Source organism: Sphingopyxis sp. MC1 (assembly GCF_000371385.1).
Classification (GTDB): domain Bacteria; phylum Pseudomonadota; class Alphaproteobacteria; order Sphingomonadales; family Sphingomonadaceae; genus Sphingopyxis; species Sphingopyxis terrae.
Map to the genome: position 1 here is coordinate 330,285 of NZ_AOUN01000003.1, position 54,716 is coordinate 385,000.

General features: G+C 64.7%; 52 protein-coding genes, 1 tRNA gene and 2 rRNA genes (2 of these 55 cut by a window edge). 26 read left to right on the forward strand and 29 right to left on the reverse strand.

Annotated features, from left to right (window positions below; genetic code table 11):
• The 6 genes from EBMC1_RS05405 to EBMC1_RS05430 all read right to left on the reverse strand — a co-directional run.
• Nucleotides 1-809: the 5' portion of an alpha/beta hydrolase gene (locus EBMC1_RS05405; protein WP_003041758.1), read on the reverse strand. 166 nt of this gene lie to the left of the window's left edge; only the first 809 of its 975 coding nucleotides appear in the window; its start codon is at nucleotides 807-809; its stop codon lies beyond the left edge, outside the window.
• Nucleotides 799-1,032, reverse strand: coding sequence for a hypothetical protein (locus EBMC1_RS05410; RefSeq protein ID WP_003041759.1), 234 nt, complete (start codon nucleotides 1,030-1,032; stop codon nucleotides 799-801). Before EBMC1_RS05410 ends, EBMC1_RS05405 begins: the two co-directional genes overlap by 11 nt.
• A gap of 11 nt (nucleotides 1,033-1,043) precedes the next feature.
• A complete protein-coding gene (locus tag EBMC1_RS05415; protein WP_003041761.1) occupies nucleotides 1,044-1,949 on the reverse strand; it encodes an SPFH domain-containing protein in 906 nt (301 codons plus the stop codon).
• A 185-nt stretch (nucleotides 1,950-2,134) separates the two neighbouring features.
• On the reverse strand, nucleotides 2,135-4,324 hold the full coding sequence (locus EBMC1_RS05420; RefSeq protein ID WP_003041764.1) for a M3 family metallopeptidase: 2,190 nt from the start codon (nucleotides 4,322-4,324) through the stop codon (nucleotides 2,135-2,137).
• Between the two features lie 186 nt (nucleotides 4,325-4,510).
• Entirely contained in the window at nucleotides 4,511-4,831 is a 321-nt protein-coding gene (locus EBMC1_RS05425) for a hypothetical protein (protein ID WP_003041765.1), read from the reverse strand.
• Between the two features lie 87 nt (nucleotides 4,832-4,918).
• The gene (locus tag EBMC1_RS05430; protein ID WP_003041768.1) at nucleotides 4,919-5,788 is read right to left on the reverse strand and encodes an SMP-30/gluconolactonase/LRE family protein; all 870 of its coding nucleotides are present in this window, start codon (nucleotides 5,786-5,788) and stop codon (nucleotides 4,919-4,921) included.
• 344 nt (nucleotides 5,789-6,132) lie between these two features.
• Here EBMC1_RS05430 and EBMC1_RS05435 point away from each other — a divergent pair, with 344 nt between their 5' ends.
• The 4 genes from EBMC1_RS05435 (at nucleotide 6,133) to EBMC1_RS05450 (ending at nucleotide 9,875) form a co-directional block, all read left to right on the forward strand.
• Entirely contained in the window at nucleotides 6,133-7,287 is a 1,155-nt protein-coding gene (locus tag EBMC1_RS05435) for an acyl-CoA dehydrogenase family protein (RefSeq protein ID WP_003041771.1), read from the forward strand.
• 52 nt (nucleotides 7,288-7,339) lie between these two features.
• Nucleotides 7,340-8,509: an acetyl-CoA C-acetyltransferase gene (locus EBMC1_RS05440; protein WP_003041773.1), complete on the forward strand. Its 1,170-nt coding sequence runs from the start codon at nucleotides 7,340-7,342 to the stop codon at nucleotides 8,507-8,509.
• Nucleotides 8,510-8,653: 144 nt separating this feature from the next.
• Nucleotides 8,654-9,436 (forward strand): SDR family NAD(P)-dependent oxidoreductase, encoded by a 783-nt coding sequence (locus tag EBMC1_RS05445; RefSeq protein WP_003041777.1) that lies wholly within the window; start codon nucleotides 8,654-8,656, stop codon nucleotides 9,434-9,436.
• Between the two features lies 1 nt (nucleotide 9,437).
• Nucleotides 9,438-9,875: an acyl-CoA thioesterase gene (locus EBMC1_RS05450; RefSeq protein WP_003041779.1), complete on the forward strand. Its 438-nt coding sequence runs from the start codon at nucleotides 9,438-9,440 to the stop codon at nucleotides 9,873-9,875.
• Between the two features lie 49 nt (nucleotides 9,876-9,924).
• On the opposite strand, the gene gmk is transcribed toward EBMC1_RS05450, so the two are convergent.
• Nucleotides 9,925-10,587: a guanylate kinase gene (gene gmk / locus EBMC1_RS05455; RefSeq protein WP_003041782.1), complete on the reverse strand. Its 663-nt coding sequence runs from the start codon at nucleotides 10,585-10,587 to the stop codon at nucleotides 9,925-9,927.
• A 61-nt stretch (nucleotides 10,588-10,648) separates the two neighbouring features.
• On the opposite strand from gmk, the gene EBMC1_RS05460 reads away from it, so the two are divergent.
• A complete protein-coding gene (locus EBMC1_RS05460) occupies nucleotides 10,649-11,203 on the forward strand; it encodes a DUF2585 domain-containing protein (protein ID WP_003041785.1) in 555 nt (184 codons plus the stop codon).
• A gap of 24 nt (nucleotides 11,204-11,227) precedes the next feature.
• On the opposite strand, the gene EBMC1_RS05465 is transcribed toward EBMC1_RS05460, so the two are convergent.
• From EBMC1_RS05465 to EBMC1_RS05480, 4 genes are read right to left on the reverse strand one after another with little or no spacing between them, the layout of a single operon-like run.
• A complete protein-coding gene (locus EBMC1_RS05465; RefSeq protein ID WP_156000983.1) occupies nucleotides 11,228-11,590 on the reverse strand; it encodes a hypothetical protein in 363 nt (120 codons plus the stop codon).
• Nucleotides 11,591-11,612: 22 nt separating this feature from the next.
• Complete coding sequence (fumC, locus tag EBMC1_RS05470; protein WP_003041790.1) at nucleotides 11,613-13,028, reverse strand: class II fumarate hydratase; 1,416 nt, start codon at nucleotides 13,026-13,028, stop codon at nucleotides 11,613-11,615.
• Nucleotides 13,025-13,336, reverse strand: a complete 312-nt coding sequence (locus tag EBMC1_RS05475) for a hypothetical protein (RefSeq protein WP_003041793.1) — start codon at nucleotides 13,334-13,336, stop codon at nucleotides 13,025-13,027. Before EBMC1_RS05475 ends, fumC begins: the two co-directional genes overlap by 4 nt.
• 1 nt (nucleotide 13,337) lies before the next feature.
• Nucleotides 13,338-13,820: an SspB family protein gene (locus EBMC1_RS05480; RefSeq protein WP_003041795.1), complete on the reverse strand. Its 483-nt coding sequence runs from the start codon at nucleotides 13,818-13,820 to the stop codon at nucleotides 13,338-13,340.
• A 97-nt stretch (nucleotides 13,821-13,917) separates the two neighbouring features.
• On the opposite strand from EBMC1_RS05480, the gene hisB reads away from it, so the two are divergent.
• From hisB to EBMC1_RS05505, 5 genes are all read left to right on the forward strand, one after another.
• Nucleotides 13,918-14,505 (forward strand): imidazoleglycerol-phosphate dehydratase HisB, encoded by a 588-nt coding sequence (hisB, locus tag EBMC1_RS05485; protein WP_003041798.1) that lies wholly within the window; start codon nucleotides 13,918-13,920, stop codon nucleotides 14,503-14,505.
• Between the two features lie 9 nt (nucleotides 14,506-14,514).
• Nucleotides 14,515-15,123 carry an imidazole glycerol phosphate synthase subunit HisH gene (hisH, locus tag EBMC1_RS05490; protein ID WP_003041800.1) on the forward strand — a complete coding sequence of 203 codons (609 nt, stop codon included), beginning with the start codon at nucleotides 14,515-14,517 and terminating at the stop codon, nucleotides 15,121-15,123.
• Nucleotides 15,111-15,857 carry a 1-(5-phosphoribosyl)-5-[(5-phosphoribosylamino)methylideneamino]imidazole-4-carboxamide isomerase gene (gene hisA, locus EBMC1_RS05495; RefSeq protein WP_003041803.1) on the forward strand — a complete coding sequence of 249 codons (747 nt, stop codon included), beginning with the start codon at nucleotides 15,111-15,113 and terminating at the stop codon, nucleotides 15,855-15,857. Before hisH ends, hisA begins: the two co-directional genes overlap by 13 nt.
• 145 nt (nucleotides 15,858-16,002) lie before the next feature.
• Complete coding sequence (gene hisF / locus EBMC1_RS05500) at nucleotides 16,003-16,767, forward strand: imidazole glycerol phosphate synthase subunit HisF (RefSeq protein WP_003041806.1); 765 nt, start codon at nucleotides 16,003-16,005, stop codon at nucleotides 16,765-16,767.
• Between the two features lie 48 nt (nucleotides 16,768-16,815).
• On the forward strand, nucleotides 16,816-17,898 hold the full coding sequence (locus tag EBMC1_RS05505) for a calcium:proton antiporter (RefSeq protein WP_003041808.1): 1,083 nt from the start codon (nucleotides 16,816-16,818) through the stop codon (nucleotides 17,896-17,898).
• A 45-nt stretch (nucleotides 17,899-17,943) separates the two neighbouring features.
• Here EBMC1_RS05505 and EBMC1_RS05510 read toward each other — a convergent pair whose 3' ends face one another.
• On the reverse strand, nucleotides 17,944-19,080 hold the full coding sequence (locus EBMC1_RS05510) for a beta-ketoacyl-ACP synthase III (protein WP_003041811.1): 1,137 nt from the start codon (nucleotides 19,078-19,080) through the stop codon (nucleotides 17,944-17,946).
• Between the two features lie 195 nt (nucleotides 19,081-19,275).
• On the opposite strand from EBMC1_RS05510, the gene EBMC1_RS05515 reads away from it, so the two are divergent.
• The gene (locus EBMC1_RS05515; protein ID WP_003041814.1) at nucleotides 19,276-19,827 is read left to right on the forward strand and encodes a hypothetical protein; all 552 of its coding nucleotides are present in this window, start codon (nucleotides 19,276-19,278) and stop codon (nucleotides 19,825-19,827) included.
• Nucleotides 19,828-19,836: 9 nt separating this feature from the next.
• Here the strand turns inward: EBMC1_RS05515 and EBMC1_RS05520 are convergent, their stop codons facing one another.
• From EBMC1_RS05520 to EBMC1_RS05530, 3 genes are read right to left on the reverse strand one after another with little or no spacing between them, the layout of a single operon-like run.
• Nucleotides 19,837-21,060 carry a TolC family protein gene (locus tag EBMC1_RS05520; protein ID WP_003041816.1) on the reverse strand — a complete coding sequence of 408 codons (1,224 nt, stop codon included), beginning with the start codon at nucleotides 21,058-21,060 and terminating at the stop codon, nucleotides 19,837-19,839.
• A complete protein-coding gene (locus EBMC1_RS05525; RefSeq protein ID WP_003041818.1) occupies nucleotides 21,057-24,167 on the reverse strand; it encodes an efflux RND transporter permease subunit in 3,111 nt (1,036 codons plus the stop codon). Before EBMC1_RS05525 ends, EBMC1_RS05520 begins: the two co-directional genes overlap by 4 nt.
• Nucleotide 24,168: 1 nt before the next feature.
• Nucleotides 24,169-25,278, reverse strand: coding sequence for an efflux RND transporter periplasmic adaptor subunit (locus EBMC1_RS05530; protein ID WP_003041821.1), 1,110 nt, complete (start codon nucleotides 25,276-25,278; stop codon nucleotides 24,169-24,171).
• Nucleotides 25,279-25,419: 141 nt separating this feature from the next.
• On the opposite strand from EBMC1_RS05530, the gene EBMC1_RS05535 reads away from it, so the two are divergent.
• From EBMC1_RS05535 to EBMC1_RS05545, 3 genes are all read left to right on the forward strand, one after another.
• Nucleotides 25,420-26,076 (forward strand): response regulator transcription factor, encoded by a 657-nt coding sequence (locus EBMC1_RS05535; protein ID WP_003041824.1) that lies wholly within the window; start codon nucleotides 25,420-25,422, stop codon nucleotides 26,074-26,076.
• Complete coding sequence (locus tag EBMC1_RS05540) at nucleotides 26,073-27,440, forward strand: ATP-binding protein (protein ID WP_003041827.1); 1,368 nt, start codon at nucleotides 26,073-26,075, stop codon at nucleotides 27,438-27,440. The genes EBMC1_RS05535 and EBMC1_RS05540 overlap by 4 nt, the downstream gene beginning before the upstream one ends.
• A gap of 124 nt (nucleotides 27,441-27,564) precedes the next feature.
• Entirely contained in the window at nucleotides 27,565-28,386 is an 822-nt protein-coding gene (locus EBMC1_RS05545) for a TlpA disulfide reductase family protein (protein ID WP_003041830.1), read from the forward strand.
• A 2-nt stretch (nucleotides 28,387-28,388) separates the two neighbouring features.
• On the opposite strand, the gene EBMC1_RS05550 is transcribed toward EBMC1_RS05545, so the two are convergent.
• Nucleotides 28,389-29,237 (reverse strand): class I SAM-dependent methyltransferase, encoded by an 849-nt coding sequence (locus EBMC1_RS05550; protein WP_040589677.1) that lies wholly within the window; start codon nucleotides 29,235-29,237, stop codon nucleotides 28,389-28,391.
• 172 nt (nucleotides 29,238-29,409) lie between these two features.
• Between EBMC1_RS05550 and EBMC1_RS05555 the strand changes: the two genes are divergently transcribed.
• The gene (locus EBMC1_RS05555; RefSeq protein ID WP_156000985.1) at nucleotides 29,410-30,489 is read left to right on the forward strand and encodes a GNAT family N-acetyltransferase; all 1,080 of its coding nucleotides are present in this window, start codon (nucleotides 29,410-29,412) and stop codon (nucleotides 30,487-30,489) included.
• The gene (locus EBMC1_RS05560) at nucleotides 30,486-31,331 is read left to right on the forward strand and encodes a hypothetical protein (RefSeq protein WP_003041837.1); all 846 of its coding nucleotides are present in this window, start codon (nucleotides 30,486-30,488) and stop codon (nucleotides 31,329-31,331) included. The genes EBMC1_RS05555 and EBMC1_RS05560 overlap by 4 nt, the downstream gene beginning before the upstream one ends.
• Nucleotides 31,332-31,430: 99 nt before the next feature.
• On the opposite strand, the gene EBMC1_RS05565 is transcribed toward EBMC1_RS05560, so the two are convergent.
• Nucleotides 31,431-31,763 carry a hypothetical protein gene (locus tag EBMC1_RS05565; protein WP_003041839.1) on the reverse strand — a complete coding sequence of 111 codons (333 nt, stop codon included), beginning with the start codon at nucleotides 31,761-31,763 and terminating at the stop codon, nucleotides 31,431-31,433.
• A gap of 84 nt (nucleotides 31,764-31,847) precedes the next feature.
• Here EBMC1_RS05565 and EBMC1_RS05570 point away from each other — a divergent pair, with 84 nt between their 5' ends.
• Complete coding sequence (locus EBMC1_RS05570) at nucleotides 31,848-32,774, forward strand: LysR family transcriptional regulator (RefSeq protein ID WP_003041844.1); 927 nt, start codon at nucleotides 31,848-31,850, stop codon at nucleotides 32,772-32,774.
• 111 nt (nucleotides 32,775-32,885) lie between these two features.
• A complete protein-coding gene (locus EBMC1_RS05575) occupies nucleotides 32,886-33,653 on the forward strand; it encodes a sulfite exporter TauE/SafE family protein (RefSeq protein ID WP_003041847.1) in 768 nt (255 codons plus the stop codon).
• A 28-nt stretch (nucleotides 33,654-33,681) separates the two neighbouring features.
• Here the strand turns inward: EBMC1_RS05575 and trmB are convergent, their stop codons facing one another.
• The 5 genes from trmB to EBMC1_RS05600 all read right to left on the reverse strand — a co-directional run bounded on the left by trmB (nucleotide 33,682) and on the right by EBMC1_RS05600 (nucleotide 40,063).
• Nucleotides 33,682-34,407 carry a tRNA (guanine(46)-N(7))-methyltransferase TrmB gene (gene trmB / locus EBMC1_RS05580; protein WP_003041849.1) on the reverse strand — a complete coding sequence of 242 codons (726 nt, stop codon included), beginning with the start codon at nucleotides 34,405-34,407 and terminating at the stop codon, nucleotides 33,682-33,684.
• 48 nt (nucleotides 34,408-34,455) lie between these two features.
• Nucleotides 34,456-35,538 (reverse strand): hypothetical protein, encoded by a 1,083-nt coding sequence (locus EBMC1_RS05585; RefSeq protein ID WP_156000987.1) that lies wholly within the window; start codon nucleotides 35,536-35,538, stop codon nucleotides 34,456-34,458.
• Between the two features lie 67 nt (nucleotides 35,539-35,605).
• Nucleotides 35,606-36,832 carry a methionine adenosyltransferase gene (gene metK, locus EBMC1_RS05590; protein WP_003041853.1) on the reverse strand — a complete coding sequence of 409 codons (1,227 nt, stop codon included), beginning with the start codon at nucleotides 36,830-36,832 and terminating at the stop codon, nucleotides 35,606-35,608.
• 52 nt (nucleotides 36,833-36,884) lie between these two features.
• Nucleotides 36,885-38,552 carry an apolipoprotein N-acyltransferase gene (gene lnt / locus EBMC1_RS05595; protein ID WP_003041856.1) on the reverse strand — a complete coding sequence of 556 codons (1,668 nt, stop codon included), beginning with the start codon at nucleotides 38,550-38,552 and terminating at the stop codon, nucleotides 36,885-36,887.
• Between the two features lie 551 nt (nucleotides 38,553-39,103).
• Nucleotides 39,104-40,063 carry a relaxase/mobilization nuclease domain-containing protein gene (locus EBMC1_RS05600; RefSeq protein ID WP_040589471.1) on the reverse strand — a complete coding sequence of 320 codons (960 nt, stop codon included), beginning with the start codon at nucleotides 40,061-40,063 and terminating at the stop codon, nucleotides 39,104-39,106.
• A gap of 131 nt (nucleotides 40,064-40,194) precedes the next feature.
• On the opposite strand from EBMC1_RS05600, the gene EBMC1_RS05605 reads away from it, so the two are divergent.
• The 6 genes from EBMC1_RS05605 (at nucleotide 40,195) to EBMC1_RS05630 (ending at nucleotide 48,772) form a co-directional block, all read left to right on the forward strand.
• On the forward strand, nucleotides 40,195-40,806 hold the full coding sequence (locus tag EBMC1_RS05605; protein WP_003041859.1) for a hypothetical protein: 612 nt from the start codon (nucleotides 40,195-40,197) through the stop codon (nucleotides 40,804-40,806).
• Nucleotides 40,803-41,549, forward strand: a complete 747-nt coding sequence (locus EBMC1_RS05610; RefSeq protein WP_003041860.1) for an HAD-IIB family hydrolase — start codon at nucleotides 40,803-40,805, stop codon at nucleotides 41,547-41,549. Before EBMC1_RS05605 ends, EBMC1_RS05610 begins: the two co-directional genes overlap by 4 nt.
• 189 nt (nucleotides 41,550-41,738) lie before the next feature.
• Nucleotides 41,739-44,015: a glycosyltransferase family 4 protein gene (locus EBMC1_RS05615; RefSeq protein WP_081611142.1), complete on the forward strand. Its 2,277-nt coding sequence runs from the start codon at nucleotides 41,739-41,741 to the stop codon at nucleotides 44,013-44,015.
• Between the two features lie 12 nt (nucleotides 44,016-44,027).
• A complete protein-coding gene (locus EBMC1_RS05620; RefSeq protein WP_003041865.1) occupies nucleotides 44,028-45,308 on the forward strand; it encodes a glycoside hydrolase family 130 protein in 1,281 nt (426 codons plus the stop codon).
• A gap of 68 nt (nucleotides 45,309-45,376) precedes the next feature.
• Complete coding sequence (locus EBMC1_RS05625; RefSeq protein ID WP_003041867.1) at nucleotides 45,377-47,527, forward strand: catalase; 2,151 nt, start codon at nucleotides 45,377-45,379, stop codon at nucleotides 47,525-47,527.
• A 12-nt stretch (nucleotides 47,528-47,539) separates the two neighbouring features.
• Nucleotides 47,540-48,772, forward strand: coding sequence for an NAD(P)/FAD-dependent oxidoreductase (locus EBMC1_RS05630; protein WP_040589473.1), 1,233 nt, complete (start codon nucleotides 47,540-47,542; stop codon nucleotides 48,770-48,772).
• 7 nt (nucleotides 48,773-48,779) lie between these two features.
• Here the strand turns inward: EBMC1_RS05630 and EBMC1_RS18920 are convergent, their stop codons facing one another.
• The 4 genes from EBMC1_RS18920 to EBMC1_RS18050 all read right to left on the reverse strand — a co-directional run bounded on the left by EBMC1_RS18920 (nucleotide 48,780) and on the right by EBMC1_RS18050 (nucleotide 49,862).
• Nucleotides 48,780-48,914 carry a hypothetical protein gene (locus EBMC1_RS18920; protein WP_255266020.1) on the reverse strand — a complete coding sequence of 45 codons (135 nt, stop codon included), beginning with the start codon at nucleotides 48,912-48,914 and terminating at the stop codon, nucleotides 48,780-48,782.
• A 47-nt stretch (nucleotides 48,915-48,961) separates the two neighbouring features.
• Entirely contained in the window at nucleotides 48,962-49,180 is a 219-nt protein-coding gene (locus tag EBMC1_RS05635) for a hypothetical protein (RefSeq protein WP_156000989.1), read from the reverse strand.
• A gap of 143 nt (nucleotides 49,181-49,323) precedes the next feature.
• The gene (locus EBMC1_RS05640; protein ID WP_003041875.1) at nucleotides 49,324-49,557 is read right to left on the reverse strand and encodes a hypothetical protein; all 234 of its coding nucleotides are present in this window, start codon (nucleotides 49,555-49,557) and stop codon (nucleotides 49,324-49,326) included.
• On the reverse strand, nucleotides 49,554-49,862 hold the full coding sequence (locus EBMC1_RS18050; protein ID WP_081611143.1) for an antitoxin Xre/MbcA/ParS toxin-binding domain-containing protein: 309 nt from the start codon (nucleotides 49,860-49,862) through the stop codon (nucleotides 49,554-49,556). Before EBMC1_RS18050 ends, EBMC1_RS05640 begins: the two co-directional genes overlap by 4 nt.
• A 358-nt stretch (nucleotides 49,863-50,220) precedes the next feature.
• Here EBMC1_RS18050 and EBMC1_RS05650 point away from each other — a divergent pair, with 358 nt between their 5' ends.
• Nucleotides 50,221-50,850: a tyrosine-type recombinase/integrase gene (locus EBMC1_RS05650; protein WP_040589684.1), complete on the forward strand. Its 630-nt coding sequence runs from the start codon at nucleotides 50,221-50,223 to the stop codon at nucleotides 50,848-50,850.
• Nucleotides 50,851-51,368: 518 nt separating this feature from the next.
• Nucleotides 51,369-52,163 (forward strand): DEAD/DEAH box helicase, encoded by a 795-nt coding sequence (locus tag EBMC1_RS18055; protein ID WP_269208156.1) that lies wholly within the window; start codon nucleotides 51,369-51,371, stop codon nucleotides 52,161-52,163.
• 1,057 nt (nucleotides 52,164-53,220) lie between these two features.
• Here EBMC1_RS18055 and EBMC1_RS05660 read toward each other — a convergent pair.
• The 3 genes from EBMC1_RS05660 to EBMC1_RS05670 all read right to left on the reverse strand — a co-directional run.
• Nucleotides 53,221-53,297: transfer RNA gene (locus EBMC1_RS05660), tRNA-Met, on the reverse strand.
• Nucleotides 53,298-53,407: 110 nt separating this feature from the next.
• Nucleotides 53,408-53,522 (reverse strand): 5S ribosomal RNA (gene rrf, locus EBMC1_RS05665).
• A gap of 129 nt (nucleotides 53,523-53,651) precedes the next feature.
• Nucleotides 53,652-54,716, reverse strand: a 23S ribosomal RNA gene (locus EBMC1_RS05670) (it continues 1,728 nt past the right edge of the window).

Below are 54,716 nucleotides of genomic sequence, written 5' to 3' on the forward strand. Positions count from 1 at the left end.
CGCGCGGCCTTCAGCTTCTCGGCATCGGCAATGGGGATTTGCAGGTCGGCGGTGCCCGCGACGATCAGCACCGGCTTGGTGGTGGCAGCCAGCATCGCGGCGGGATCGTGCCCGATCAGGTCGATGAGATAGTCCTGCACCGCCGGATTGAAGAGGCCGCGGGCGAGCGCCGGGTGCATTGCGCTCACATCGACATGCTCGCCCTTCGCCAGCCGGTCGAGCGCGCCGTTGGCGTCGGGCAGGATCGGCGCGTTGGCGGGATTGGCGGCAAGCTGTTCGCGCAGCACCACGTCGAAGGGGCGTCCCATCGCCGATATGAGGATCAGGCCGCAGACATGCGGATCGGCTTCGGCCGCGATGGCGACCAGCCCGCCTTCGCTGTGTCCGGCCACCCAGATACAGCGCTGGCCGGTTCGGTCGGTCAGGCTACGCGCCCATGCACCGACATCGGCCGCATAAGCGGCGATCGTCACCTTGTTCGCATCGGCGACCGCACCCTTGCTGCCGAACATGCCGCGCTTGTCGATGCGCGCCGCGGAGATGCCCTTTTGCGCCAGCGCTTCAGCAAGCAGGCGGTAGCTTGCCGAGGTGATGCCGAGCGGGCTGTTGCCGTCGCGGTCGGTCGGCCCCGATCCGGGGATGATCAAGACGACGGGGGCGCTGGCCTTCTGGGTGCTCAGCAATGTGCCGGCGAGCGGGCCGTCGGGGCCCGGCGCGCTGATTTCGCTGGCGACCGGGCTTGCTCCGGCAGGCGCGGCGGTGAGCGTCAGGGCAGCGGAGAGCGCCGCAGCTGCGATCCTATATTTCATCAGGGGACTCCGTCGCGCGCGTGTCGGCTGCCGCCGGCGGGCGACCGCGGCGGGGCTTTTCGCTCGCCTTCACGGCAACGCCGCGGCGGGCGAGCGCTTCGCGCAGCAGCATTTCGATCTCGGCATTGGCGCTACGCAATTCGGCCGCCGCCAACCGCTCGATCGCCGCATAAAGGGCGGGATCGACGCGGAGGGCAAAGGCTTTCCTGGCGGCTGTCGACATCGTTATTGGGCTCAGTAGAGCGACCCGGCGTTGACGACCGGCTGCGTGTCGCGCTCACCGCACAGGACGACCATCAGGTTCGATACCATCGCGGCGCGGCGTTCGTCGTCGAGGTCAACGACCTGTTTTTCGGACAATTGCTGCAACGCCATCTCGACCATCGACACCGCCCCTTCGACCAGTTTGGCGCGGGCGGCGACCACCGCTTCGGCCTGCTGGCGGCGCAGCATGGCGCCGGCGATCTCGGGAGCGTAGGCAAGGTGCGTCAGCCCGCATTCGTCGACGGTGATTCCCGCAACGTCGAGCCGCTCGATCAACGCCTTCCGCAGTTCGACGCCCACCTCGTCATGGTTGCCGCGCAGCGTGATCTCGTCATGCGTGTGATCGTCATAGGGATAGCGCGATCCGATCGCGCGCACCGCCGCCTCGATCTGCGCGAGGACGAATTCCTTGTAATCGTCCACGTCGAACAGCGCCTGCGCGGTGTCGGTAACGCGCCAGACGACCTGCGCCGCCATCTCGATCGGGTTGCCTCGCAGGTCGTTGACCTTGATCTTGTCCGAAATCACATTGTTCGCGCGCACCGCGATCTTCTTGCGGGTCAGCCACGGCAACACCCAGCGCAGCCCGCTTTCGCGGTCGGTGCCCTTGTAGCTGCCGAACAGCTGGATCGCCGCCGCTTCATTGGGGTTGATCAGGTAAAAGCCGCACAGGATCAGGGTGCCGACGATGCCGCTCGCGACAGCAACGCCCCATTTCCAGTTCCAGTCGACCGTCTCGCCCTGGATGTTGGTCATCGCTGCCCAGATCGCGATTCCGAACAGCACCAGCCAGACCAGCAGCATCAGATAGCCGCTCTGTGTCGCAGCCCGCGTTTCGCGGCTGCGGTTCAGTGCCGGCGCAGTTCCGTCTCCCATCTTACCCTCCGAATCATTCGATATAAAGATGATATCATATTTATATCGGATTCGGCAGCCGTCAACAGGAATCGGATGGGGCGGGTCTATCGGCGCTGGTGGCAGGCCTCCGGTCGTCTCTGTCGTGGACAGCGGACAAACAAAGGGGGCACGGCGGCCCCCTTTGCTCCCCGGTTTTCGTCTGATTATTCGCCGGTCGGGAACCCGCGGCGTTCGAGCAGTGCCTTCACGTCGGGGTCGCGGCCGCGGAAGGCGCGATAGGCTTCGGCGCGGTCGGTTTCGTTGCCCGTCATCAACAGGATCGTCCGGAACTTGTCGGCGACGCTGCGATCCCACGGCCCGCCCGCTTCCATGAAGGCAGCCCAGGTGTCGGCGTCCATCGTTTCCGACCAGAGATAGCTGTAATAGCCCGCCGAATAAGCGTCGGAACTGAACAGATGGCCGAACTGCGGCAGGCGGTGCCGCATGACGATTTCCTTGGGCATACCGATTTCCGCCAGCGTTTCGCGTTCGAAAGCATCGACGTCGGTCACCGGCACCTTGCGGTCGTGCAGCTTCATGTCGACGATCGCGCTCGCCAGATATTCGACCGTCTCGAACCCCTGGTTGAACTTGCTCGACGCGATGATCTTGTCGACCAGCGCCTGCGGCATCGGCTCGCCCGTCTTGTAGTGCGTGGCGAATTTCGACAGCACTTCGGGCGTCATCAGCCAGTTTTCGTTCACCTGGCTCGGATATTCGACGAAGTCGCGCGGTACCCCGGCAAGCGCCGGATAATATACTTGCTGCAACAGATAATGGATGCCGTGCCCGAACTCGTGGAACAGCGTCGTCGCATCGTCGAGGCTGACCAGCGTCGGTTCGCCGTTCGCGCCTTCGGTGAAATTATTGTTGTTCGACGCGAGGACATTGCGTTCGCCGCCGAGGCCCTGTTCGCTGCGATAGGTGGTCATCCAAGCGCCCGAACGCTTGCCGTCGCGCGCAAAATTGTCGAGGTAGAGGACTCCGACATTCTTGCCGGTCTTGAGGTTATAGACCTCGAACGTCTTCACCTTGGGATCGAAGACCGGGATCGTGCCGGTGTTTTCGCGGAAGCCCAGATCATAGAGCCGTCCCGCCGACCAGAACATCGCGTCGCGCAGCTTGTCGAGCTGGAGGTACGGCTTCACCTCGCTTTCATCGAGGTCGTATTTCGCCTTGCGGACCTTCTCCGCATAGAAGCGATAATCCCACGGTTCGATGGTGATCTTCGGCCCCTTGCCCGCCTTTGCCTCGGCGTCGGCGATCGCCTGCATATCGGCGACCTCTTCATGCACGCGCGCGACCGCGGCGGGCCAGACCTTCATCATCAGCGCCATCGCATTCGCGGGCGTCTTCGCCATCGTGTCGGCCATGCGATAGTCGGCGTGCGTCTTGAAACCGAGCAGCTCGGCGCGCGCCTGGCGCAGCTTGAGGATCTCGGCGATCGTCGCATTGGTGTCGTTGGCATCACCATTGTCGCCGCGATTGACGAAGGCGCGCCACACCTTCTCGCGAAGCGCGCGGTTGGTCGCATTCTGGAGTACCGGCTGCGCCGACGAGCGGGTGTTCTTGATCGCCCATTGGCCGGGCTTGCCCTGCGCTTCGGCTGCGGCGGCCAGCGAAGCCACGAAGCCAGCGGGCAGCCCGTCGAGTTCGGCCTTGTCGGTGACGAAGATGTACAGTTTTTCGTCGCCGAGCAGCTTCGACGAGAAGGTCGAGAACAGCCCTTCCAGCTTGGCATTCATATCGACCAGCTTCGCCTTGTCGGCGGGCGACAGATTGGCGCCGTCGCGGACCATCTCGTCATAGCTGCGCTCGACAATGCGAATCTGCTGGGCGTTGAGCCCGCTGGTCAGCCGCGTGTCATACACCGCCTTGTAGCGTGCGAAGAGTTTGGGATCGAGGAACAGCTCGGTATAGAATTTGGTGAGCTTCGGGCTCCATTCGGCGTCGATATCCTCGACGCGGTCGTTCGACTTGTTCGACGTCTGCACGCCCCACATCGCGAAGACGCGGTCCATCGTCTCGCCGGCAAGCTGCATCGGAACATGCGTGTTCTCGAAAGTCGGCGCGGCGGGATTGTCGATCACCGCCTGCACATCGGCCTTCACCTCGGCCATCCCCTTTTCAAAGGCGTCGGGGAACAGGTCGGGGTCCAGCTTGTCCCAAGGCGGCACCCCTTCATAGGGACCGGTCCACGGGGCGAGCAGCGGGTTCGCGTCGGCCGGGGCGGAGGCGGGCGCCTTGGCGGTGGGTTCGGCGGCAATGCTCATCTGGCTATAACCCATCATCAGCGCGGTCGATGCAAGCAGCATCGACAAATGACGGACAGGGCGGGGCGCGATACGCGACATCTGTTATCTCCCGGGGGCTTTGGTTTCGGACGAAACCATGTCGGGAGGTGCCTTAACCCGATAAGGCGGCAGCGCGCAAGCCGAGGAGATCAAGCCCGGCGGACGCTCGAGTTGTTGCGGGAATGACCGGGATGGGGGTGGGGCGGACCTAACAATCGAGGTGCAAGGACCGACGGTTTCGTCTGGCTAATAAGCCTTCGTATGACGCTCGCTTTGATGGTTGGGCCCAAAAATCTTCGCGAGCAGGGCGATCCTGGCGGCCTCATTGGGAGCAACGACGTGACAATCGTCTGAATCGCCGGCCACTGCTGTGTAACCAATGCCTCCGAGTTTAAACTCGGAGGCCTTCGCGAACACCATATTCTTGACGCTACCCATTTCCACACCGAGGGTTTCCTTCAAATATTTGAGAAAGCGTGGATAATTACGAACGTCAAAGCGGAGAAACATGACATATCGCTTCTCGCCGCTGGCGAATGTGAATGTCTCTGCCAAAGGCTCCGGCACGTCAAAATCCTTTCGGGCGGCTGGTGATATTCTGACGCTCTGTCATGCGCATCGCAACCGGTCGCTTCCTGCCCAATCGCGCGCGGCTTACCCGCCAAAGCCCGGCTGGACGATTCCCGGCACATCGACGCGGAAGGTGAAGAGGCCGCCGGCGTGCGGCTGGGCCGCGCGCGCATCGTCGGACAGGTCCTTGCCCGCGCTGGTGACGAAGGCGGTGCGCAGGTCGGCGCCGCCCAGCGCGACCATCGAGGGACGTTGGACGGGCATCTCGACCGTCTGGAGAATCTCGCCGGCGGGCGACAGGCGCACGACGCGCCATCCGTCCCACAGCGCCGACCAGTAACAGCCCTCGGCATCGACCGTTCCGCCGTCGGGGCGACCCTTGCCCTGCTCGAACTGGTGAAACAGCCGGCCGTCGCCAAGCGCGCCGGTCGCGGGGTCGACCGCATAGGCGTGCAGCGCATGCGTTGGCGTGTCGGCGTGATAAAAGGTGCGGCCGTCGGGGCTGAAGGCCGCGCCGTTGCTCGTCAGCAGCCCGCCGAGCATCGGGGTCAGCGCCCCGTCGGGGTCGAGGCGTAACAGCATTGCGCCCGGATTGGACTTGTCGCGCGTCACGCTGCCGACCCAGAAGCGGCCTGCGGCATCGACGCAGCCGTCGTTGAAGCGCTGTTCGGCGATGCCTGCCAGCACCGCGGGGCCGAAGGCGCGTGGCACCCCGCCCCACGCGTCGATCAGGGCGCAGCCGTCCTTAAGGCCCATGACCAGTCCGCCGCCCGCGCGCGGCGCGACGCAGCCGACGGGCTGGTCGAGCTGCATCGTTTCGGTCGCGCCGGTCGCGGGATCAGTGCGGTGGATGCGATGCGCATCGATATCGACCCAGTAAAGGCGTGCTTCGGGGGCGTGCCAGCGCGGCGATTCGCCGAGCAACGCCTGCGCATCGAGAAGGAGATCGACCATCGCAGCGGCTTAGCGCGGCGCGGCGGCGCTGCCCAGCGCCCGCAAACCTATTCGGTGCTCGATCCGATGATGGAACAGCCGAGTCGGGGCAAATTCCGTTCATCGTCCCTGACTTGATGCGGGGTCGATTCTTGCCGCGTGGGGCGCATGGGTCCGATATCCAGTCCGGGGCCACGAGACGGTGGGCGGCTTCGCCTGCGTTTTATGCCGTAACGGCATTTCTACTTGACGTGGACGTAAACGTAAGGTCCATTAGCAAGCGAAGGACGTGCCCCGGCGCGGCCCCGTTTCGCGCGCACCGGCTCCCCGAAATCGTCCGGACGCGCTCAGGGAAAGGAAGAAGGATGTCGCTCGATAATCTGTCGCGCACCGCTTACACCGACGATCATGAGGCGTTCCGCGCGACGGTGCGCCAGTTCCTTGAAAAGGAAGTCGCGCCCAATCAGGCGAAATGGGCGGAGGACGGCATCGTGCCGAAGGATCTGTGGCCCAAGGCGGGCGAGCTGGGCCTGCTGTGCCCCACCGTTCCCGAAGAATATGGCGGGCTGGGCCTCGACTTCGGCTATAATGCGATCGTCGACGAGGAAAGCGCCTATTACGGCCGCGTCACCACCGGCTTTTCGCTTCAGTCGGATATCGTCACCAACTATATCGTCCGTTACGGTAGCGAAGAGCAGAAGAAGCATTGGCTGCCCAAGATGGTGTCGGGCGAAGTGGTCACCGCGATCGCGATGACCGAGCCGGGTACCGGCAGCGATCTTCAGGGCATGCGCACGACCGCGAAGAAGGATGGCAATCATTATGTCATCAACGGGTCGAAAACCTATATCACCAACGGCCAGAATGCCGACCTGGTCCTGGTCTGCGTCAAGACCGATACAGAGGTGCAGCCCGCGTGGAAGGGCGTGTCGATCGTGCTCGTCGAAGCCGATCGCGACGGTTTCCAGCGCGGCCGCAACCTCGACAAGATCGGGCAGGACGAAGCCGACACGTCGGAGCTTTTCTTCAACGACGTCCGCGTGCCAATCACCAACTGCCTCGGCGAAGAGGGGCAGGGGTTCATCTATTTGATGAGCGAACTGCCGCAGGAACGCCTGTCGATCGCCGTATCGGCGCAGGCCTCGGCGCAGCGCGCGTTCGACGACACGGTCGAATATACCCGCGACCGCAAGGCGTTCGGCAAACCGATCCTCGATTTCCAGAACAGCCGCTTCGTCCTCGCCGATCTGAAGGCAAAGCTGCAGGTCGGCTGGGCGCACCTCGACTGGGCGCTCGCGCGGCATCTGAAGAAGGAACTCACCCCCGAAGAGGGCGCAGCGGCGAAGCTGTGGCACACCGATCTTCAGTGGGAAGTGATGGACAAGTGCCTCCAGCTCTTCGGCGGCGCGGGTTATATGAACGAATATCCGATCGCCCGCGCCTGGCGCGCGGCGCGCGTGACGCGCATCTTCGGCGGCACGAACGAGATCATGAAGGAACTGATCGGGCGCAAGCTTTAATCCCGTCGCCCCCGCCTTCGCGGGGGCGATGATAATCGGAAAGGAACTCTCCATGGCCACAGCCTATATCGTAGATGCCGTCCGCACCGCCGGTGGCCGCCGCGGCGGCAAGCTCGCCGGTGTTCACCCTGTCGACCTCGGCGCCGCGGTCTATGACGCGATCGCCGACCGCAACGACTTCGACACGTCGAAAATCGACGATGTCATCACCGGTTGCGTCAGCCAGGGCGGCGAGCAGACGATGGATCTCGGCCGCAATGCCGTGCTCGCCTCGAAGCTGCCCGACTCGATCCCCGCGGTGACGATCGACCGGCAGTGCGGATCGTCGCAGCAGGCGATGATGTTCGCCGCGCAGGCGGTGATGTCGGGCACGCAGGATATCGTCCTCGCCAGCGGCATCGAAAGCATGACGCGCGTGCCGATGGGCAGCGTCGCGACGCTGTTCATGAAGGAAGGGCTCGGCAATTATAAGTCGCCGCGGCTCGAGGAGAAATATCCCGGCATCATGTTCAGCCAGTTCATGGGCGCCGAAATGATCGTCAAGAAGCACGGCTTCACCAAGGACGACCTCGACGCCTTCGCGCTCGAAAGCCACCGCCGCGCCCGCGTCGCGACCGAGGCGGGGCTGTTCGGCAATGAAATCGTCGGGATCGAGGTGGAGACGCCCGAAGGGCCGCAGCGCCACACGGTCGACGAGGGGATTCGCTTCGACGCGACGCTCGAAAGCATTGCCGGGGTGAAGATCCTGCAGGAAGGCGGCACCATCACCGCCGCGACCAGCTCGCAGATCTGCGACGGCGCGTCGGCCGCGCTGATCGTGTCGGAACAGGCGCTCAAGGATCATGGGCTGACCCCGCGCGCGCGCATCCACCATATTTCGGTGACCGCGGGCGACCCGATCATCATGCTCGAAGAGCCGCTGTTCGCGACCGAAAAAGCGCTGAAGAAGGCCGGCCTGCGGATCGAGGACATCGACGCCTATGAAGTGAACGAGGCGTTCGCGCCGGTTCCGCTCGCCTGGCTCAAATATCTCGGCGCCGATCATGCGCGGCTCAACCAGCATGGCGGTGCGATCGCGCTCGGCCACCCGCTCGGCGCCAGCGGCACCAAGCTGATGGCGACGCTGCTCGGCGTGCTCGACGCCACCGGCGGCAAATATGGTCTTCAGACGATGTGCGAAGGCGGCGGCCAGGCCAACGTCACCATCGTCGAGCGGCTTTGAACATTGAACAACCGTTCGTCCTGAGGAGCCATTGAGCTTGCCGAAATGGCGTCTCGAAGGATGCTGCGTTGCAGCCCTTCGAGACGGAGCTTCGACAGGCTCAGCCCTCCTCAGGGCAAACGGAACAAGGGAAGGAAAATTAGAATGAAACTCGATTCCACCGTATCCGCCGTCGTCACTGGCGGCGCTTCGGGCCTTGGTGCCGCCACCGCGCGCGCGCTTGCCGCGAAGGGCGTCAAGGTCGCGATCTTCGATCTGCAGGCCGAAAAGGGCGAAGCGCTTGCTGCCGAACTCGGCGGTGTCTTCTGCGAATGCAATGTCACCGACGATGCGTCGGTCGATGCCGCCTTCGAAAAGGCGCGCGCCGCAATCGGTCAGGAGCGTATCCTTGTGAACTGCGCCGGCACCGGCAACGCGATCAAGACCGCAAGCCGGTCGAAAGAAGACGGCAGCATCAAGCATTTCCCGCTCGATGCCTTCAACTGGATTATCCAGATCAACCTTGTCGGCACCTTCCGCTGCATCGCCAAGTCGGCGGCGGGCATGATGACGCTCGACCCGATGGAAGATGGCGAACGCGGCGCGATCGTCAACACCGCGAGCGTCGCGGCCGAGGACGGTCAGATCGGTCAGGCGGCCTATTCGGCGTCGAAGGGCGGCGTCGTCGGCATGACCCTGCCGATCGCGCGCGACCTTGCGGCCGAGAGCATCCGCGTCAACACGATCCTGCCGGGCATCTTCGACACCCCGCTGCTCGGCGCCGCGCCGCAGAATGTCCGCGATGCGCTCGCGGCATCGGTCCTCAATCCGAAGCGCCTCGGCAACCCGACCGAATATGCGGGTCTCGCGCTGACGATGATCGAAAACGGCTATTTCAACGGTGAGGACGTGCGCCTCGACGGCGGCATCCGCATGGGTCCGCGCTGATATGCCGAAACCGGAAAGCTGGCGGCTCGATGCCGCCAGCTACCCTGTCCACCTCGATCTGCAGACGCGTTTCCAGGACATGGACATCAACGGTCACCTCAACAATGTGGCCTTTGCGGCACTGTTCGAAAGCGGCCGCGTGCTGCTGAACCGCGAAATCCGTCCTTGGGAGGAGCGCCCGGCGAACGAGCGCACGATGGTCGCCGCGGTCGAGATCAACTATCTGGGTGAGGGCAATTTTCCCGACCCCGTCGAGATCGCGACCGGCATCGGTCGCCTCGGCACCTCGAGCTGGACGATCGTGCAGGCGATGTTCCAGAACGGTCGCTGCATCGCGACCTGTGATACGGTCGTGGTGTGCCGCACCGACGGCGCTGCCAAGCCGCTGCGCGCTGAAATGGTGAGGGAACTGGAAGCGAAGCTGGCGCGGGCGGGTTGACGTAACCCTCGACAGCGTCGCCCCCGCTAAGGCGGGGCGACGAGCCCTGCTAAAGCGTCGGATCCGCCTCGGGTACCGAGCGGATCAGGTCGCGGGCGAAGCCGATCAGGCCGATCTGGCGGCGGCGCTTCAGCCGCTCGGCACGCAGGATTGCCTTCACTTCCTCGAAACAGCCTTCGACATCATCGTTGATCAGCACATAGTCATAGCCGTCCCAGTGGCTGATCTCGTTCGCCGCGCGTGCCATCCGCGCCGCGATCACTTCGTCGCTGTCGGTGTTGCGCGCGCGCAGCCGGCGTTCGAGCTCCTCCATCGTCGGCGGCAGGATGAACACCCGCACCACGTCGGGGCCGGCTTCCTGATAGAGCTGCTGCGCGCCCTGCCAGTCGATATCGAACAGCACGTCCTTGCCCGCGGCAAGCAGCTCCTCGACGCGGTCGCGCGGGGTGCCGTAGCGATGGCCGAAGACATGCGCCCATTCGAGGAATTCGCCGTCGGCGGCCATCTGCTTGAACGTGTCGACGTCGACGAAATGATAATCGACCCCATCCTGCTCGCCGGGACGCATCGGCCGCGTGGTGGCGGAGATTGACAGCGCAATGTCGCGGTCGCCCGCGAGCATCTTTTTGGAGATGGTGGTCTTGCCTGCACCCGAGGGCGAGGAGAGGACGAACAGGACGCCGCGGCGGTTGAGGTGGACGCTTTCAGCCATGGGCGCTAATTGCCCGAGCGGGGGCGGCGGTCAAGCGGGAAGGAATACAGGGATGCGGGGAATGTCGCGCACGGGCTGGCTGGTGGCGGTGGGGCTGCTCGGCCTGCTGGCCGCGATCCTGATCGCGATGGGGCGCCCGCCGATCTGCCCCTGCGGCACGATCAGCCTGTGGCACGGCACCGTCCAGTCGAACCAGAACAGCCAGCAGATTTCCGACTGGTACAGCTTCAGCCATATCATCCACGGGTTCATCTTTTACGGCCTGTCGCGCTGGCTGATGCCGCGCGCGCCGCTGTGGACCGCACTCGCCGTCGCGATCGGGATCGAAGGCGCATGGGAGATACTGGAAAATTCGCCGGTCATCATCGACCGCTACCGCGAGGTTACCATGGCCTATGGCTATGCGGGCGATTCGGTGCTCAATTCGGTCAGCGACGCCGCCTTCATGATCGCCGGCTTTCTGGCGGCCAGCCGGATGCGCTGGTGGGCGACCGTCGCGCTCGCGCTCGCCTTCGAACTCTTCACCCTGTGGGCGATCCGCGACAATCTGACGCTCAACATACTAATGCTGGCCTCACCGATCGAGGCGGTGAAGGAGTGGCAGGCGGGCGGATAGCGCCCGCCGCTCGGTGCCTGCCGCTCAGTGGATGGCGGGGCGCGGCGCCTTTTCGTCCACCGGAATTGCCGGCGGCAGGGCGTCGCCCAGATCCTGGCCGTCGGTGTGGACGATCCCCGCATAGGGATCGACGACGCCTTCCTGCGCGAGCGCGCTGTCGGCGCGATGCGCGGCCTCGGCCGCCTGCCGCGCTTCGGCACGGTCGGCCCATTTCTTGGTGAGATAGGCCGCCGCAGCGGTCGCGGCGAGCGCCGCATAGCGCTGCGGGAACATCCGCCGCGCGACGAACAGCGTCCCGGCGCCGATCACCGCGCCCGCCATCGTATGATTGCCTTTCCTGCGGCCGATCGCGCTTCCGATCACGCCGCCGATGATCCGTCCCATCATCTTCATATCCTTCCTCCCCCTATCAATCCCCGGCGGGCGATTCGGGTTCCGGGCCGAGCATGTGCCGCGGGTCGACGACACGGTCGAAGGTCGCAGCGTCGACATAGCCGAGGTCGAGCGCCGCCGCGCGCAAGGTCGATCCCGTCTCATGCGCATGTTTGGCGATCTTCGCAGCCTTGTCATAGCCGATTTCGGGCGCCAACGCCGTCACCAGCATCAGCGATCGGTCGACAAGCTCGGCAATACGTTCGCGATTGGGTTCGATTCCGTCGACGCAGCGCGCCGCAAAGCCCTCCATCCCCGTCGCGAGCAGATCGATCGAGCGCATCACATTGGCGCCGATCAACGGTTTGAAGACATTGAGCTCGAGATGCCCCTGCATCCCGCCGACGGTCACCGCCTGATGATTGCCGATCACCTGCGCCGCGACCATGGTCAGCATCTCGCACTGGGTCGGATTGACCTTGCCCGGCATGATCGAACTGCCCGGTTCGTTCGCGGGCAGGTCGATCTCGCCCAATCCGGCGCGCGGCCCCGATCCCAGCAGGCGAATGTCGTTGGCGATCTTGGTCAGCGCGACCGCCAGCGTGTTGAGCCGTCCCGACAGATCGACCAGCACGTCGTGGCTCGCCAGCGCCTCGAACTTGTTAGGCGCGCTCCTGAAGCCGATGCCGGTGATCGTCGCCAGCTCGGCCGCGATATCCTCCCCAAAACCCGCCGGGGCATTGAGCCCGGTGCCGACCGCGGTCCCGCCCTGCGCAAGCCGGGTGATGGCATGTTCGACCATCGGCTCGGTGCGCGTCCGGCACAGGCGGAGCTGCGCATAATAACCCGAAAACTCCTGCCCCAGCGTCAGCGGAGTGGCGTCCTGCAAATGGGTGCGGCCGATCTTGACGATATCGTCCCACGCCTTCGCCTTCGCGAGCAGCGCGTCCATCAAACGGTCGAGCGCGGGCATCAGCCGGTGCGTCATCGCCAGTGTCGCCGCGACATGCATCGCGGTCGGGAAGCTGTCGTTCGACGACTGGCTGCGGTTGACGTCGTCATTGGGATGCACGGGCGATTTGCCGCCGCGCTGGCCCGAGAGTATCTCATTGGCGCGCCCGGCGATCACCTCGTTGACGTTCATGTTCGACTGGGTGCCGCTGCCGGTTTGCCAGATGACGAGCGGGAACTGGTCGTCGTGGCGACCCTCCGCAACCTCGCGCGCCGCAGCCTCGATCGCGTCGGCCTTTTCGGCGGACAGGCCGTGCCGACGGTTCACCCGCGCCGCCGCCTGCTTGACCAGCGCGAGCGCATGGACGATCTCGATCGGCATCCGCTCGCGCGTGCCGAAGGGGAAATTCTCGATCGAACGCTGCGTCTGCGCGCCCCAATAGGCGTTCGCCGGGACCGCGATCTCGCCGATGCTGTCGCTTTCGATCCGCGTGTCGCTCATCCGATCAATATCCTCGTCACCGCCACCGCGCCGGCCCAGATCAGCGCGACCAGGCCCAGAAACTGCCAATAGCCGCCTTCGCCGATCCGTCGCCGGAACCAGGCTGCCGCCGCCCAGACGATCAGCAGCGCCGGGGTCAGGATCAGCAGGCTGAAGCGCAGCAGCCCGTCGGCGATCGCATCGCCGACGCCGCTTTCGAAGCGGGCATAGCCCTCGACACCCCACCAGAAGGCGGCGGTCAACACCAGCATCCCGGCGAGTGCCCAATATTGCCAGAAGCGGCTGGGGGGCCAGTTGGGGCCCGCCATCCTATCGTTTCTTGCCGAAATCCACCGTCACGACATTCGATCCGTCCTCGACCGCAACGTCGGGGCGGTCGTTATCGGCTTCGTCATGCGGCTCGGGCTGCTCCAGCTCGTCTTCGCTGACCTGGAACTGCAGGCCGAAATCGACCGACGGATCGACGAAGGCGGTGATCGCGGCATAGGGGATGACCAGCGTCGAGGGCGTCTGGTTGAACGACAGGCCGACGCTGAAAAGATCCTCTTCGACCTTCAGATCCCAGAAGCGGTTCTGGAGGACGATCGTCATTTCGTCGGGGAATTTCGCGACCAGATGCGCCGAGATCGATACGCCCGGCGCCTGCGTCTTGAAGGTGATGTAGAAATGATGCTCGCCGGGCAGATGGTCCGACCCCTCGATTTGCGAGAGCACGCGGCCGACCACGGCGCGCAGCGCATCCTGCACGATTTCGTCATAGGGAATCAGGCTGTCGCGAACGTCATCACTCATGGCGGTGGGGGATGAACGGACGACGGGCGCGGGTCAAGGGGGGTCTGTCGGGCAGAGTCGCCTTGCAACGCGAAAATTAGGCTCTAAGGGGCATGCCATGCGAACCGCCACCGTCCAGCGCACGACCAAGGAAACGGATATCGCGATCGCCGTCAACCTCGACGGCACCGGCGACTATTCGGTGTCCACCGGAATCGGTTTCCTCGACCATATGGTCGAACAATTGTCGCGCCATTCGCTGATCGACATTTCGATGACCGTGAAGGGCGATCTGCACATCGACCAGCATCATACGGTCGAGGATTCGGCCCTCGCGCTCGGCGAAGCCGTGGCGAAGGCGCTCGGCGACAAGCGCGGCATCGCCCGCTACGGCGAAGCCCATGCGCCGATGGACGAAACGCTGACTCGCTGCATCCTCGATATTTCGGGGCGCCCGCACTGCGTCTGGAAATCGGCCTTCTCGCAGCCGCGGCTCGGCGAGATGGATACCGAGCTGTTTCCGCACTGGTTCCACAGCTTTGCCCAGACCGCAGGGATCACGCTGCACATCGAAACCCTTTATGGCGAGAACAACCACCATATTGCGGAGAGCATGTACAAGGCGCTTGCCCGCGCGCTGCGTGCCGCGGTCGAGATCGACCCGCGCAAGGGCGACGCGATTCCGTCGACCAAGGGTGTCCTTTAGGGGCTGTCCATGAGCGCCACTGCCCTGATCGACTATGGCGCGGGCAATCTTCGCTCGGTGCATAATGCGCTCGTCGCGGCGGGCGCGGACGATGTTGCCGTCACCGCCGATCCCGATGTCGTGGGACAAGCCGACCGCATCGTGCTGCCGGGTGTGGGGGCCTTTGCCGCGTGCATGAACGGGTTGGCGGCAATTCCCGGCCTGATCGAGGCGATGGAGCAGCGCGTTCGCGGCGAGGGTGCGCCCTTCCTCGGCATCTGCGTCGGGATGCAATTGCTCGCCGATGCGGGTGAGGAGCATGGGCGGCACGAAGGGCTCGGCTGGATCGGCGGAACGGTGCGCGCCTTCACGCCGGCGCCGGGACTGCGCATCCCGCACATGGGCTGGAACGATGTCGTGCCGAGCTTCGCGCATCCGGTGCTGGCTGCGGGCGAGGCCTATTATCTGCACGGCTATCATTTCGCCGACGCGGCGCATGTCGCGGCGACGAGCAGTCATGGCGACCCTTTCACCGCCGCGGTGGCGAAGGACAATATCGTCGGCGTGCAGTTTCACCCCGAAAAGAGCCAGGCCTATGGCCTCGCGACCCTCGAAAGATTCCTCGCATGGCGCCCGTAGATTCTGGCCTGATCCTCTTCCCCGCGATCGACCTCAAGGGCGGGCAGGTGGTGCGGCTCGCCGAGGGCGATATGGCGCGCGCGACCGTCTATGGCGACGATCCGGCGGCGCAGGCACGCCTGTTCGCGGACGCGGGCGCCAGCCATTTGCACGTCGTTGATCTCGACGGCGCCTTCGCTGGTGAAAGCGTCAACGGCGCGGCGGTCGAAAGCATCGTCGCGGCCTTTCCGGGCAAGGTGCAGGTCGGCGGCGGTATCCGCGATCGCGTGGGCGTCGATCGCTGGCTCGCGCTCGGGGTGGAGCGCGTCATCATCGGCACCGCGGCGCTCAAAGACCCCGATTTCGTCAAATCGGCCGCGCGCGACTTGCCGGGCCGGATCATCGTCGGCGTCGATGCGCGCGATGGCATGGTCGCGACCGAAGGCTGGGCGGATGTCTCCGACGTGCGCGTCGAGGATCTGGCGCGGCGCTTCGAGGATGCCGGCGTCGCCGCACTGCTGTTCACCGACGTCGGGCGCGACGGGCTGCTCAAGGGCTGCAACGTCGCCGCGACCGTTGCGCTGGCGCAGGCGGTCGCCATCCCGGTGATCGCGAGCGGCGGCGTCGCGGATATCCGCGACATCCACGCGCTGCGCCCGCACGTCGCCGATGGAATCGAAGGCGTGATTACCGGTCGCGCGCTCTACGACGGCCGCCTCGACCTCGCCGAAGCGATCGCGGCGGGGCGGGCGTGACAAGTCTCTCCCCAATCCGCATCCCCGAGCGAAGTCGAGGGGCATTGCCGAGCGAAGTCGAGGCTGCCGCGGATCGGTTCTCGCTGCGCTCGAACGGGCCCCTCGTCTTCGCTCGGGGATGCGGAGAAAATTATGGGGGTGTGTCGTGACCGTCCGCGTTCGCGTGATCCCCTGCCTCGACGTCGCTGATGGGCGCGTCGTGAAGGGCGTCAATTTCGTCGACCTGCGCGACGCCGGCGATCCGGTCGAAGCCGCGCGCGCCTATGACGCGGCGGGCGCCGACGAGCTTTGCTTCCTCGACATTTCCGCGAGCCACCAAGGGCGCGGCACGCTGCTCGATATGGTCGCACGCACCGCCGAAGTCTGCTTCATGCCGCTGACCGTCGGCGGCGGCGTGCGCAGCGCCGACGATGCGCGCGCGCTGCTCCTCGCGGGCGCCGACAAGGTCGCGGTGAACAGCGCCGCGGTGGCGCGCCCCGAACTTGTCGCCGACATCGCCGACCGTTTCGGCAGCCAGTGCGCGGTCGGCAGCATCGACGCGCGCCGCGTCGCCGAGGGGCGGTGGGAAATCTTCACCCATGGCGGACGCACCCCGACCGGGGTCGATGCGCTTGCCCATGCGGTGCGCCTTGCCGAACTGGGCGCGGGCGAATTGCTCGTCACCAGCATGGACCGCGACGGGACCAAGGACGGCTATGACCTCGCGCTCACCCGCGCGATTGCCGATGCGGTGTCGGTGCCGGTGATCGCATCGGGCGGCGTCGGCACCCTCGACCATCTGGTCGCCGGCGTGATCGAAGGCGGCGCGAGCGCGGTGCTCGCGGCCAGCATCTTCCATTTCGGCGAAGCGACGATCGCCGAGGCGCATGCGCGGCTCGCCGCCGCAGGGCTGCCGGTGCGCGCGCATTGATGTCCTGAAGGACTGGCGCTGAGGCCAAGCGGCTGCAATAGAAAGCCGATGACAGCCAAGCTCCGCCTCGCCGACCGTGTTAACGACCTGCTGCCGATCCTCGGCTTCGGTGCCGCGATCGCCAGCCTGGCGATGCCGCTCAATCCCTTTCTGGTCGGGGTAATCCTGGCCGGCTCGGTGATCGCCGCGGTCCATCATGCCGAAGTCGTCGCGCACCGCGTCGGCGAACCCTTCGGGACGCTGATCCTCGCGCTGGCGGTGACGGTGATCGAGGTGGGGCTGATCCTTACGCTGATGCAGGCCGAGCCCGAAAAGGCGGCGACGCTGGCGCGCGACACGGTGTTCGCGGCGGTGATGGTGATCATCAACCTGCTGATGGGGCTTTGCCTGCTCAGCGGCGCGATCCGCCATCACGAACAACGGTTCCAGCGCACCGGCATGGGCGCTGCGCTGGCGACGCTCACCGTGCTGACGGTGGTGACGCTGGTGCTCCCCAATTTCACCTCGAGCGCGCCGGGACCGCGCTATTCGGCAACCCAGCTCGGCTTCGTCGCGGTGGTGTCGCTGATCCTCTATGCGACCTTCGCGCTCGTCCAGACCGTTCGCCACCGCCATTATTTCCTTCCCGATGGCGAAGCGCAGGACGAACCCGACGCCCACGCCGCCCCGCCATCGGCGCAGCGGATGTGGCTGTCGCTCGCCCTGCTCGTCGCGTGCCTGTTCGGGGTCGTGCTGCTGGCGAAGGCGCTGTCGCCGGTGATCGGCGCGCTGCTCGCCGAAGCGGGCGCGCCGCCGGCGGTGCTCGGCGTTCTGATCGCGGCGCTGATCCTCGCCCCCGAAGGACTGGCAGCAGTACGCGCGGCAAAGGCCGATCGGCTGCAAACCAGCCTCAACCTCGCGCTCGGATCGGCGCTGGCGACGATCGGGCTGACCATCCCGGCGGTCGCGATCCTGTCGATCGCCACCGACATGCCGATCAGCTTGGGCCTCGATGCCAAATCGACGGTGCTGTTGTTCCTCTCGCTGATCGTCGCGTCGCAGACGCTGGCGAACGGGCGGACGACCGTGCTGCAGGGCACGATCCACCTGATGCTGTTCGCAATCTATCTGTTCACGACCTTCGTGCCTTAAGCGGTTCCGTCGCCCCCGCCTTCGCGTAAGCGACGATTTTGGCGGTCACGTCTTGCGAACGAACACCGTACCCGCCGAATAACCGGCGCCGAACGAACAGATCAGCCCGGTATCACCCGCCTGCATATCGTCGTGGTTCAGGTGATAGGCGATGATCGACCCGGCGCTTGAGGTATTGCCATAGGTATCGAGTACGGTCGGGCTTTCGTCGGCGCTCGCCTCGTGCCCCAGCACCTTGTGCGCGATCAGGCGGTTCATGTTGGTGTTCGCCTGATGCAGCCACAGGCGGCGCATGTCGGCGCCTTGCAGGCCGAGTTTCTCCATTTCCTCAACGATCATGGCGGCGACCATCGGCACGACTTCCTTGAACACCTTGCGGCCCTCTTGGACGAACAGCTTGTCGGTCTTCGGACCCGACTGGTCGATGGCGCCATGGGCGCGGTTCAGGAAGCCGAAATTGTTGCGGATATTGTTGGAGAAAACGGTCTTCAGCCGGGTACCTAATATGTCCCAATGCCCCGCCGGCGCGATAGCCTTGTCCTCGACCAGAATCGCGGTGGCGACGTCGCCGAAGATGAAATGGCTGTCGCGGTCGCGCCAGTTGAGGTGGCCCGAACAGATTTCGGGATTCACGACGAGCACGCTCCTTGCGTGCCCCGCACGAATATAGTCGGCCGCGGTCTGGATGCCGAAGGTTGCCGAGGAGCAGGCGACATTCATGTCGAAGGCAAAGCCGTCGATGCCCAGCGCCTGCTGAATCTCGATCGCCATCGCAGGATAGGCGCGCTGCATGTTCGACGCCGCGCACAGCACCGCATCGACGTCGGCGGCATCGCGGCCGGCGCGCGCCAGCGCGTCCTTTGCGGCCGCCACGCCGATTTCGGCGAGGATCGACAACTCGTCATTGGTCCGCTCGGCAAGCCGCGGCGCCATATGCTCGGGGTCCAGAATACCCGCCTTGTCGACGACGTAGCGCGACCCGATGCCGCTCGCCTTTTCGATGAATTCGACGCTCGATTCAGCGAGTTCGTCTGTCTCGCCCGCTGCGATCGCCGCGGCATTTTCCCTATTGTGCAGCGCAACATACCGGTTAAAACTGGCGACAAGTTCTTCGTTGGTGATGCGTTCGGCGGGGGTGAAGAGGCCGGTGGCGGAAATGACCGGCTGCGGTGCGTGCGACATGGTTGTCCCTGCGTGTCTTATGGTCTGATGACACGCTGATTAGGCCCGGTCGCCGCGCGGCGCAACGCCCCACAAGCGAAGCTGAACGCACGCCGACGTCATGGTTAACCGGCCACTAACCATTTTGGTGGCAGACTGTTCGATGCAAGCCTCCGGGGGGACGGCTCCCCGGGGTGCGCAAGCGGGAGCATGACCATGGCGACGCGTTCGGGACCGGCATCCGGCGATTTGTCCCTCGCCGAAATCAAGGAATTTGCGGGCTTCGCTGCGGGGACGCAGCGCTATATTCGCCGCTCGCTCGATATCGGGCTCGAGCGTGACGATGCGATCGCGCGCTGGTCGCGCGACATGGTCGAAGAAACCGCAATCCGCGTCCAGGCTCGCGTCTATCAGCGGCTGGGCGACATTCGCACCCATATTCCCGAGGACAGCGGGCTCGACGCGCTCGAAGGCTTTATGGCGCCGCTCGTTGCGGTATCGGCCTTCGATCTGGGGCAGGACCGCCTGCCGACCTTCGCCGCCTATCGCTTTCTCTACGAACGCCTGCTCGGCGCGCACGCGCGGCCGTGGCTGCCCGGCGCTTTCTGCGCCGCGGCATCGCTGCCGCACCTGCACCCCGACAAGCGCAAGCTGCTGCTCCAGTCGATCAGCGAAGCCGCCGCTACCGCGCCCGGCTGGTCGGCGCGCGAACCGAGCTTCTATCCCGAATGGATCGAAAAGATCGACGTGACGAAACCGGCCAATTAAACGCCCGGCCTATTCGCTGATCCACAGATTGTGGCTGTCGATGCGCAGCCGGGTGATGTCGCGCAGCGCTTCGGTGCGGGCGATCGTTTCGGCGCGGAACGCCGCGTGCGTCTGGCGCTCGCCGAGCAGGACGTCGGCGAGATCGATCGCATCCAGATCCTGCCCGCGGCGAAGCTTGGCGAGCGCCGCCATCTGCGCCGCGCGCGCCTGATCGGCGCGCTGCCACGCCGAATAGGCGGCAGCGGCGCGCGACAGGTCGCCGTCGGCCATTTCCTGCACATCGAAACGGACGGCGTTGAGCTGCGCCGCCGCGGCCTGCGCCTCGGACGCGGCGCGCGCCGCCATGGCGCCGCGGTGATTGCCGCCGATCGGGATCGTCACGGTCAGACCCGCGCCGCGTTCGGCGCCGCTGCGTTCGCTGAACAGCCGGAGACCGACGGTGGGATCGGGAATCCGGTCCTGCCGCCCGCGTTCGGCGAGCGCACCAAAGCGCCGCGCCTCGGCATCGGCGGCCGCGATTTCGTGGCTGCGTTCGATGACCTGATCGCGCATCCGCGACGCCCCGGCGGGATCGAAGGTCGGCGTGGCGAGCGTCGGGGCCTCGACGGGCAGGGCGACGCCCGGAAATTGCGCGGCAAGCCGGGCCCGTGCCAGATCGGCGCGCCCCGCCGATTGGGCCGCGAGCAGGCGCGCCTCCGCCAACGCGGCTTCGGCCTGATCGGCCTCGAGCTGCGGCGCGTCGCGCAGATCGACCCGGCGGCGCACGATCCGGACCAGCGTCGCGTAATTTTCGACGCCCTGCGCATCGACGGCGGCCTCGGCGCTGGCGCCGACCCAGTCCCACCACATGGCGTTGAGCAACAGCGCGGCCTGATGCCGGGCATCTTCGAAATGATTGGTGGCGGCTTCGACGCCCAGCGCGCCGGCCTTGCGGTCGAGCCGCGCCTTGCCCGGCAGACGCACGGGACGCGCCAGGATCGCGTCATATTCGTTGAAGCGCCCCTCGCGGTCGATGCTGCGGCTGACATAGCTGCCGGTGACGCTGAACTCATAAGGTCCGGCTTCGAGCGCGCGCTTCTCCGCCGCCGCAACATCGACACGCGCCCTCGCCGCGATGACCGAGGGATGGGCGTCGAGCGCTTCGCGCACCACCGCTTCGGGCAACAGTCCCGGCTCGGCGGCGGCAGGCGGCGTCAGGGCCAGGCTGATGGCAAGGAACAGAAGGCGGGTCATGCAGAGGCTCCGGCGGGATGGTCCTGATCGCCGGCGCCGCGCTCGGCAGCGCTTTCGCCGAAGCGTTCGTACAGGATGGGCAGCAGGATGAGCGTGAGCAGCGTCGCCGTCACCAGCCCGCCGATAACGACGATGGCAAGCGGGCGCTGGATTTCCGAACCCGGACCCGACGCGAAGAGCAGCGGGACGAGGCCGAAGGCGGCGATGCTCGCGGTCATCAGCACCGGGCGCAGGCGCCGTGCGGCGCCCTCGCGCACCGCCTGATGCAGCGGGACGCCGCGTTCGCGCAGCTGACGGAAATAGCTGACCATGACGAGCCCGTTGAGCACCGCGATGCCGAGCAGCGCGATGAACCCGACCGAGGCGGGAACCGACAGATATTCGCCCGATAGCGCGAGCGCGATCATCCCCCCCACCGCCGCAAAGGGTATGTTGACGAGGATCAGCGCCGCCGCGCGCAGCGAGCGCAGCGTCAGATAAAGAACGACGAAGATCATCAGCACCGCGATCGGCAGCACGATCATCAGGCGCGCGGCCGCCCGTTGCTGATTTTCGAACTGGCCGCCCCAGACGATACGATAGCCGGGCGGCAGCTTTACATGCTTGCCGATATCCGCCTTTGCCTCCTCGGCATAGCCGACAAGGTCGCGGCCGCTGACGAAGGCCTGCACGAGCGCGAAGCGCGATCCATTTTCATGTTCGAGCTTCACCGGCCCCGCGACCTGCGCGATCGCCGCGACGTCGCTGGTGCGAAGGAGGGTGCCGGCGGGGGTGCGATAGAGACGGTCGGTGTAGCTTTGCGCGTCCATGCCGTCGCCGCCTTCGCCGCGGATAACCACGGGAATCCGGCGCGCGCCCTCGGCGATCGTGCCGGCGCGGACGCCCTCGACATCGGCGCGCATCATGTCCTGCAGCATGTCGACGGGCATTCCCGCCCGCCCTGCGGCCATACGATCGATGTCGATCTGCAGATAATCGACGCTGTCGTTGGCGACCGTCATCGCCTCGCTCGTCCCGCGGATCGTTTCGAGCCGACCCTGGATCGCGCCCGCGAGCCGGGCCAGTTCCTTGAGGTCGGGGCCGAATAATTTGATCGCCAAGTCGCCGCGCGCACCGGTGAGCATTTCGGAAACGCGCATCTCGATCGGCTGGGTGAAGCTGGGCTCGATCCCCGGAAAATCGGCGAGCACGGCGCGAATCCGGTCGTTGAGCCAGTCCTTGTCGGCAAGGCGCCATTCGGACCGCGGCTTCAGCTTCAGAAAGCTGTCGGTCTCGTTGGGGCTCATCGGGTCGAGGCCGAGCTCGTCGCTGCCGACGCGCGCGATCACGCTGGTGACTTCGGGCACCTGTTCGAGGATCGCGCGCTGCACCTTCATGTCGCCCGCGGCGCTATGCTCGATATTGATGCTCGGCAGCTTGGTGAGCTGAACGATCGTCGACCCCTCGTCCATCGTCGGCAGAAAGGTCTTGCCGGTCACGGTATAGGCGACCCCGGCGAGCAGCAGGCCGATCGCGGATATCCCGGCAACGGTCCGGCGGTGGGCAAAGGCCCAGTCGAGCGCCCGCGCGTGACGCGGCGCCACGAAGCGCATCAGGCGCGGTTCGCGGTGGCCGTCCTGCTGCTTCAGGATGAAATAGGCGAGCACCGGCACCAGCGTCAGCGACAGGACCAGCGCCGAAAGCAGCGCGAGCACGATGGTCAGCGCGACGGGCGCGAACAGCTTGCCCTCCAGCCCCTCGAGCGTGAGCAGCGGCAGGAACACGAGCGCGATGATAAGGAGCCCCGAGGCGACCGGCATCGCGACTTCGGATGCCGCGACGAACACCGCATGCAGCTTGCCCATCCGGCGATGCCTGGGATCGGACAAGCGCTCGACGACATTTTCGACGACGACCACGGCGCCGTCGACCAATATGCCGACCGCGATGGCAAGGCCGCCGAGGCTCATCAGATTGGCGGTCAGTCCGATCGCCCGCATGAAGATGAAGGTCAGCAGCGCCGCCATCGGCAGCGCGAGTGCGACGATGACCGACGCGCGGACATCGCCCAGAAACAGCAGTAGCAGGATGACGACGAGGATCGTCGCTTCGATCAGCGCCTTCTCGACCGTCCCGACGGCGCGTTCGATGAGGTCCGACCGGTCGTAGAAGACATCGACGCGCATCCCGGGCGGCAGGCTGGGCTGGATTTCCGCGAGCCGCGCCTTGACCCCTTCGACGACCTTCGACGCGTCGGCGCCGCGCAGCGCGATGACCAGCCCCTCGACCGCCTCGCCCTTGCCGTCCTTCGTGACCGCGCCATAGCGCGTCAGATGCCCGGCGCGCACCGCCGCGACGTCGCCGACGCGCACGACGCCGCCATCCTGCGACCGCACCACGACCGAGGCGAGATCGTCGAGCGTGCGGATCGCGCCGACCGAGCGCACGATCAGCGCTTCGTCGCCGATCTTGAGCCGGCCCGCGCCGTCGTTGCGATTGCTCGCCTCGATCGCCGCGCGCAGATCCTCGACGCTCAGCCCCGCCGCCGCCAGCGCGCCATTGTCGGGGCGCACCTCGAAGGTTTCGGCAAAGCCGCCGAGCGCGTTGACATCGGCAACGCCGGGAACGGTGCGCAGCGCCGGGCGGATGATCCAGTCGAGCACCCGCCGCTTTTCGGTCAGATCCTGCGGCCCCTCGAGCGTGAACATATACATGTCGGACAGCGGCGTGGAGATCGGCGCCATCCCGCCCTCGACCGTCGCCGGCAGGTCCCCCGCGACATTCGACAGCCGCTCCGCGACCTGGCTGCGCGCCCAATAGATGTCGGTACCGTCCTTGAAATCGATCGTGATGTCGGCGATCGCATATTTGGCGACCGAGCGCAGGTTCGCCTGATCGGGGATGCCCAGCATCTCCATCTCGATCGGCGTGATGACGCGGCTCTCGACCTCCTCGGGGGTCATGCCCGGCGCCTTCAGGATGATCTTGACCTGCGTCGAGCTGATGTCCGGAAAGGCATCGATCGGCAGATTGGCGAAGGACCAGGCCCCGATCCCGCCCAAGAGCAGCGCGGCACCGATGACGGCGAGACGCAGTGCGAGCGCCTTTTCGACGAGTTTGCCGAGCATCCTATTCGCCGCCCAGCACGGCCTTGAGTTCGGCGATTGCCGAGGTTGCGACGCGTTCGCCGGGCTTCAGTCCGGCGGTTATCGTCGCGCTGGCCCCGACACGGCTGGCGATGGTGACGGGGCGCAGCGCGAAGCCGTCCGTCCCCTTCACGAAAACCGCATCCCTGTCGCCGACCCGTGTCAGCGCGGCAGCGGGGATGCTCGCCCCGGCGACGGGCTGAACGCCGCCGAGGATCGCGACGACCGACTTGCCGCTGACCAGTGCGGGTGCGGCGTCGAGGCGTGCCTTTGCCGTCAGCGCGCGCGTCGCGGGGTCGATCGAGCCGCCGACGGCGATGACGCGGCCCGTGGCGGGCGCGGTGCCGGGCATCCGGACTTCAACGGGTGTGCCCGGATGCACCGCGCCCGCGAGCCGTTCGGGGATTTGCAGATCGAGCATCAGCCGCGCCGTATTTTCGACGATGAAAGGCGCGCTGAGGCCGCCCACCGGGCCGCCCGCCTGCACATTGACGGCAGCGATCCGGCCGCCGATCGGCGCGCGCAGCGTCATCATACCGCTGCCGTCGGCATTGGCCTGCGCGAGAATGCGGCGGTTTTCGGCGACATTGACTTCTGCCTCGCGCAGCGCGGCGCGCGCCTCGTCGGCGCGGGCGCCCGCGACAATGCCTTCCTTGGCCAGCTGACCGGTGCGGCCCGCCGCGGCGCGGGCAACCTCCAGCTGCGCCTGCGCGCGCGCCTGCGCCGCGCCATATTGGACAGGCTCGGCGGCGCGGATGCTGGCGAGCGGTTGACCGGCGACAACCGCCTCGCCCTCGACGACAAACAGCCGCACCGCAATCCCGTCGAATGGCGCGGTCACCGCGACCCGCGCATCGGGGGGCAGCGATACGGTCGCAGGGACCGCGCCAAGCTCGGCACTGCTGGCGGCCGCCGCGACTGCGGTCGCGATGCCGAGCTTCTCGATCTGTCGGGCCGTCAGCTTGCCCGGCGCCATGGCCGCTTCGCCGCCGTCGGGCGCAGGCGGGGGCGCCTCCTTCGACCACCAGAGGGCTCCGGCACCCGCCGCGAGGGCGAGCGCTGTCGATGCGGCGATAAGGGCTTTCCTGTCCATGGCCGCCCTCTGCCAAGCGAGTCTGACGCCAGCCTGACATTTTGTCAGTGTCGCGTCAGGCAATTGCGCTAGGGTCAGCATCCTAGGACCATCGCACCGGGATGAAGACTGTGAGATCATCCCCACAAGGACAGGATGCCGATGCGCGTATTGCTGGTCGAAGACGATCCCGAACTGCGCCGCCGCCTGACCGAGCGGCTGGTGGCGGCGGGGATTGCCGTCGACAGCGCCGCGTCGGCGGGCGACGCCCGCGACTGGCCCGACATCGACATGCTGGGCGCGGTGATCCTCGATCTGGGGCTGCCCGACGGCGACGGGATTGATGTGCTGCGCCACTGGCGCGGCGCCGGGCGGACGGTGCCGATCCTGATCCTGACCGCGCGGGGCAACTGGCGCGAAAAGGTCGAGGGGCTGAACAGCGGCGCCGATGATTTCATCGTCAAGCCGGTGCGGTTCGAAGAGTTGCTGGCGCGGCTGCATGCGCTGTGGCGGCGTGGACGTGGGCGCGGCAGCAACGCGCTGACGGTCGGTCCGCTTTCGCTCGACCCCGTCGCGTCCACCGCGACGCTGCACGGCGAAGCGCTGACGCTCAGCCGCAAGGAGTTCGCGCTGCTGCACCTCTTCATGCGGCGTCCCGAACATATCTTGTCGCAAGCCGACATCCTCGATCAGCTTTACGCGCTGGAGGCCGAGCGCGACCGCAACGCGGTGGAGGCGCATATCAGTCGGCTGCGCCGCAAGATCGGACGCGAGGCTATTCGCACTGTGCGCGGCCTGGGCTATCGGCTCGATTTGTGACCCGACTCTTTTCCAGCCTGCGCGCGCGCTTTCTGGCCGCCATCCTGATATGGGTGGCGCTGGGCATCGGCGCGCTGTGGTTTTCGTCGGTGCGGCTGTTCAGCAGCCATGTCGAACAGCAATATCATGAAGAGCTGGAGGTTCATGTCCGCGAGCTGGCCGAACTGACCGTCCTCGACGCGGCGGGTAACCCCCGCCTGTCGCGGCCGCTGTCCGATCCGCGCTATGCGGTGCCTCTGTCCGGATTTTACTGGCAGATCGGGCGCCCCGGCTATCGCTCGCTGAAGTCGCCCTCTATGACGCGCGGCGCGCTCGACGAGGATGTCGCGCACAGCCCCGACATCCTGCACCGCGTCGAAAACGGCCCGACGGGCCCCGCGATCACCTATGGCTTCGAGCGCGCCATGCCGGGCGGCGCCCCGCTGCATTTCGTCATCGCCACCGACGAGCGCCTGCTGCGCGCCGTCATCGCGAGCTTCACCCGCGAGCTCAGCCTGTGGCTCAGCCTGCTCGCGCTCGCGCTTCTGGCAAGCGGCCTTGCGATCATCACGCTCGGCTTCCGGCCGTTCAACCGGCTGGCCGCGCGGATCGCGGCGCTTCGCCGCGGGCACGCCGATCACATCGAGGGGGTGTTTCCCGACGAAATCCGCCAGCTCGTCGATCCGTTGAACAGCTATCTGGCGCGCAATGCCGAGATCGTCGAACGCGGGCGTGTCGCCGCAGGCGCGCTGGCGCACTCGCTGCGCACCCCGCTCGCCGTCGTCACCGACGAGGCCGAACGGCTGCAACAGCGCGGCACCGAAAGCGCCGCGGCCGACGTCTTCCTGTCCGAAAGCGAGACGATGCAGCACCAGATCGACTATCATCTGTCGCGCGTCCGGTCGGGCGGGTCGCATGCGGGGATGGTCGGCGGCGTGCGGCTCGCCGCGATCCTGCCGCCGCTGATCGCCGCGATGGAACGCTGTCATCCGGGCAAGCGCTTCGCTACGACCGCGGCGGCGCTCGACACCGCCGCCCCTTCGCTTCCCATGGATGCCGAGGATCTGAGCGAGATATTGTCGAACCTGCTCGACAATGCCGGAAAATGGGCGCGATCGGGCATCACGATCGACTATCGCTTCGACGGCGCCGCGCGCCGCATTGCTATCACCGACGACGGGCCGGGCGTTCCGCCGGATCAGCGCGAGGCGATGTTCGGCATCGGCGCGCGCGGGGCCGGCCCCGGCGCCGGATCGGGCCTTGGCCTTGCCATCGCGCGCGATGTGGCGCGCGACTATGGGGGCGACGTGGCGCTCGATCGCGCACCGTCGGGCGGCACGGTCGCCACGCTGCGTATCGGCGATTGGCCCGCGGGCGACATGTAACGAACCGCCGCACGCCCGATACCAGCTCTTTTCTTTCGCTGCCGTTTCGCCGATCAGATCGCGCGAGGGGGCGCTTCGGGAGCCAAAAGGAAATTGACTTGGATGTGACCAAATCGCCGCGACCATGTCGCGCAGCCCGGCGGCCGAGCCGATGACGATTTCGCTCGGGCCGCTCGCGCTTGCCGTCGACCGCCTGCTCGCGGTCGCGCTGATCTGGCTGTTTCTGGCGGGCGGCAGCCTGATCGCGGCGCGCGGCGACATGCGCGCGGCGACAGCGAGCTGGATCGCCGTCATCGCGGGACTGCTCGTGGCGCGCGCTGCCTATGTGGTGCGCCACGCCGATGCCTATGCGCCGGAACCCTGGGCGATCCTTGCGGTCTGGCAGGGTGGTTTCCTGCCCTGGGCCGGGGTCGCCGCGGCGGGGATGGCGGTCGCCGTCTGGCTCCGCCGCTCGCGCGCAACGCCGCTGTTACTCGGCGTGCTCGCCGGGCTGGCAGCGGTTCATGCGGTCGCGGCGCCGGCGCTCGAACCCGCGCCGCGCCCGCTCGCGCGCGGGCTGATGCTCACCGACATGGAGGGGCGCGCGATCGCGCTCGATACGCTGCGCGGGAAGCCGATGGTCATCAACCTGTGGGCGACATGGTGCCCACCGTGCCAGCGCGAACTGCCGATGCTCGCCGAGGTCGCGACGACATCGCGCGTGCCGATCCTGCTGGTCAATCAGGGGCAGGACAGCGCGACCGTCGCCGCCTATCTGGCCGAGCGCAAGGTGACGGGCACGCACGTCTTTCTCGACCATAGCGGGCGGACGGGCGATGCTGCGGGCGGGCTGGTACTGCCGACGACCCTGTTCGTCGATGCCAAGGGCAGGATTGTCCGCCGTCACAGCGGCGAAATATCGCGCGCCGCACTCGCCGACGGGCTGGCGCTGATCGCGCGGAGCTAGGGTCAGGCGGCGGTCGCCAGCCAAGCGCGCGCGCCGAGGCGGACCCCCGCTTCGGGATCATGATGCTCGGCATAGACGCGCTCCAGATCGGCGCGCGCCGCCGCCATCACATCGGCGCCCGCCTCGCTCAGTACGCGCGCGGCCGACATTGATCCGAGCGCGAAGTCGGCGGCCTCCGCCGGGGTGCGCCCCGGCCCGCCGATCGCCTGATCGCCGCGCCAGTCGTCGATGTCGACCCGGGCAAAGCCCGCATCGGCGAGCAGGTCACGCAGATAGTCGATATCCTCGAAGGCGAAGGGCCCCGGCGCGCGCGGCGTCGCGGGCGGCACCTCGACATGCGCGCGGATCACCCCCATCACCGCCATCATCCAGACATTGTCGCGCGGCGGTCCCCACACGGCGAGGTCGAAGCGCGCGCCGGGCACGAGCTGCGTCCGCAAGTGACGAAAGGCGGCGACGGGATCGGCGAAAAACATACTGCCGAAGCGCGAGACGAGCCGGTCATAGGGTGCTGCCGGCAGCACCGCGCTCGCTGCATCGCCGCAGAAAAAGCGCAGCGCGGGAAAATCGGCGCCGGCCCGCGCGCGCGCCGCGACGATCAGGTCGGGCGAGATGTCGAGCCCGAGCACCGCGCCCTGCGGTCCGACGCGCGCCGCGATCGCGCGGCTCGTCGCGCCGCCGCCGCACCCCAGATCGACGATTCGCTCGCCCGTCGCGATCGCGGCGCGATCGAGCAGCGCGGTGCCAATCGGTTCCAGCATCGCTTCGAAATGGTCGACATTGCGCAACCAGCGCTGCCCCATTTCGCCCGACCAGTCGTCAGCGAACACCGATGTCTTGTCGCCCGTCATCGTCGCCTCCCGCCGCATCGATCGCGCCTGCCTCCCGCAAGCCCCGCCCGGCGTCAAGCGATGATCCGCGCCGCGCAGACATTTATTAGCCTTTCCGCGCTATTCGCGCAGGCGAGAGGGGCAGAATTTGCTGCATGCGCATGTCTTCAAGCGCGCAGACCGACACGCGCAAATGGCGCCGCCGCATTCGGCGCGCGCGATCGATCTTGCGCGCTGGGACGGCAGCGACTGGCTGGCCGAAGAATGGCGCGCGCTCGAAGCCCATGCCCGCTGGCCGACGCAGAGTCACGCCTTCGCCGCCGCGCTGACCCCGTTGATCGAAGGGCAGCGCCGCAAGCTGCTCGGCCTGCGCGCCGGCCGCACGATTTCGGCGCTGCTGCCGCTGTGCCGCGACGCGGGCGCGATCGGCCGCTGGCGCATCGCGGGATCGCGCGAACTGTTCGAGCCGGGCGACCTGCTTGCGGCGCGGCCCGATGATGCCGCCCCGATCGCGGACGCGCTCGCGCGGTTGCGCCAGCCGCTCTCCTTCGACCGGATTTCCGCCGACTCGCCGCTGCTTCCGGCGCTGCGCCGCGCGATGCACAGGCGCGGCCTGCTGTCGGTGCGCCCGGCGATGCCCTGCCCGCTGATCGTGCTCGACGAAAGCTGGCGCGATCCCGAAAGCCACTTCAATTCGGGCCGCCGGTCCGATTTCCGGCGCGCGGCCCGGCGCGCCGAGGCGCTGGGGCCGGTCACGTTCGAGATGCTGGCGCCGGGCCTGCAGGATTTCGACGCGCTGTTCGACGAAGCGATCGGGGTCGAGGCGAAGAGCTGGAAGCTGGAGGCGGGCAGCGCGATCGCGGTCGACCGGCGCCGTGAGACATTCTTCCGCCGCTTTTTTCGCGAGGCCGCCGCCGAGGGCCGGTTCCGGCTGTCCTTCATGCGGATCGGCGGCGAAGCGGTGGCGATGCAATTGGCTCAGGTCAGCGACGATCGATACTGGCTGTTCAAGATCGGCCACGACGAGCGCTTCGGTAAATGCTCGCCGGGGACGCTGCTGATGCTTCACACGCTGCGCTGGGCGGCGGGCGAGGGCCTGCGCAGCTACGAACTGCTCGGCGAGGCTGAGGGTTGGATCACCCGCTTCTGGACGCAGGAACAGCGCGCATGCGTGCGCGTGCGCACCTATCCGGCACGCGTGTCGGGGGCGCTGGCGCTCGCCGCCGACGGCGCCCACTGGGTGTGGCAACGCCTGGTCCGGCGCGGCGCATGAACGACACGCCACTCTGGCGCTGGCTGCGCGCGCGGCGCTATGCACTGCCGCAGCAGGCGGGCGGCTGGCTGCCCGCTCCCGACGTCGCGGCGGGCGCACGGATCGCCTGGCGTCTGTCGCGGCGCGGTATCGCGGTGACGCTCGGCTATTTTCAGGGCGATGCCGATGGCGCCGATGCCATCGTGGCTGCTTACGGCCGGATCGCCGCCACCCCGCTGCCGCCGGGAAGCTATTTGTCGGTCAAGGCGCCGCCGCTGGGCTTTTGTTCGCAGCGGCTGCGCCGGATTGCCGAGGCGGGCGCGGCAGCGGGGCTGCCGGTGCTGCTCGATGCCCACGCCCCCGCCGATGCCGACGCGACGCTCGCCGCGCTCGCCGCCCTGCTGCCCGACTTTCCGGACAGCGGCATCGCCTTGCCCGCGCGCTGGCGGCGCAGCGCCGCCGATGCCGCGCGCCTGTCCGGCACATCGGCGCGTATCCGGGTGGTGAAGGGCGAATGGGCCGATCCGCTTTGCGATGCCGCGGATGGCGATGCCGCCTATCTGACGCTGATAGACGCTCTCGCCGGGCGCGCGGCACCCGTGGCGGTGGCGACGCACAAGCCCGCGCTGACCGCCGCCGCGCTCGACCGGCTGCTTGCGGCGGGAACCCCGTGCGAGCTTGAACAATTGCGCGGGCTGCCCGGGCGCCGCACGCTGGCCGCGGCGCGGACGCGCGGGGTCGGCACGCGCCTCTACGTCCCGCTCGGTCCCGGCTGGTGGCCCTATGCGATCGACAAGGCGCTCGCGCGGCCACATCTGCCCTTATGGTATCTGCGCGACCGAATCGGGCTTGCCGATCGCTGAAACAAAATGGGGCGGCCCGTTTCGGTGCCGCCCCAGTTGTGCGTCCGTCCGGGGAGAGGGAGAGAGGACGGACCGGAGATGGTGTCGTGGCTTATTCGATTAGCGCGATGCAACCTGGCTGTCGGTCGCTTCATCGACGCCGGCAACCTTGAGCGCGGCGCGGAACTGCTTGGCGGCGGCGCGTTCGTTGCCCGCTTCGCACAGCTTCTTGCCGGTGGCGACGAAGCGCTTCGCGCTGGCCTGCTTGCCGCCCTGCGCGCTGTCGGCGGCGGTGTTCGCCTGATCGGCAAGGCCGGTGCAGCGATAGTCGGCGCTGCCCTGCGCATAGGCCGGCGAGGTCGAAGCCATCAGGCCGCCGAAGGCGAGCGCCGAACCGGCGACGATCGCGAAAGCGGTGGGAAAGCGGCGAAAAGAGGAGAGCTGATTGGTCATGGGAGAGGTTTCCTTTCGTTTCGTTGTGCAACCTTTTTAGGCGCGCTTGCGCACTTAGATAATCCTCTATAATCTGCAAGTGCCTTGAAGCAGGATTTAACAATCCCCCATGGGGCGCTCGACGGGATCGAAGCTTTCCTGCGTGTCGCGGAAAGGCGGAGCTTTTCCGCCGCGGCAGCCGATCTGGGGGTATCTCCCTCGGCGATCAGCCAGACGATCAAGACGCTGGAAGCGCGCGTCGGCGCGCCTTTGTTCATGCGCACGACGCGCAGCGTCGGGCTGACGCAGGCGGGCGAAATGTTCCTCGAACGCGCCGCGCCTGCCTTTGCCGGGCTGGCCGACGCCTATGAAGCGGCGCGCAACCTGGGCAACCGTCCGGCGGGGCGGCTGCGCATCAACCTGATGCGCGGCGCGGTGCAGCCGATGTTCGAACCGATCATCGCGGGCTTCGTCGACGCCTATCCCGAGATCGAGCTGGAAATCTATGCCGACGATGCGCTCGCCGACCTGAGCGCCGGGGGCTTCGACGCCGGCGTCCGGATGGGCGAATCGCTCGATGCCGATGTGATCGCGATCCGCCTCACCGGCCCGTTCCGCTTCGTCGCTGCGGCCTCGCCCGCCTATCTCGACCGCTTCGGGCGTCCCGAAAGGCCGGAAGATCTGAAAGATCATCGCTGCATCCGCTTCCGCCTGGCAACGGGGGCGCTGATGCCGTGGACCTTTGCGCAAGGGAACCGCGAATTCGAGGTAGGGGTGACCGGGCCGGTTATTGTCAACGACTGGATCGCTGCGCTGGTCGCGATGCGTACCGGCGTCGCGATCGGGATGATGGCCGAGCCGATGGCGAAGAAGATGGTCGAAACGGGCGAGCTCGAACTGGTGCTCACCGACTATGCCGACGCGACCAGCGGGCTGTTCCTCTATTACCCCAGCCGCAAGCAGGTGATGCCCAAGCTGCGCGCCTTCATCGACTATGTCCGCGAATATCTGCCCGACCAGATAGGCGCCTGATCGGCCACCGGCCGCACAAATAATATTCTTCGCCGCGCGCAGAAAATTTGTGCTGGCCAAGCCGTGCAAATCGCGGCAGCTAGTTCTCAACTAAAAAAGTTGGGAAGAATCATGCTCGATCTGTCAACCTTCGATCTTGCGGCGCTGCTGCCCTTCATCCTGATCGGCTTCGCCGCGCAGCTCGTCGACGGCGCGCTCGGCATGGCGTTCGGGGTGATCTGCAACACCTTGCTCGTCGCCGTGATGGGCGTGCCGCCCGCGACGGCATCGGCGCGCATCCATGTCGTCGAGGTGTTCACGACCGCGGTGTCGGGGATCAGCCATCTGTTTCACCGCAATATCGAATGGGGCCTCTTCTTCCGTCTGCTCATCCCGGGCCTGATCGGCGGGGTGTCCGGCGCCTATCTGCTGACGTCGATCGACGGTGCGATCGTCAAACCGATCGTCCTGGCCTATCTCGTCGCCGTCGGGGTGTGGCTGCTGATCCGCGGGCTGCTCTATCCGCCGAAAATCCGCAAGCCGACGGTGATCGCACCGCTCGGCCTCGTCGGCGGCTTCCTCGATGCGGCGGGCGGCGGCGGCTGGGGGCCGGTCGTGACCTCCAACCTGCTCGTCCAGGGCGCCGAACCGCGCAAGGTGATCGGCACGGTCAACAGCGTCGAATTTTTCCTGACGCTCGCGGTGTCGGCAACCTTCATCTGGCACCTCGGCCTCGACGATGTCGCGGGCGCGACGCTCGGCCTGCTGATCGGCGGCGTCTGCGCCGCCCCGATCGGCGCCTTCATGGCCAAGCGCATCGCCCCCAAGCTGATGCTCGTGCTCGTCGGCATCGTCCTGACCGCGACGAGCTGCTTCGGACTATATCGCGCGCTGATGTGATGGCGGCGCCGGCAACCGACCGGACGATCTAGATGCGCCGCCAGCGAAAATACCACACCTCGTGCCCCTGCGCGCGCGCCTTGGCTTCGTAGCGTGTTTCGGGCCAGCCGCCGGGGCGGACCAGAAAGTCCTGCGCGCTTTGCGCGAGCCATTCGAACTGGTGGCGGTGGCGCCGCATCACCATCAGCGCGTGGGCGAGATAGACCGGATGGTCGGTGCCGAAACGAAACTCGCCGCCGGGTTTCAGCTTGGCGGCGATCAGGTCGAGCGGGCCGTCGTTCATCATCCGCCGCTTGGCATGGCGCGCCTTGGGCCACGGGTCGGGGTGAAGCAGATAGGCGAAGCTCAGCGCCCCGTCGGGGATGCGGTGCAGCACCTCGAGCGCGTCGCCATGATGGATACGGACATTGGCGAGCGGCAGGCTCCGGCCATGGTCGCCCGACACATGCACCAGCGCCTGCGCGACGCCGTTGAGGAAAGGCTCGGCGCCGATGAAGCCATGGTCGGGCAACATGTCGGCGCGCCCCGCCATATGCTCGCCGCCACCGAAACCGATCTCGAAATGCAGCGGGCGCCCGGCTCCTTCGGCATCGCCGAACAGCAATGCCGAGGTGACCGGCCCTTCGGTCGGAACCGCGATCTGCGGCAGAAGCGTGTCGATCAGATCCTGTTGCCCCGCGCGCAGGGGCTTGCCCTTCGCGCGCCCGTAAAGGCGGTTGAGCGTCGTCGGATCGCCGGATTTATAAGCCGTCATGCCGCGCGCGTTAGCCGCGGGGCCGCACCGCGACAAGATGGTCCTTGATCATTGCGGTTCGCTGTACACCCCGATCTTCCGCTTCTTGCCCCATGTCGCCACCGAAGTGATGCGGCGGTTGGCATTCACGATCTCGAGCACGCGTTCGGGTGAGGGCAATCGATCCTGCGTAACGAACGCAATATCCTGCGCAGCCGTCATCAGCGTGATCGAGAAGCGTTGCGCCGGCGCGGATTGGCCCTTGCCCGTCAAAGCGAGAAGCTTCGCGCCCGGATCGGGCCCCACCCATATGCCGTTACCATTGTCGCCCGCCGCCAACAGGTACCAACCGGTGGCGTCGTTCTGGCGATACGTGGCCGCATTGTCGCCAATGATCGCGTCGCGACACCAGCGGACCGTCGAGAGCGCGGCAACGGACCGCGCGGTCGGCTTCGCCCGCTGTTGTGCCGTGGCTGCGCCAAGCAGCCCGGCCACCATCTCGGCGCCTTCATCTCGCGGCGCATCCTTTGCAGTCTCGGGAAAGCTGAGCGGCGATGCGCAATCGGCGACGGGGATCGCGAGCGGTCCATCGACGATCTTTTTGGGCCAACGGATTTCGGACAGCGCGGTGTCCATCCAGACGCCGAGTTCAGTCGGCGTGCGCGTTTGCGACGAGGCACGTATCTTCACATACCACGGACCGACCGGGAATAGCATCAGCCCCGTGCTTCGATAGCCGCCGCGGTCCGGTGTGTAGATCGCCTTCAGTCCCGATTCGTTTTTCTGACCCGGCGGAACGAACGCCACGGGCGCAACGGCAAGAGCGGGGTGCCCGAAATTGCCGCGATGTTCGATTCCCCACTGTGCCTGGGAAAACCACACTGGCACCGCGCCGTTGGTATTGCGGAAAATATAGATGGTAAGCGATTCGGCAGCATCGCCGACCACGAACGACAGCCCGAGGTCCAACTCGTCGGGGGCGTAGGTCATGCCGCGATCACGCGGCGTGCCGGCGAGCGTCGCCGGGACGATTATTCCGCTATGCTTGTGCTTCCAGGCCTTGCCGGGATCGAGCGGCAGCGGTTGCTGCGCGGCCGACGGTGCGACCGCCAGGAGCACCACCAAAAAGGCCAAAATCCAGCGACTTGCCATGCCCATCTCCCCCGATCCCACAATCTGACTGTCAGATCGGGAGGGCGATTTCAAGCCGCTGGCGGCATCAGCCGCGGAACGCCGCCTTCAGCTTGTCGGTCAGGTCGGTGCGCTCCCAGGGGAAGGCATCGCCCGACGCCTGGCGGCCGAAATGGCCATAGGCGGCGGTCTGGCGATAGATCGGCTTGTTGAGGCCGAGGTGGGTGCGGATGCCCTTCGGCGTCAGGCGGACGAGCTGCGGCAGCAGCTGTTCGAGCGCGGCCTCGGTCACGCCCTGCGCCGCGGTGCCGTGCAGATCGACATAGACCGACAGCGGCTCGGCGACGCCGATCGCGTAGCTGAGCTGGATCGTGCAGCGGCGGGCAAGGCCCGCGGCGACGATATTCTTGGCGAGATAGCGGGTGACATAGGCCGCCGAGCGGTCGACCTTGGTCGGGTCCTTGCCGCTGAACGCGCCGCCGCCGTGCGGGCTTGCGCCGCCATAGGTGTCGACGATGATCTTGCGGCCGGTCAGGCCGGCGTCGCCATCGGGGCCCCCGATCTCAAAACGCCCCGTCGGGTTGATGTGATAGACGGTGTTCGCGGTCAGCAATTCGGCGGGCAACACGTCGGCGATCACGCCCAGCACATATTTGCGCAGCTCCTGATACTTCGCCTCGTCGCCTTCGCCGCCGTGGAAGAAATAGCCCGGCGCATGCTGTGTCGACACGACGATCGCGGTCGCCTCGACCGGGCGCTCGTTGGCATAGCGCAGCGTGACCTGGCTCTTCGCATCGGGTTCGAGGAAGGGGGCGATGCCCGCCTTGCGGTCGGCCGCCATGCGTTCGAGAATCTTGTGCGCATAGTCGAGCGTTGCGGGCATCAGGTCGGGGGTTTCGTCGGACGCATAGCCGAACATGATCCCCTGGTCGCCCGCGCCTTCGTCCTTGTCGGCGCTTTCGTCGACGCCCTGCGCGATATGCGCCGACTGGCCGTGCAGATTATTTTCGAAGCGGAACTGGTTCCAGTGGAAGCCGGCCTGTTCATAGCCGATGTCCTTGACCGTGCTGCGGACGGTGGCCTCGATCTCGTCGAGCGCGCCCGGCGCCCATTCGCCGTCTTCGAACACACCCTTGCAGCGGATTTCGCCCGCCAGCACGACGAGCTGCGTCGTCGTCAGCGTTTCGCACGCCACGCGCGCTTCGGGATCCTTCGACAGGAACAGGTCGACGATCGAATCGCTGATCTGATCGGCCACCTTGTCGGGATGTCCTTCGGACACGCTTTCGGAGGTGAAGAGGAAGCTGTTGCGCATGGGGAGCCTTTTTCGGAATCGGATATAAAGGAAACTTTATGTCGCGCCGCTGTTAGCGCCCGCGCCGCCGAAAGGCAATGGCGAGTGCGAGCAGCAGCAGGGCAAAGCCGACGGGCAGCATGTTGCCGTAGCGCGCGAACAGGGTCGGTGTGTGCGCCTTTGGAATGAAGGCATCGATGCGGCCGGCGGCGTGCATCGGCAGCGCTTCGACGATCCGGCCGTCGGCGTCGATCACCGCGCTGATCCCGGTCGGCGTCGCGCGGATCACCGGCAGCCCTTCCTCGATCGCGCGCAGCCGCGCCTGCGCCAGATGCTGCGGCGGACCCCAAGCACCGAACCAGGCATCGTTCGACGGATTGAAGATGAAATCGGGGCGGTGGGCGCGGTCGACGACCTCGCCCGAAAAGATGATCTCGTAACAGATTTGCAGTCCCGCCTTGCCGAAGGCGCCAAGGTCGAGCGTATGAGGTCCGGGGCCGGGCCAGAAATCGAGATCGCCGGGAGCGAGGCGCGACAGGCCGATCGCCGAAAGCAGCGGCCGCATCGGCAGATATTCGCCATAGGGCACCAGATGCGCCTTGTCGTACCGCGGGCCGAGCGTCCCATCGGCATGGACCGTCATCACCGCGTTGCGCGCGCCCACCGCCTGTCCCGTACGGTCGAACTCCAGCTTGAGCGCGCCGAGCAGCATCAGGTCGCCGGGGTTCATCAGCGCGGTCAACCGTCCGCGCGCCTCGGCGGGCGAGCGGTCGTAATAGATGGCGGGATAACCGGTCTCGAGATAGTCGGGTATCGCCGCCTCGGGCCACAGGATCAGGCGCGGCGCGTCGGATTTGGGCGCGGTCAGCCGCGCGAGCTTGGCGAAATTGGCGTCGGCCTTGTCACCCTCCCACTTGTCCTGCTGGCCGACATTGGGCTGGACGACGGTGATGGGGGTACGTGGGGGAGCACCAGGGACCTTGCCGTTGATCGCGACGGCGACATTCGAACTCGCAATACCGGCAATGGCGGCTGCGGTGATCAGCACCGGGCCCGCCGCAACGAGAGCGGCCGCTTTCCATCGCTGCGCGGAAGCCAGCAGCAGCCCTCCAGCTATTAGCAGGATCAGGGCACCCAGCCCATAGGTCCCGATCCAGATCGAGGCCGAGGCAAAGGGGCCGGAGGCGATTGCGCCGAGCGGATTCCACGCAAAACCGGTGAACGCCCAGCTTCGCAGCCATTCGGTGAGCGTCCAGAGCGCAGCGAAGCCGAGGATGAAGGAGAGCGTCGCCCCCGCGAAGGCCGGGGCCGCGATCGGGCTTAGGCCATCGGCACTGGACAAGCCGCTAGCGGCCCCCGCCTTCGCGGGGGCGACTCGCATGGATACCAGCCACGCCCCCCACGCCGCCAGCGCCGGATAAACCGCCAGATAGAGCGCGAGCAACACCACCGCGATCCACCCCAGCCATGCGGGCATTGCCGCCTGATAGGTAAAGGCAGTCGCGATCCAGTTGAGGCCGAGCATGAAATGTCCGACCCCGAAAGCCCAGCCGGTCCCGAACGCGCGCCATCCCTTGGAGCTGCGCGCTACAAGCAGCATCCATCCCGCGAGCGCAAGCAGCGTCAACGGCCAGAGATTCAGCGGCGCAAAACCGGTTGCCGACACGGCGCCGAGTGCCAGGGCGAGGAGCTTCGGCCGGCGGTCGGCGAAAGCGATGATGCGGGAAGATGTCTCGGTCACGCGCGCTCTTTAGCCGCGAGGACGTGGCGCGACAATGATTTGCCTTTCGGAACGACGGGTCCATTGGCGGCATTTGATGGGCGGGGGCCGGTCGCCATCATCATTCCAGATCAAGTCCGGGACGATAAAGAACGACTATGTGGCGCCATCTTTTCATACTGGGTGAGCGGCTGGGGAAGTGACAACGTCCGCGTCCTCCCATATCAGACATTGCGACAACCGGTCGCCCAATCCACAGAACGCAAAAAGCCCACGAACCCATTGGGAACGAGGGCTTTTCTATGGTTGCGGGAGCTCACACCACGCGTAACTTACTAAACGCATCTGATGCCCAGTTTTCGGGGCAATTAGCGGTGGTTGCGGGGGCTCGCAGCATCCGTAACCTGCGGGTGGGGCCTCATGGGAAAGTGCCCAATAACTTTGAGAGCCAGCTCAGAATGTTGTCGGAAATTCTGCCGGATATGTGGTCATTGTTCTCAACGAACGGGCAAACCTACCTGACACGGCATTCTGCTTCGTGAGCGCGAGCTTGCGGGTTGGGTTCAATACCATCACATAAACAGCCGCACTGGATACGAACGTGGCTCTAACTTCGGCATTTGCTTCACGACAGAAGCCAACGAGCCTGCAAAACTTAGTGTGACGGGCATCCGGTCATATGGGCCATCATTGTTCCAATCCATCTTCGTCAAAGCGAGGGTTTCGCGACAAAGATCATCCATTGAACCACGACCAGCATAACGGTTCATGATGAGGGGTTTTCGCAGCTCACGCCACCGCTCGGAGAAGCGGCTCGCGATGGCTCGGTATTTGTCGCCCAATGCGGTAGCGACACGCCGCGCAAGACTGGCGGACGCGCGCATGCGTTCCCCGAATGCCTGACCATATCGCTCCAGACTTGCACCAGGCCCTGCAGCTTCGAAAGCCTTTTTGGCCTTCTCGCGAATGGCCTGCATTTCCCGAGGCGGGATCTGGTCAAGGGGAGAATCCCGCCGTGCGGTCTCCGCCTTTTCGTTGAACGTCTGATCGAGTTGCTTGGGCTCGGCATGCTTGCCGGGCACGATCTCGTGCCCGAATTTCTGCTCAAGATGGCGAGCCGCCCGCTCGTGGGCGGGATAGTTCCAGCTGTCGGGAATGAGGATCAGCTTCTCCCGATCTGTTCGCTGGAAGACGATATGGGCATGGGTGCGTGTCCCGCCCTGCCCGTCTGCTTTTTCATGAAGCACGATGGCGCGCGGCTGATCATGCAGCTTCAGCTGCTTTGCCAAAACATCAGCCGCATAGAGCCACTGCTCCTCGGTCAACTGATATCCAGGCTGGGGCGAGATTATCGAATGATAGAGCCCTTTGACCCCGCGCTGGCCGCGATCGGTGATCTCCTGCATTTCGATCAGCGCCTGGGTCAAATCATCGGTCGCCATGCCGGATATCTCCAGCACGCACACTTCCTCGTTGGCTTCCATCGAGAGACGTATTCCGAAGGAAGTCGAGACATATGACTCGGCTTTCATCGGTCACCTACAATTATAAATGTCTGCTCATTGCAATCGGAAGCCTGTGACCCCACTTCCATAACATCGCCCGCTTCCACCGCGTGCTGGCGACTGAGAGACCATTGCGCTCCCGTTGAAGGAGCAAAATCATGGACCTCAACCAACTTCTCCACCACCATCAAATGGCGTTGATGGCCGTGAGCCAGGCGCGACGCGATGGGCAGGCGATGCCAAACTTTGACCTGCCGCGCTATTATGCCAAACGGATCAACGAATATCGCGAGCGACGCGGCTTGAGCGGCGATGCCGAGGCTATCGCAGATATCGCTGCATCACCTGCCGACGCCGTTAAGGCGTCAAACGATATGGTCAGTGACGTGCTGATCGCCGAATTGCTTATGGCGAAGGCCTTCGAAAAGGCGACACACCAACATCGGGCTGCCGAAAGCGACGGAGCTGACGATCCAGTCTTGGACATTCGCGCCACCCTTCTGGCCGTCGGGCGCGACTTTTATCGCTCGCTGGGCGTGGAGGACGGCCCTCTCGCCGCCGCGATCGATGAAGCTGCGTCACGCTCGGCGTGGGAAGGCGAAGGCGGAGGCCTGCGTCCACCGGGCGACGAGGAGGATGGCATCATCCGGACCTATGTCGAACAATTCGCGGTGGGCGACTATCGCTATTCGAACCTTGCCGATGCCAAAGCCGCCGCGCGGCGGCAGCGGGACTCGGCGAGCGACGGGCGCGGAGCGACGCCTGCATGAAGCGGCTGATTGCCTTCGATCTTGATGGAACGCTTGCCGAAAGCAAGCAGCCGATGGAACCCGCAATGGGTGAGGCGCTTGCCGATCTCCTCGGCGTGGCAGATGTCGCGGTGATATCCGGTGGCGACTGGCCGCAATTCGAAAAACAGGTGGCGACACGCCTTCCCGAGCGCGCGGACCTTGCCCGGCTCTGGCTCATGCCGACAACCGGCACCAAGCTCTACACGTTCCGCTCGGGCGCGTGGCAGGCGCGCTATGCCGAAATCTTCGCCGATGCGGAGAAGCGACACATATTCGAAGCCTTCGATGCGGCGCTACTGGCGACCGGGTTCGTTCCCCAAACGGTCTGGGGCGAACGGATCGAAGATCGCGGGAGTCAGATCACCTTTTCGGCCCTAGGTCAGGAAGCGCCGATCGATGCCAAGGAAAAATGGGATCCCGACTTCGCCAAACGCAAGGTGATTCAGGCCGAGCTTCGCCAAAGTCTGCCCGGTCTGTCGATCAACATGGGCGGGGCGACTTCGATCGACATTACCCGTGAGGGCGTCGACAAGGCCTATGGCCTGACGAAGCTAAGCGGCGCCAGCGGTGTCGAACTGGGTGCGATGCTCTTTATCGGCGATGCGATCTTTCCGGGCGGCAATGATTATCCGGCGAAGGCGCTGGGCCTCGATACAATCTCGGTACGCAATCCCGAAGAAACGCGTGGAACCATCGGAATCATCGTCGCCTGCCTGAAATGAATGCGGGGCGTTGCCGTCTGGCGAGTATGACCGGAATTGGCCTGCGAAGCTTCTCTCGAGGCGCCGGTCAATTGGAACAGATGCGCCGCTGAGTTGTTCTGTATTCTGATGCTCCGAGGCCGACTGCGCGCTTCGAAACAAACGACAAAATACTGGGTGAGGCCTTCTGTCGCATATTTTTTGGAAGGTATGCCTGTGTACGAAACGCTTGATCGTAGATCGTTCGATGAAGGTTTGGAGGCGTGCCAAACGCTTCGGCCAAAAACTTCGGATACTGTCCGGATCGCACTGATCGGCGGTTTCCTTCCGCGGCGCTGCGGCATAGCGACCTTCACCGCCGATATCCACGCATCGCTTGCAGTGGCCGCGCCGGAGATCGCCGTCGATGTATATGCGATGGCGCCGGCCGCGGTTCCCACGATATTCGACCCCGTTGTTCGCGGCGTCATAACCGAGGGTGACGCCGGTAGCTTTGTCGAGGCGGCCCGGCAAATCGAGGCGAGCTGTGCCGAGATTGTGTGGCTGCAGCACGAGTTCGGCCTCTTCGGCGGCTTGGCGGGCGATATGATCCTGGAACTCGTGGATCGTGTTTCCGCGCCGCTGATCGTTACGCTTCACACGGTGCTCGCCGAACCGGACGCCGATCAGCGCCGCGTGATGGAGCGCTTGGCCGCGCGCGCGGCCAAGCTGGTCGTCATGTCCGAGCGCTCGCACGATCTGCTGCGAAGCGTCTATCATGCCGACGACGACCAGATCGCCATGATCGCACATGGCGTCCCCGACCGCCCGTTCGGCCGCGCGTCGCAGTTCAAGCCGCAGTTCAGCTTTGCGGGCAAACAGGTCGCGCTGACCTTCGGTCTTTTATCGCCGGGCAAGGGGATCGAGGCGGTCATCGAGGCATTGCCCGCGATCATCGAAGATCACCCCGACTTCCTCTACTGCATTGCTGGCGCGACGCATCCCAATCTGCTCGCGCATGAAGGCGAAGCCTATCGCGACCGGCTCCAGGCGCTCGCCGTCTCGCTCGGCGTCGATGCGCATGTCCGCTGGATCAATGCGTTCATGGAGACCGACGATCTGCTCGACCTTCTCGAGGCAGCCGACATCTATGTGACGCCTTATACCGGTGCGCAGCAATCGACGTCGGGCACACTCTCTTATGCGATGGCGCTGGGCAAGGCCGTGATATCCACGCCCTACGTCCATGCGGTCGAGCTACTTGCCGACGATCATGGCGTGCTCGTTCCCTTCAACGACAGCGAAGCGATCGCGAATGAGATCCGGTATCTGCTCGGCGATTCCGACCGGTTGCTGACGCTGCAGCGGCGCGCCTATGATCGCGGCCGCGACATGATCTGGCCGGTGTTCGCTGAGCGAACATGCGCGCTGATCGCGGAAAGCCGCGTCGTGCCGAAAGCTGCGCCTATCCCCGAGCGGATCGGAATCGAAGGGTTCCTGCGCATTTGCGACGATACCGGCATCCTCCAGCACAGCGTTCACATGATCCCCGATCGCGCGCACGGCTATTGCGTCGATGACAACGCGCGGGCGCTGATGCTGATGCACCGGCTCGACGACGACGCGCTCGGCAAGTGCGGACAACTGACCCCGGTCTTTGCGGCGTTCGTACAGCATGCCTGGAACCCCGACCGCGGCGAGTTTCGCAACTTCATGGGATTCGCACGCAACTGGCTCGAGGATGTGGGGTCTGAAGACAGCTGCGGCCGAACCCTCTGGGCGCTCGGCGCGACGGGGCGTGACGCGCGCGACCCCGGTCTGCGGCAATGGGCGCATGAACTGTTCGAGCGCACCGCGGCATCAGCGCTGGAGTTCCAGTCGCCGCGCGCGATCGCTTTCGCGATGCTCGGCGCCGACTTCGTGCTCGCCGCGCGACCCGCGCATGATCTGGCGAACCGGATATTGCGCAGCGGCGCCGACCGGCTGATCGCGCTATATCAAGCCGCGGCGCGACCGGACTGGCGATGGTTCGAGCCGGTGCTTGCCTATGACAACGGCCGCGTGTCCGAGGCCATGTTGCGCGCGGGCGTGCGATTGGAGCGCGCGGACGTCATCGCGTGCGGAGTGGATACGCTGCGGTGGATCAACGATGTCCAGATTTCGCCGCATGGTCACTATCGCCCCGTCGGGTCGGACAGCTTTGGCCGTGCCTATGAGTTGCCGCGGCCATTCGATCAGCAGCCGCTGGAGATATGGGCCGCGATTGATGCGGCATCGGCCGCCTATGATGTGACCGGCGACGACATCTGGCTGGCGCATGCACGGCGCGCGTACGAGTGGTTCACCGGATACAATGACCGCGGCGTAATCGTCGGCGATCCGCTGACCGGGACCAGCAAAGACGGTATAAATCCGCGCGGGCTGAATCTGAATGAGGGCGCCGAGTCGGTTCTCGCCTATCAGCATGCAACCTATGCCATTCGGGATTTCGTCCGGAAAGTCGGCTGAAAGGACAGTCATTTGCATCTGGTCCAGCACGAATTGCGGCTGCACGCCGATCCGACGCGCGTCGTCGTGCGGCCGTTCCATCTGGCGTGGCAGGCGTCGGGGCCCGATCTCGAACGCGTGCAGCGGCTGGCGCGTGAGATCGTCGCCCTCAATCCGCGAACGGTTCGTGCCGAACTTGGCGTCGTGCTCAGAGACTTCGCCGATCGCCACTGGCAGATCGAAAAAGTGTTCGAGGATCGTTTCAACGAGATCGAACCCAAGCTGGGGCTCGAAGGCCTGGCGCTCAAACGCGAAACCCGGCTGCTGATCGGGGCCTATTTCTGTCACGAATATAGTTATGCTGCGGCGGCGCTGATGAACCCCAGCGTCGTTCGTCATCCCGACCAGACCGGGCTGGAGGAAGGTTGCATCCGCATCCTCCTGTCGCTGCGCGCGGTCGGCGAGGGTCATATTTCGACGATCGCCTTTCGCGAGGGAATCATTACCTGCGACCGCGAACTGACGCTGCTTCCGCAGCCCGCCTTCGCTACTGCGGCGATGCTTGGTCCGCACCGCGACGACAAGCCCGACGAGGTCGTTTCGCTCTACCGCCAGAAGGACAGCACCTTGTCGGGAACGGTGATCTTCCCGATTACGGAGGCGCAGCGCAACGGCCTCGAGGATTTGCGGCTGCTCGAGTTCGAGCGCGACAACGGCAAAAGCGAGTGGATCGGGACCTACACGGCCTACAGCGGCCGTGACATCCAGTCTGAATTGTTGAGGACGCGAGATTTCAAGGATTTCACGCTGAGCCCGATCAAGGGAAAGGCGGGACGCAACAAGGGTATGGCGCTGTTTCCGCGCAAGATCGACGGGCAATTCTGCATGATCGGTCGGCAGGATGGCAAGAATCTCTATCTGCTGCGCTCGGACACGGTCGATCAATGGGAGGACGGTGAATTATTGCTGGAGCCGCGCTTTCCATGGGAACTCATCCAGATCGGCAATTGCGGCGCGCCGATCGAACTCGACGAGGGCTGGCTGGTGCTGACCCATGGCGTCGGCGCGATGCGCAAATATGCGATCGGTGCGGTGCTTCTCGACAAGGCCGATCCGTCGAAGGTCATCGGCCGGACGCCCAATCCGATCCTCTCCGCCGCCGACGAGGACCGCGAAGGCTATGTCCCCAATGTCGTCTACACCTGCGGGGCGATCCGCGTCGGCGCCGATATTTTCCTGCCTTATGGCGTGGCCGACAGTTCGGTCTGCTTTGCGTTCGTCGCGATCAAGGAGATTCTGGCCGCCATGGCCTAGCGACACGCAACGTAAGGCGGAGCGGCGGATTGTAGGAGTGTCGCCTTCCGCGGCAGAAGGAATGACTGATGCCGAAATCTCCGCCGCCGTCGCCCGCGAATGACCATGCGTTTCGTGAACACCAGCCGGGCGAAGGCCAGCCGAAGATCGAGGTGAGCCGCGGCAATGGTGACGAGCTGCACCAGAATGTGGCATCGGGCAGCAAATCGGCCGATGCGGCGTTCCTGACCGACAATTTCGGTCATCCCATTTCGGACAACCAGAATTCGCTGCGCGCCGGCGAGCGCGGCCCGACGCTGCTCGAGGATTTCGTCCTCCGCGAGAAGATCTTCCATTTCGACCATGAGCGCATCCCCGAGCGGATCGTCCACGCCCGCGGTTCGGGCGCACATGGTGTGTTCGAATGCACCAAGGCAATCCCCGGGCTGACCAAGGCTTCGATCTTCCAGAAGGAAGGCGCGACCTGTCCGGTCTTCGTTCGCTTCTCGACCGTCGCGGGCGGCGCCGGGTCGGTCGATACGCCGCGCGACGTGCGGGGCTTTGCGGTCAAACTCTATACCGACAGCGGCAATTGGGATCTGGTCGGCAACAATATCCCGGTCTTCTTCATCCAGGACGCGATGAAATTCCCCGACCTCGTCCATAGCGTGAAAATGGAGGCCGACCGCGGCTATCCGCAGGCGGCGAGCGCGCATGATACCTTCTGGGACTTCATCGGGCTGATGCCCGAGGCGATGCACATGATCATGTGGGCAATGTCCGACCGCACGATCCCGCGAAGCCTGCGCATGATCGAGGGGTTCGGCGTCCACACCTTCCGCTTCGTCAACGAAAAGGGCGAAGGCAAATTCGTCAAATTCCACTGGAAGCCCGTGCTCGGCATCCAGTCGACAACTTGGGACGAGGCGGTCAAAATCGCCGGCGCCGATCCCGATTTCCACCGCCGCGACCTGTTCGAGGCGATCGACGCGGGCGATTTCCCGGCATGGGACCTCGGCGTGCAGGTATTCGACGAGGCGTTCGCTGCCAAACAACCTTATGACGTGCTCGACGCGACCAAGCTGATCCCCGAGGAAGATGTGCCAGTCGAGATCGTCGGCCGCATGACGCTCAACCGCAACGTCGACAATTTCTTTGCCGAAACCGAACAGGTCGCTTTCCTGCCGTCGAATATCATTCCGGGCATCGATTTCAGTAACGATCCGCTGCTGCAGGGCCGGCTCTTTTCCTATCTCGACACGCAGAAGTCGCGGCTGGGCACGACCAATTTCCACCAGATCCCAATCAATGCGCCGAAATGCCCGTTCCACAATTTCCAGCGCGACGGAATGATGCAGACGCTCGTGCCAACGGGGCGCGCCAATTACGAACCCAACAGTCTGGCCGAGGCCGGCGAGAATGGCGGTCCGCGCGCAAGCGCCGATACCGGTTTCAAGAGCTTTGCCGCCAATGACGAACGCAACGATCCCGCGCAGAAGCTGCGCATTCGCGCGGCGCTTTTCGCCGATCATTTCAGCCAGGCGCGCATGTTCTATTTGTCGCAGACCGAGAATGAGCAGGCGCATATCGCCTCGGCGCTGGTTTTCGAACTGTCGAAGGTCGCACTCGATCATGTCCGCGCCCGGGTCGTTGGCCAGCTTCGCAACATCGACGAGGATCTCGCGACGCGTGTCGCCATGGGACTCGCGATCGATCTGCCGGCGAAGGAAAAGGCTGCGCGTGCGCCGGTCGATCTCAAAACCTCCGACGCGCTGTCTATCCAGAAGAATGCCGACGATACGATGGAGGGCCGCAAGGTCGCGATCCTCTTTGCCGAAGGATCGGACAAGGCGGTGATCGATAAGCTGAAGGGCGACATCGAAAGCGCCGGTGGCACCGTCTTCCTCGTCGCGCCCAAGGTCGGCGGGATCAAGGTCAAGGGCGGTACGCTCAAGGCCGACGGCCAGCTCGCGGGCTCGCCCTCGGTGCTGTTCGACGCCGTGGCTTCGATCCTCACCGAGGATCAGGCCGAGGCCCTCTCAAAGCAGGGCTCGGCGGTCCAGTGGTTCATGGACGCCTATGGCCATTGCAAGACGATCGCGCATGACGAAGCGACGCAATTGCTGCTCGACAAGGCGGGGGTGGAAAAGGACGGCGGTGTCGTTGCGATCGACAAGTTCGAAAGCGTCGGCACCCGGCGTCATTGGGCCCGCGAAGCCAGGGTGCGCGATCTTGCCTGATCGCCTGTCCTGGTGAGCCACGCATCGGCGACCCATCATCGCGATCTTCGGACCGGCCAGTCGATCTGGTCGGCACGGCGTCGTCCCGCGATCGCAGCGCGGCCTCTGACAAGGGATATAGCGTGCGACGTGCTCGTCGTCGGGGCTGGCGTGTCGGGCGCGCTGATCGCGGAGGCGTTGTCGGACGCGGGTCTCAAGACCGTTATCGTCGATCGCCGGGGACCGGCCGAGGGATCGACTGCGGCGTCGACCGCGATGCTGCAATATGAACTCGACACGCCGCTGGCCTTGATGGCCGAGCGGATCGGGCGCGAAAAGGCCGAACGCATCTGGCGGCGATCGCGCCAGTCGGTCGACGCGCTACGCGAACGGACCGAACGGCTGGGCCTCGCCGTCGATGGGGCGACGCGCGCCTCGATCTATCTCGACGGCAACGTCCTCGACGCCGAAGGTCTTGCGCGTGAAGCCGACGCCCGGCGGCGCGCGGGGTTCGAGGTCGAGCTGCTCAAACCCGCCGCAGTGCTGGATCGCTACGGGATAAAGGGACGCCACGCACTGCTAGGCTTTGGCAATTATTCGGCCGATCCGCGCCGCCTCACCGCAGGTTATCTGAACGTCGCGCTGGCGCGGGGCGCGCGGCTCTATTCGCCCGTCGACATCTGCGACATCGCGCCGACGGGCGAAAGTGTAACATTGGTCTCGGCGCGCGGGCCAAGCATTCGCGCGCGCCATGTCGTCATGGCAACGGGTTATGAGATGATGAAGGGGATTCCGCGCAAGGGGAACAAGATCATCTCGAGCTGGTCGATCGCCACGCGCCCGCAGCCCCGCGCCATCTGGCCGACCGCCGCGATGATATGGGAAGCCGCGAACCCCTATCTCTACATCCGAACAACCCCACGCGGAGAAATCATCTGCGGCGGCGAGGATGAGGAAATCGCTGACGCGGCTCTCCGGGATGCAAAGCTCCCCGACAAGGCAGCGACGCTATCGCGAAAGCTTGGTGCCCTGTTGCCAAGAGTGGACGCAACTCCCGCTTACAGCTGGGCGGGCAGTTTTGGAGACAGTCCGGTCGGTACCCCGACTATCGGTCGGATTCCGGGTATGCCGAACTGCTATGCCGCGATGGGCTATGGCGGCAATGGCATCACCTTCTCGATGATGGCTGCGCAGATGCTGCGTGGCCTGATTTGCGGCTATGGCGATCCCGACGCCGATCTGGTCAGCTTCCATCGCAGTTTTTGACGGCGCGTCAGCGATTGCCCTTCGACTTGGAGGTCATTTGCACCGCGGAGGCCTCTTGGGCTGCGAGCGCGGTCGGCGGCTTCGCCTTGGCGGCTTTGGGTTTGCGAATTTCGCGATTGCTGCGTTTTTGCGATTTGGCCATGTCAGATATCTTTCTTCGGTTTCAGGATGCGCGTGTTCGCAAACGTGCTAGCGAGCCGTTTGCGTCCGCGATCTGTTGAGCGGAAAATAAGGGCGATGCTGATAGGGAAAGGCCTTCAGACGCCGACCGATCCCTTCGATCAGGCGCCCATAACGGTCGATCGCCGAGGGATTTGTTGCGGCGGCGTATCGCGCGAGCGCGATCTGCTCGTCTTCGAGCAATTGAATAAGGCACATGGTGTGTGCTCCTGCATCAAGCGAGAGCACGGATCGTCCCTCTGTCACATGGAGCTTGTTCGATTTCAGGTGATGGGAGACCTATAGCACATCCCGATAAATGTGCCGCACGAATACCGACATTATTCGGGTTCCGGAGAGACGTTCGCTCACCACGAAATCGCGCGCCGGCCTTATGGGCGCTTATGCGTGGCCGGTGGGCGATAGAAGCGGTAACGGAGAACATTGCCGTCGATCAGGTGACCGCGGAGCCGGAGGCGCATTTCCTCGGCGCCGGAGCCGGATGTGCAGACAAGGCGGGTGCCGCCCGACTGAAGCGGCTCGATCGCACTGATGCTGACACCTTGCAGAAGGCACAGGCGCTTGACTTCGTCCTCCGGCAGCGAAATGTTCATCGCGCGGCTCATTTGAATCCTGGGCCGCTCGGCCAGCGGCGGATCGCTGCCGCAACCCGTTCATATCCCTCGGGGCTCGCGGTCGCGACTGTAAGCGGGCGGCCGCCGAGCGCGGCGTTGTCGGTGTTCAGGAAGGCTAGCGCCGGATCCCGTCCGCCCATCGCCAGGAAGGCGAGCTGACTGATGTCCCCCTGACGCCGTGCGTCATCGAGGGCGAATGCACTGCGGCTCTTGCGGAAAAATCGGCTCGATTGCGGTCTCAATGGGACAGGCACGTCCGGGGTGGCCGACTGGGATTGATCTGGATCGGGGGGCATGGGCGCGGCTCCTGCTTGTAAGCGGGAGCACGAGGTCTCTCAGCCGCGGCCGCCTACGAAGAATCTGTGCCACGATGATCGTTATATGGGAGCTCCGGCCAAGATTATAAGATGTCGCGCCGATCATCTAACGGATATCGGGAATCTGGGCCTTCAGCGTCTATTCGGTTCCTGCGGAACGTGGTTGCGCCTCGATTGCACGAGCCAGTACGGAGGTGACCTTTCAAGCGAACGCCGGGCAATACTTGGAGCGTCCGCTAATTTCGTTCCACCGCCCAAAGCTGCCAAGACGCAATCGGCCAATCGACCTGACCCATGCGTTTCCCTTTTTGGCCATTTTGGCTGCAGGAGAATGATCATGGGTAGATCAGAATTCGACTATTTGCCTCCACGACCGGCGTGGAATGCCGGTCGAAAGGTAGGTGCAAAGCGGCCGTTAAAGCCACGGCAGATATGGGCAATTCGCTTCCACTTGGATCGAGAGCACCGGCTTCGAGACCGGGCGCTGTTCGATCTCGCAATCGACAGCAAGTTGCGAGGCTGCGATCTTGTGAAGATCAAGATCGGCGATCTCGTCGCCGGCGGTGAGTTGAGAACGCGGGCAGTGGTGATCCAGCAAAAGACCAATCGACCAGTTCAATTCGAAATCATGTCGGATGCTCGCGGAAGCCTCTTGGCATGGCTTGAGCGGCGCGGTGGATCAATCGAGGATTTTGCGTTCCCCAGCCGGGTCGACCACTCTGCTCATATGAGCACGCGTCAATATGCGCGTCTCGTCGATGAATGGGTAACGGCCGTTGGACTTCGAAGCGAAGACTACGGGACGCATTCGTTGCGCAGAACAAAAGCGTCGATCATTTACAAGGCGACCGGGAACTTGCGAGCTGTGCAGATTCTGCTCGGCCACACCAAGATTGAAAATACGGTACGATACCTCGGCGTCGATGTTGAAGATGCGTTGACGCTGGCAGAAGGCATCGAAGTCTAACCAGCAAATCGCGTATTCTGGAGAGCGAGCGTTCTAGCTCATGGTAGAACGTCCGCTCTCTTTGTTTGACACCTAAAAGCGGACTGTCTCCAAGCGGCCAATAGCGCCCACCGTTACTGCCGACGGGCTCGCTTTAGGCCGCATGATAGAAAATTTCGTCACCGGCACGATTTCTCTATGTAAGATAATGAAAAAAAGTGATTTTCAGGCGGATTTCGAACTTTTCCTGTTGAGCGCCAGACCGCACCAAAGCAATTCTATTGGCGTTTTAGGACCCACTAACACCCCTTTATCGATCGGTTCTGATCGAGCGCGAATTCGGTAAAAAGTTAGGTTTTGTGCGGACTTCAGAGCGAAGATACCAGGGTTTTAACACTCTTACCCCCCTACTCTAATTCGCGGCTGAACAAAATTATGGTCGCCGCCGGTCTCCAAGCGGCCAACCTACAGAGTTTTAAGCCCCCCCAGGGGATCCAGATCTACCGAGTGTATTTGCATTCGGCGCTGAGCGGGTTCCGATCAATCTACACAAGCATCAGGATGAAGCGCTCGGCAAAGCGCTGCAGGGCCGAAACTACATCGTCACAACGGGCACCGGATCGGGCAAATCGCTCTGCTTCTTCGTCCCGATTATCGACCGCATTCTGAAAGCCCGTCGAGCGGGCGAATCGCGCCGCACGCGCGCGATCGTCATCTATCCGATGAACGCGCTCGCAAATTCGCAGCGGGAGGAACTCGAAAAGTTTATCGAGGGCTGCGGTCTTCCCGATGACCTGAAGCCGACATTCGAGCGCTACACGGGACAGGAGTCAGACGCAGATCGGAGGCGCATCGCTGCAGACCCGCCCGACATCATTCTAACGAACTTCATGATGCTCGAGCTGCTAATGACGCGGCAGGACGGTGTCGATCGAGACGTCATCGGAAATATGAAGGGTCTGGCGTTTCTCGTGCTAGACGAGCTCCACACCTATCGCGGGCGCCAGGGCGCCGACGTCGCCATGTTGGTACGGCGTGTGCGCGTACGGTTGGGTGCCGAAAAGATGCTCTGCATCGGCACGTCCGCGACGATGGCGTCTGGGGACGAGGATGGCCGCGGCACATCATACGCGTGTTGTCAGCATTTTTCTTCGGAGCTAGCGCGCCAATCAAGCGCCTGTCGGTCAGCGCCGAGGATCGCGATATGCCCGTCGACTTCCTCGAAGCTTGGGCCACTTCACTTTGGGCGCTCGGGTTTGTCGAGAAGACCCTACAAAGCAAGAAATCGCTCTCTGAGTTTGCAAAGCCGATACCCAAACTACGCGCTGCAATAATCTCTGGCATCTCACTAACTCAGGCGGAGCTCGACAGCGCGACAATGCGAGGCGTCAAAGAGAGGCTCGACGAGGGAATTGGAGCTCGATTGAGCTCCGCGTTTCCTTCCCCTTTGCCGCGCGATGGTTCGTGGAGGGTCGCCGCCCGAAACGCTGGCACCGAAACCCCGCTGCAAGTTGGACAGAGGTGACAAGTTCAATGACGAAAGATGAACCTGCCTCGGGCGCCAAAACCATGACTCGTAGACCGCGCGCCGTTCTGGGTATCGATGCAGCCTGGACACTCACGCAACCAAGTGGCGTGGCGCTGGCAGTCGAAACGCAAGACGGTTGGCAGATGGTAGCTGCCGAACCGTCGTATGACCACTTCCTGGCGCTTGCCGATCGCTCAATCAATTTGGGTACGAGGCCGAGCGGAAGTGCGCCGGCAGCAGCGCAGCTAGTTCGCGCGGCAGAAGAGATCACTGGATCGCGGGTTGTGCTCGTGGCAATCGATATGCCCTTATCGCGGTCCCCCATCACATCTCGGCGCACAGCTGACAATGAAGTTTCCCGTGCTTATGGTGCGCGAAAATGCAGCACGCATACCCCGAGCACGACCCGGCCGGGTGCCATAAGTGACAACCTGCGCGCTGGGTTCGAGACAGCAGGATTTCCACTTCGAACGACCCGGATACAAGTACCCGGCCTGATCGAAGTCTATATGCGATGATGCTGACATACACCGCGCGTCGAAACTGAGCATTTACGGATTTTCCATCCTCGCCGGGCCCCTTGCCAACCGCGCGATCCTGACTTCATTCACAGGTCGGCACTCTATTCGGCAGACAAACGATAAGACGCATCGGCGAAAATCGAGGCCGACAAAAAAGCCCATTGCACAAACCGGAAGCAAACACCCACGCCATGTTGGCGGCGCGCAGCGCGTTCGGGAACGCGCTTCCAGAATGTTATGAAATTACAATCAATCTGCTTCCTGTGTGCTTACAGATTGTGCCAGGAGCTGCTTCCAGATTTCCCCGCGGGGAAACTTTCTCATGGAAATCAAAGGGGTTACTGGTTGCGGGAGTAGGATTTGAACCTACGACCTTCAGGTTATGAGCCTGACGAGCTACCGGGCTGCTCCATCCCGCGTCAACCAGAGCGCGGCGCCGATCGGGGCCGCAAAACAGCAAAAGGCCGGCATCGCTGCCGGCCTCTAACTTTGTGAATGGGTTTCTTTTCGACCTTACGCCGGCTGCAATGCCTGGCGACGTCCTACTCTTCCGTGGCTTAAGCCAAAGTACCATCGGCGCTGTCAGGTTTCACGGCCGAGTTCGAGATGGGATCGGGTGGGTCACTGACGCCATGGTCACCAAGCAATGAAGCCGGCGTAGGTCAAAAGGGGTTCAATCGATGCCCGTGCTATTGAAACTTGCAATACTGTCTGATCAATCATCCACGTAATCGCGGACAATCCTGACAGGATTGTCGTTGATGGTGGGACTCTTCAAGCGCGAATAGAGCAATTAGTATCGGTTAGCTCCATGCGTTACCGCACTTCTACATCCGATCTATCAACGTGGTGGTCTTCCACGGCTCTAAGAAATCTTATCTTGAGGGAGGCTTCCCGCTTAGATGCTTTCAGCGGTTATCCCGTCCATACATAGCTACCCTGCTGCGCGGCTGGCGCCACGACAGGTACACCAGAGGTATGTTCAACCCGGTCCTCTCGTACTAGGGTCAACTCCTCTCAAATTTCGACGCCCACGGCAGATAGGGACCAAACTGTCTCACGACGTTCTGAACCCAGCTCACGTACCACTTTAATTGGCGAACAGCCAAACCCTTGGGACCTGCTCCAGCCCCAGGATGTGATGAGCCGACATCGAGGTGCCAAACGATTCCGTCGATATGAGCTCTTGGGAATCATCAGCCTGTTATCCCCGGCGTACCTTTTATCCGTTGAGCGATGGCCCTTCCACTCGGGACCACCGGATCACTATGACCGACTTTCGTCTCTGCTCGACTCGTCAGTCTCGCAGTCAGGCAGGCTTATGCCATTGCACTCTCGCAGACGGTTTCCAACCGTCCTGAGCCTACCATCGCGCGCCTCCGTTACTCTTTAGGAGGCGACCGCCCCAGTCAAACTACCCGCCACAGAGGGTCCCTGATCCAGTTTCATGGATCGAGGTTAGACATCAGAAAACAACAGGGTGGTATTTCACCTATGGCTCCACGTCAGCTGGCGCCAACGCTTCAAAGCCTCCCACCTATGCTACACAGTTCTTTCCTAATGCCACTCTGAAGCTGCAGTAAAGGTGCACGGGGTCTTTCCGTCTAACCGCGGGTACTCCGCATCTTCACGGAGAATTCAATTTCGCTGAGCATCTCCTGGAGACAGTGGGGAAGTCGTTACGCCATTCGTGCAGGTCGGAACTTACCCGACAAGGAATTTCGCTACCTTAGGACCGTTATAGTTACGGCCGCCGTTTACCTGGGCTTCGTTTCGGAGCTTGCACCCCTCCACTTAACCTTCAGGCACCGGGCAGGCGTCACACCCTATACGTCGTC

What these genes read in the sequence shown, in the direction of transcription:
- EBMC1_RS05410 (WP_003041759.1), bottom strand. Translation starts at nt 1,032, where the DNA reads ATGTCGACAGCCGCCAGGAAAGCCTTTGCCCTCCGCGTCGATCCCGCC.
- EBMC1_RS05415 (WP_003041761.1), bottom strand. Translation starts at nt 1,949, where the DNA reads ATGGGAGACGGAACTGCGCCGGCACTGAACCGCAGCCGCGAAACGCGG.
- EBMC1_RS05420 (WP_003041764.1), bottom strand. Translation starts at nt 4,324, where the DNA reads ATGTCGCGTATCGCGCCCCGCCCTGTCCGTCATTTGTCGATGCTGCTT.
- EBMC1_RS05430 (WP_003041768.1), bottom strand. Translation starts at nt 5,788, where the DNA reads ATGGTCGATCTCCTTCTCGATGCGCAGGCGTTGCTCGGCGAATCGCCG.
- EBMC1_RS05435 (WP_003041771.1), top strand. Translation starts at nt 6,133, where the DNA reads ATGTCGCTCGATAATCTGTCGCGCACCGCTTACACCGACGATCATGAG.
- EBMC1_RS05440 (WP_003041773.1), top strand. Translation starts at nt 7,340, where the DNA reads ATGGCCACAGCCTATATCGTAGATGCCGTCCGCACCGCCGGTGGCCGC.
- EBMC1_RS05445 (WP_003041777.1), top strand. Translation starts at nt 8,654, where the DNA reads ATGAAACTCGATTCCACCGTATCCGCCGTCGTCACTGGCGGCGCTTCG.
- EBMC1_RS05450 (WP_003041779.1), top strand. Translation starts at nt 9,438, where the DNA reads ATGCCGAAACCGGAAAGCTGGCGGCTCGATGCCGCCAGCTACCCTGTC.
- gmk (WP_003041782.1), bottom strand. Translation starts at nt 10,587, where the DNA reads ATGGCTGAAAGCGTCCACCTCAACCGCCGCGGCGTCCTGTTCGTCCTC.
- EBMC1_RS05460 (WP_003041785.1), top strand. Translation starts at nt 10,649, where the DNA reads ATGTCGCGCACGGGCTGGCTGGTGGCGGTGGGGCTGCTCGGCCTGCTG.
- EBMC1_RS05465 (WP_156000983.1), bottom strand. Translation starts at nt 11,590, where the DNA reads ATGATGGGACGGATCATCGGCGGCGTGATCGGAAGCGCGATCGGCCGC.
- fumC (WP_003041790.1), bottom strand. Translation starts at nt 13,028, where the DNA reads ATGAGCGACACGCGGATCGAAAGCGACAGCATCGGCGAGATCGCGGTC.
- EBMC1_RS05475 (WP_003041793.1), bottom strand. Translation starts at nt 13,336, where the DNA reads ATGGCGGGCCCCAACTGGCCCCCCAGCCGCTTCTGGCAATATTGGGCA.
- EBMC1_RS05480 (WP_003041795.1), bottom strand. Translation starts at nt 13,820, where the DNA reads ATGAGTGATGACGTTCGCGACAGCCTGATTCCCTATGACGAAATCGTG.
- hisB (WP_003041798.1), top strand. Translation starts at nt 13,918, where the DNA reads ATGCGAACCGCCACCGTCCAGCGCACGACCAAGGAAACGGATATCGCG.
- hisH (WP_003041800.1), top strand. Translation starts at nt 14,515, where the DNA reads ATGAGCGCCACTGCCCTGATCGACTATGGCGCGGGCAATCTTCGCTCG.
- hisA (WP_003041803.1), top strand. Translation starts at nt 15,111, where the DNA reads ATGGCGCCCGTAGATTCTGGCCTGATCCTCTTCCCCGCGATCGACCTC.
- EBMC1_RS05505 (WP_003041808.1), top strand. Translation starts at nt 16,816, where the DNA reads ATGACAGCCAAGCTCCGCCTCGCCGACCGTGTTAACGACCTGCTGCCG.
- EBMC1_RS05510 (WP_003041811.1), bottom strand. Translation starts at nt 19,080, where the DNA reads ATGTCGCACGCACCGCAGCCGGTCATTTCCGCCACCGGCCTCTTCACC.
- EBMC1_RS05515 (WP_003041814.1), top strand. Translation starts at nt 19,276, where the DNA reads ATGGCGACGCGTTCGGGACCGGCATCCGGCGATTTGTCCCTCGCCGAA.
- EBMC1_RS05520 (WP_003041816.1), bottom strand. Translation starts at nt 21,060, where the DNA reads ATGACCCGCCTTCTGTTCCTTGCCATCAGCCTGGCCCTGACGCCGCCT.
- EBMC1_RS05525 (WP_003041818.1), bottom strand. Translation starts at nt 24,167, where the DNA reads ATGCTCGGCAAACTCGTCGAAAAGGCGCTCGCACTGCGTCTCGCCGTC.
- EBMC1_RS05530 (WP_003041821.1), bottom strand. Translation starts at nt 25,278, where the DNA reads ATGGACAGGAAAGCCCTTATCGCCGCATCGACAGCGCTCGCCCTCGCG.
- EBMC1_RS05535 (WP_003041824.1), top strand. Translation starts at nt 25,420, where the DNA reads ATGCGCGTATTGCTGGTCGAAGACGATCCCGAACTGCGCCGCCGCCTG.
- EBMC1_RS05545 (WP_003041830.1), top strand. Translation starts at nt 27,565, where the DNA reads ATGTCGCGCAGCCCGGCGGCCGAGCCGATGACGATTTCGCTCGGGCCG.
- EBMC1_RS05550 (WP_040589677.1), bottom strand. Translation starts at nt 29,237, where the DNA reads ATGACGGGCGACAAGACATCGGTGTTCGCTGACGACTGGTCGGGCGAA.
- EBMC1_RS05555 (WP_156000985.1), top strand. Translation starts at nt 29,410, where the DNA reads ATGGCGCCGCCGCATTCGGCGCGCGCGATCGATCTTGCGCGCTGGGAC.
- EBMC1_RS05560 (WP_003041837.1), top strand. Translation starts at nt 30,486, where the DNA reads ATGAACGACACGCCACTCTGGCGCTGGCTGCGCGCGCGGCGCTATGCA.
- EBMC1_RS05565 (WP_003041839.1), bottom strand. Translation starts at nt 31,763, where the DNA reads ATGACCAATCAGCTCTCCTCTTTTCGCCGCTTTCCCACCGCTTTCGCG.
- EBMC1_RS05575 (WP_003041847.1), top strand. Translation starts at nt 32,886, where the DNA reads ATGCTCGATCTGTCAACCTTCGATCTTGCGGCGCTGCTGCCCTTCATC.
- trmB (WP_003041849.1), bottom strand. Translation starts at nt 34,407, where the DNA reads ATGACGGCTTATAAATCCGGCGATCCGACGACGCTCAACCGCCTTTAC.
- EBMC1_RS05585 (WP_156000987.1), bottom strand. Translation starts at nt 35,538, where the DNA reads ATGGCAAGTCGCTGGATTTTGGCCTTTTTGGTGGTGCTCCTGGCGGTC.
- metK (WP_003041853.1), bottom strand. Translation starts at nt 36,832, where the DNA reads ATGCGCAACAGCTTCCTCTTCACCTCCGAAAGCGTGTCCGAAGGACAT.
- EBMC1_RS05600 (WP_040589471.1), bottom strand. Translation starts at nt 40,063, where the DNA reads ATGAAAGCCGAGTCATATGTCTCGACTTCCTTCGGAATACGTCTCTCG.
- EBMC1_RS05605 (WP_003041859.1), top strand. Translation starts at nt 40,195, where the DNA reads ATGGACCTCAACCAACTTCTCCACCACCATCAAATGGCGTTGATGGCC.
- EBMC1_RS05610 (WP_003041860.1), top strand. Translation starts at nt 40,803, where the DNA reads ATGAAGCGGCTGATTGCCTTCGATCTTGATGGAACGCTTGCCGAAAGC.
- EBMC1_RS05615 (WP_081611142.1), top strand. Translation starts at nt 41,739, where the DNA reads ATGCCTGTGTACGAAACGCTTGATCGTAGATCGTTCGATGAAGGTTTG.
- EBMC1_RS05625 (WP_003041867.1), top strand. Translation starts at nt 45,377, where the DNA reads ATGCCGAAATCTCCGCCGCCGTCGCCCGCGAATGACCATGCGTTTCGT.
- EBMC1_RS18920 (WP_255266020.1), bottom strand. Translation starts at nt 48,914, where the DNA reads ATGGCCAAATCGCAAAAACGCAGCAATCGCGAAATTCGCAAACCCAAA.
- EBMC1_RS05640 (WP_003041875.1), bottom strand. Translation starts at nt 49,557, where the DNA reads ATGAGCCGCGCGATGAACATTTCGCTGCCGGAGGACGAAGTCAAGCGC.
- EBMC1_RS18050 (WP_081611143.1), bottom strand. Translation starts at nt 49,862, where the DNA reads ATGCCCCCCGATCCAGATCAATCCCAGTCGGCCACCCCGGACGTGCCT.
- EBMC1_RS05650 (WP_040589684.1), top strand. Translation starts at nt 50,221, where the DNA reads ATGGGTAGATCAGAATTCGACTATTTGCCTCCACGACCGGCGTGGAAT.